Origin of the sequence: Kitasatospora sp. GP30, assembly GCF_029892145.1 — a bacterium.
Classification (GTDB): Bacteria; Actinomycetota; Actinomycetes; order Streptomycetales; family Streptomycetaceae; genus Kitasatospora; species Kitasatospora acidiphila.
The window spans coordinates 163,681-207,996 of record NZ_JARZAH010000010.1 but is presented as its reverse complement, the minus strand read 5'-3'; the positions used below and the strand labels follow the sequence as shown (position 1 = coordinate 207,996).

The window sequence follows — 44,316 nt, the reverse complement described above, 5'->3', positions numbered from 1 at the left end:
AGATGCGCGGGTGGCGGAATAGGCAGACGCGCTGGATTCAGGTTCCAGTGCCCGAAAGGGCGTGGGGGTTCAACTCCCCCCTCGCGCACAACCGGAAGCCCCGGTTCGGAGAAATCCGAACCGGGGCTTCTTGTATGTCCGGGCAGCGGCGGCAGGTTGATCCCGTGTCGGCGGCCCGACCGGAGCGATCCGGCCTCGCCCGCCGGGCCCGCGTCGACCGCACCCCGGCGAATCGGCTAGCATCTTCGACAGCACCCAGATGCGCGGGTGGCGGAATAGGCAGACGCGCTGGATTCAGGTTCCAGTGCCCGAAAGGGCGTGGGGGTTCAACTCCCCCCTCGCGCACAACCGGCAGGCCCGGTTCGGAGAAATCCGAACCGGGCCTTCCTACGTGTGCGGGGCGGTGTGGGAAGAGATCAGGAATTGCCGCGTTCCTCGGACGGGGTGTGCGGCAGGTTGATCCCGTGGCTGGCGGCCAGTCGGAGCAGCCCGGCGATCCGGCCCTCGCAGGCCTGCACACCGTCGAAGTCGCCATCGTCGGCGGCCTTGGCCAGATCCTCGCGGGCCGCGGCCAGCTGGGCGCGGAGCTCCTCTTCGAACATCGCGGTCACCTGACCAGCATGTGCCGGGGGTGCGGATTCCTCAACCGTGGCCGGATCGGTCGTCGTCATGCCGGCCGCTGCCGAACCGGCGGCGGGCCCGCTGGCCCAACGCGGTGAAGCCGGCCGCCAGGAAGACCAGCGTGTAGACGATCTGCACTACCACCACCACCCGGGAGGACTGACCGGTTGCGACGATGTCGCCGTAGCCGACGGTCGCCATGGTGACCACCGTGAAGTAGAGCGCGTCCAGCCGGGTGTTCAGGCCGGAGAACTCCCCGGGCCGGCGGGCCAGCACGAAGTAGGCGGCGGAGAAGGCCACCAGGGCCAGGACGGAGACGGCCAGGATGCCCAGGGCCGGCAAGCCCTGCTCGCTCTCCCGCATGATGAGGGCGATCTGGCGGATCAGCACGACGGCCAGCCCGGCCAGGATGGACAGGAAGACGGTCCAGCTCAGCACCGGGTGTTCCGGGCCGAAGCTGCCCAAGGGCACCGTGAAGTAGGCGGTCAGCAGGGCGGTGGGGCAGACCACCAGGACCAGGAAGGCCATGAACGGGGAGGGGCGCTTCGGCGGGGCCATGCTCTCCACCTTGGGCCGAGTCGGGTGCGGCGGCCCGGTCTGCTGCGCCGTCCGGGCCTGGGGCGGTTCGGGTCGGCCGGGTAGCGTGAGGGGTATGGAACCGCAGTCCGTCATCCGCTCCGTCAACATCGGGACGGCGCGGCCGACCGAGTTCTCCGCGCCCGGGGTGACCGGGATCGACAAGCGCCCGGTGACCGGCCCGGTGGCGGTCGCGGCACCGGCGCAGGGCAGCGGTGTGACCGGTGACACCATCTGTGATCTGCGCCATCACGGCGGCCCCGATCAGGCGGTGTACGCCTATGCCGCCGAGGACCTGGCCGACTGGGCGCTGGAGCTGGAGCGGGAGCTGCCGCCCGGGGTGTTCGGCGAGAACCTGACCACCGAGGGCCTGGACGTCAGCGGCGCGCTGATCGGCGAGCGCTGGCGGATCGGGGACGCGCTGCTGCTGGAGGTCTCGGCGCCGCGGATCCCGTGCCGCACCTTCCAGGGCTGGCTGGGCGAGCAGGGCTGGGTGAAGCGGTTCTCCGAGCGGGCCCGGCCAGGTGCCTATCTGCGGGTGGTCGAGGCGGGGCCGGTGGCCGCCGGGGACGCGGTGCGGGTGGTGCACCGGCCGCAGCACGGGCTGGACGTGGCCACCGTCTTCCGGGCGGTGACGCTGGAGCCCGCGCTGCTGTCCCGGCTGCTCCCGGTGGCCGAGCTGCCGGAGAAGCTGCGGGACAAGGCCCGGCGGCGGGTCGAGGCGAAGGCGGACTGAGTCATGGCGGAGCGAACCGCGGCGGCAGCGCAGTACCAGGCGGTGGCGGTGGTCGCGGTCGGCGGTGTGCTCGGTGCGGAGGCGCGGTACGGGCTGGGGCTGCTGTGGCCGACGCCCCGGGCGGCCTTCCCGTGGACCACGCTGCTGATCAACGTGGTGGGCTGCCTGGTGATCGGGGTCTTCCTGGTGGCGATCACCGAGGGGCGGCCGGCCCACCGGCTGGTCCGGCCGTTCTTCGGTACCGGCGTGCTGGGCGGCTTCACCACCTTCTCCACCTACTGCGTGGACGTGCGCCGGCTGCTGGTCGGCCATCATCCGCTGCTCGCGGTCGGCTATCTGACGGGCACCCTGCTGGCCGCGATGGCGGCGGTGGCGGCGGGCGCGGCCGGCACCCGCTGGTGGCTGGCCCGGCGCGGGGGTGCGCGATGAGGTGGGGCGGGCCGGCACTGCGGCTGACCGTACTGGTCGGTGACACCGACCTCTGGCACCATCGGCCGCTGGCCGGTGAGATCGTGCGGCGGGCCCGAGCGGCCGGGCTGGCCGGCGCCTCGGTCTTCCACGGGGTGGAGGGCTACGGCGCCGGGCGGGCGGTGCACTCGGCCGGGCTGCTCTCGATCAGTGACGGGCTGCCGGTGGCGGTGGTGATCGTGGACCGGGCCGAACGGGTCCGGGCGTTCCTGCCCCGGCTGGACGAACTGCTCGGCAGCCGCGGGCTGGTGACAGTGGAAGAGGTGCACGTGTACGGCGGGCCGGAGGCCGACGGGTGAACGGGGCGGTACTGGTGGCGGTGGGTGCCGTGGTGGGCGCGCCGCTGCGGTTCCTGACGGACCGCGCGGTGCAGGCGCGGTACGGCTCGGACTTTCCGTGGGGCACCCTTGCGGTGAACGCGCTCGGCTCCCTGGTGCTGGGCCTGGTGACCGGGGCGGTGGCCGCCGGGGCCGCGTCCGGGCAGCTGCAGCTGCTGGTCGGCACCGGGTTCTGCGGGGCGCTGACCACCTACTCGACGTTCAGCTACGAGACGCTGCGGCTGCTGGAGACCGGCGCCCGGGGTTGGGCCGCGGCCAATGTCGCGGTGTCGCTGGTGGTGGGGATGGCGGCGGTGTACGCGGGCGCCGGGCTGGCCGGGCTGCTGTTCTGACGGCCCGCCCGGTCCACCCGACTGTTTTGGTCAGACCGTCAGCCCGCTCTCCACGCGCCGGATGTGATGGCGTGCCATCGCCAGGTTGGCGCGGGAGCGGTCCAGCACCAGGTAGAGGAAGAGGCCCTCGCCGCCCGCTCCGGTGAGCGGGCGGATCAGGTGGTACTGGTGGGTCAGCGTGGTGAGGATGTCCTCCATCGCCTCGCCGGTGCGGCCCTGCAGCTCGTTGGCCCGCAGGGTGGCCCGGACCAGGTCGGTGCTGCCGGCCGCGGCCAGGGTGAGGTCCAGGTCGGCGGAGTGGCCCAGGGTGCCCAGGGCCATGCCGCTGCCCATGTCGACCAGGGCCGCGCCCAGGGCGCCGTCGATGGTCAGGGCCTCCTTGAGCGCCGTCTCGACTCCGGCCATCGGGTACCTCCAGGTGCGGGGTGAGGTGATCGTGCTGCTGGTCACGAGGGTAGGGAGATGGCGGGTGCATGCCGGGTGGCTGATCGGTATTGACTGATAGTTGTCCGGACCTGCCGGAGATCGTCCGTGCAGGGTCGACTGATGGCAGGAGGAGCCGGGTGATGAGGCTGCGGTGGAAGGTCCGGTCGGCCGGGGCCCGCGCGGTGGTGCTGGTGCTGCACGGCGGGCGGGAGGCCGATCTGGCGCCGGCCCGCCCCTGGCAGCCGGCGGCGGTGCGGATGGGGCCGTTCCTGCGTCCGCTGCGCCGGGCCACCGCGGGCGGCGCGGTGGCGGTCGGCCTGGTGCGCTACCGCCACCGGGGCTGGAACGGGGACCGGGCCGACGCCGCCCAGGACGTGCTGGCCGCACTGGACGCGGTGGCCGCCGAGTGCGGGCCGGTGCCGGTGGTGCTGCTCGGGCATTCGATGGGCGGTCGGGCCGCGCTGCGGGCGGCCGGGCACCGGGCGGTCACCGGGGTGGTCGCACTGGCCCCGTGGTGCCCGCCGGACGACCCCTGCGAGCAACTGGCCGGCCGCACCCTGGTCACCCTGCACGGCGACCTGGACCGGGTGACCGACCCGGCCGCCACCCTGGCCTTCGCCGCGCGGGCCCGGGCGGCCGGGGCGGCAGTCGCCGGGATCGAGGTGGCCGGCGGCGACCACGCGATGCTGCGCCGCCACCGGGACTGGCACCGCGGCGCGGCCGGCCTGGTGGCCGCGCTGCTCGGGTTGCGGCCGGTGCCCGGGCCGGTGGCCGAGGCGCTGGCGGCGCGCGGGGCGGACCAGACGGGGCTGCACATCCCGCTGCCCAGGAGCCGCTGACCGGGCGGCAGGCGGTGCCGCTAGTTGTCCCGGACGGCGCGCACGCCCAGCACCGCGGCGGTGGACACCAGTTGGCAGACCGCACCCGCCGCCAGCACCGTCCCGGTGCCCAGCAGTGCCGCGGCCGGGCCGGCCAGGGCCAGCCCCACCGGGCCGAGCGCGAAGGCACCCAGGTAGCCGTAGGCGCTGACCCGCGCCTGCAGGTGGTCCGGGATCAGCCGCTGCCAGGCCAGCGCGGTCAGGCTTCCGGAGACCGCGGAGGCGGTGCCGGCCAGCAGCGCGGCCGCGCAGACCCAGGGCAGCGCGGCACCGAACGCCAGCGCGGCCGAGGGCAGCACATAGCCGAGCCCCGTGATCATGGAGACCAGCACCGGGCGGCGCGGGTCGCGGCCGAGCAGCAGCAGTGAGCCCAGCACCGAGCCGCCGCCGAAGCAGGCCATCACCAGCCCCCAGGCCCGGGCCCCGCCCAGATGCTGCTCGGTGCTGGCCGGGCCGAGCACCAGGAACGGTGCCCAGAGCAGCAGATTGAAGAAGCAGGCCTGCAGGCAGGTGGTCCACAGCCAAGTGCGGGAGCGGAACTCGCCCCAGCCCTCGCGCAGTTCGGCGAGCAGACCGGGCCGGCGCCCGGTCGGCGGCAGGGCGATGGCCACCCGGCTGAGCGCCAGCAGGCTGATCGCGAAGCTGCTCGCGTCCGCTGCCAGCACCACCCCGGGGCCGGCCCAGGCGGTGAGCAGGCCGGCCAGCGCCGGCCCGGCCACATTGGCGGTGGAGCGGACCAGCGTGATCATCGCGTTGGCCTGGGCGAGCTGCTCGGCGGGCGCGATCCGCGGGATCAGGGCGTTCAGCGCCGGGGTGAACACCGCCTCGCCGACGCCGCCCGCCGCCGCCAGCGCCAGCAGCAGCCCGAGCGGCCGGTACCCCGTCAGCAGCGCGACCGCGAAGCCGCTCTGCGAGACGACCCGCACCGCGTCGGCGGTGAGCATCACCCGGCGGCTGCCCAGCCGGTCCGCCGCCGCGCCGCCGACCAGCAGCATCAGCACCACCGGCACGATCCGGGCGGTCAGCACCCAGCCGAGGGTGTCGGCCCCGCCGGAGCCGTGCAGCAGCGCGAAGGCGAGCGCGACGGGGGCCATCGCGGAGCCGAACAGCGAGGTGGCATGGCCGGGCAGGAACCAGCGGAAGTTCCGTTCCCGCCGTAACAGGGACATGGCGGAGCGCACCCCACGGGCCCGTCCGGGCCCGTGGCGCTCCTTCAGCGCGGTGGTCATGGGTAGCAGCGTGCCGCGCGCAAATGTCGGCGCACAAGGGTTTCGCGGCCGAAAACTGAGTTATTCGGCATCAATTTCTGACTATGCTTCAAATGGCGCAGTAAATCGGCGCTGAGCTGGGCGAAGAGGGGATTTCCAGTGGTTGATTTACTGCGGGAACCGGTGGAGTACTCGGTTGCGGTGGAGCACTATCTGACGGCTGCTCGGCTCTCCGAGGGCTCCCGGCGGGTGTACCGGATCGCGCTGGCGACCTGGGCCTGGGCACTGGCCGGCCGCACCCCGCCGGTCGGCGAGGAGCGGCGCCGGGCGGCCCCGCCGGTGCTGCCGCTGGCCCTGCTGGACGATCCCCGGGCGGCGCGGCGGCTGCGGTCGGCGGTGGCGGCCCGCGCCGCCGAGCCGCGCACCGTCAACCGGGAGCTGTCGGCATTGCGCGGCGCGATCGGCTGGTGGCGCGCCCAGGGCTGGCTGACCACTGACCCGCTGGCCGGCGCGGCGGTCGAGCCGGCGGCGGTGATGGGAGTCCCGCCGGCCGAAGTCCCCCAGCCTCCGGCCGGGGGGACCCCCATGGGGAAGGGCCCGCTCACCGAGGCGCAGGTGCGGGCGGTGCTGGCGCTGCCGGCACCGCTGCGGGACCAGGTCTGCTGGCATCTGGTCCATGAGTCGGGGGCGCCGATGGGGCGGATCCTGGCGCTGGACGTGGACGACATCGACCGGTCCGGGCGGCGCGGCCGGGGTCGGGCGGCCGATCTGAGCTGGGGTGCCGGAACCGCCCGGCTGCTGCCGCTGCTGCTGGTCAGCCGGGCCGGCGGGCCGCTGCTGCTGACGGACCGCCGGGCCCCGGCGACGGTGCCGGCGGCCGACCGCTGCCCGCTGACCGGGCGCGGGCGGCTCTCCTACCGGCGGGCCGCCGAACTGTTCACGGCGGCCACCCGGGAGCTGGATCCGGCAGGCCGGGGGTGGACACTGCGCCAGCTGCGCCTCGGGGGTCCCCCCGGCCGAAGGCTGGGGGAGGGCACGCCCGGGCCGACGGGCGCCGGGCGGCGCGGACGGCGAACGGCCGGCCCCGCCTGAGCGGCGGGACCGGCCGATGCCTGCGCGCGGGGTCGGTCAGTCGTCGTTCTCGTGGTCGTGGTCGTGGTCGTGGTCGTGGTCGTGGTCGTGGTGGTGGTGGTCGCGGTCGTGGTCGTGGTCGTTGTCGTGCTCGCGCCCGTTGATGTCGCCGTTGATGCAGGTGTTGCCGAACGCGGGGTTGAGCAGACCGATCACATTGAGCGAGTTGCCGCAGACGTTGATCGGGATGTCGATCGGGATCTGGACGACGTTGCCGGACAGGATGCCGGGCGAGCCGATCGCGGCGCCCTCCGCGGTGGCGTCGGCCGACGCGGCGCCGGCACCCCCCAGTACGAGCGCGCCGGCAGCGCAGGTCAGCACCAGAGCCCTGCGGAAGTCCTTCATGGGTGTTCTCCAATTCCTTGCGGATCGAACGAGTCTTAGAGCGAGCACCGGCGACCGGAGTTGGCCGAAAGTGTTCCCCTGGTCACTCTTCGTCGTGGAGTCCTGTTTGGCGCGCTACGCCGCCCACTAGGGGTATCCAAGTCACCCGCACGGCGCAGCCGTGCCACCGGCCGGCGAAGGCGCCGACCGGTGGCACGGGGCCTGGTGGACGGTCAGGGCCGGGCCGGGCGGACCAGTCCGGCGCGGTGGGCGATCACGGCGGCCTGCACCCGGTTCGCGGCCCCGAGCTTGCTGAGGATCGCGCTGATGTGGTCCTTGACGGTGCCGGTGCCCAGCAGCAGCCGGTCGGCGATCTCGGCGTTGGCCAGCCCCTCGCCGAGCAGCGCCAGCACGTCCAGCTCACGCCCGGTCAGGGTGCGGACCAGGGCGAGCGCGTCGGCGTCCGGCCCGCCGCCCTCCACGTAGCCGCCGATCACCGTGCGGGTCACCGCGGGCGACAGCATCGAGCCGCCGGCCGCCAGCACCCGCACGGCGTGCACCAGCTGGTCGGGCGCGGTGTCCTTGAGCAGGAAGCCGGCCGCTCCGCCGCGCAGCGCGGTGCCGATGTACTCGTCGGTGTCGAAGGTGGTGAGCATCGAGACGGCCGGCGGGTCGGGCAGGGCGCGCAGCAGCCGCAGCACCGCGAGGCCGTCCAGATCGGGCATCCGGACGTCCAGCAGCACCACCTGTGGCTTCAGCCGGCGCGCGCACTCCTCGGCGTCGCCGCCGGAGCAGGTGCCGACCAGCTCCAGGTCGGGCGCCGAACCGACGATCATGCCAAGGCCCGAGCGGACCAGCAGCTCGTCGTCGACGATCAGCACGCGGATCGGTTCCACTGCTCCTCCTCTGTCCTTCCCACGGGGACGAGCCTAGGGCCAAAAGCGGTTGCCACCCCCGCCGATCGGCGGGGGCCGAATCCACTGGCCGCAGCACGCGCTCGGCACGGCGGTTGAGCCACGATTGATGACGTGCCACCAGGTGCGGATGCGCCCCTGGACCTGATCGTTTGGAATTGATCCCGTGTCCTCCCCCACCAAGCAGCCGGCCTCGGCTGCCTCGGCCGGGCCCCGCCGGAGCCTGTCGGCCCGGCTGCGGCCGCTCGCCGCCGCCGGCACCGTCTGGTACCTGCGGCTGATCGCGCTGCTCAACCTGGTGGCGGTGGTCGCCGCGCCGTTCCGCCAGACCGTGCGCCACCACTCCGAGGGGCAGTTCTTCACTCCGTACCTGGCGACTGCCGGCCTGGCTGCCGCCGTGCTGTCGCTGTTCCTGGCGGTGGCGATGCGGCGGCGCAAGCGGGCCGCCTGGATCTTCAACTGCGGGCTCGGCGGGCTGACCTTCCTGACCTATGTGCTGGCGCTTGGCGTGCCCGGCGCGGACCACTACAACCGGCACGCCTTCAACTACTTCTCCGCCGTGCTGACCGGCCTGTTCATGCTCTGCCTGGTGGTCGGGCGCAAGGAGTTCACCTCCAAGGGCGACCGGTCCAACCCGTGGATGGCGGCCGCCACCTTCGTCGGCGGCCTGCTGCTCGGCGGGCTGGTCGGCTCGCTGCTGGTGGACGCCAACAACTCGCTCTCGGGCGCCGGCTTCGGCGACCGGTTCGGCTATGCGCTCGCCCGCATGATCACGGTGACCCCGTCGGAGCGGGTGATGGACGTGATCGACGTCCCGAACTGGGTCAACGCCTTCATCAACGCGATGGGCGCGGTGCTCTTCCTGCTGGTGCTCTACGTGGCGTTCCGCAGCCCGCGCGGCAAGGAGCTGCTCACCCCGGAGGACGAGACCCGGCTGCGCGAGCTGCTGGCCAAGCAGGGCGAGCGGGACTCGCTGGGGTACTTCGCCACCCGGCGCGACAAGGCGGTGATCTTCTCGCCGTCCGGCAAGGCCGCGGTCACCTACCGGGTGGTCGGCGGGGTCTCGCTGGCCTCCGGCGATCCGATCGGCGACCCGGAGGCCTGGCCGGGCGCGATCGAGCTCTGGCTGGCCGAGGCCCGGGAGCACGCCTGGGCGCCGGCCGTCACCGGCGCCTCCGAGGAGGCCGGGATGATCTACGCCCGGCACGGTCTGGACGCCCTGGAGCTGGGCGACGAGGCGATCGTGGAGCTCGACGAGTTCTCCATGGAGGGCCGCGCGATGCGGGTGGTCCGCCAGGCCTACAACCGGGTCAAGCGGGCCGGCTACACGGTGCGGATCCGGCGGCACGAGGACATCCCCGAGCAGGAGATGGTCGAGCTGCTGAACCGGGCCGACCACTGGCGGGACGGCCAGACCGAGCGCGGCTTCTCGATGGCGCTGGGCCGGCTCGGCGATCCGGCCGACGGGCGCTGCGTGATGCTGGAGTGCCATGACGGGGACGGGGAGCTGCGGGCCCTGCTGAGCTTCGTGCCGTGGGGCGAGAAGGGCCTGTCGCTCGACCTGATGCGCCGGGACCGGGAGTCCGAGAACGGCCTGGTCGAGTTCATGGTGATCGAACTGCTGGAGAAGGGCCGCAAGGAACTCCAGCTGGAGCGGGTTTCGCTGAACTTCGCGATGTTCCGCTCGGTATTCGAGCGCGGCTCCCGACTCGGTGCCGGCCCGGTGCTGCGGCTGTGGCGCTCGATTCTCGGCTTCTTCTCCCGCTGGTGGCAGATCGAGTCGCTGTACCGGGCGAATGCCAAGTACCGGCCGATCTGGGAGCCGCGCTATCTGCTCTTCGAGAAGAGCAGCGAGCTGCCCCGGATCGGTATCGCCAACGCCCGTGCGGAGGGCTTCATCACCGCACCGAGCCTCCCAGCGCTCTTCCGTCGCCGGCATCGGCGGCCCGCCGTCCCATCGGCGCCGCCGCCGGCGCCCGCGGCGGAAGGCGACGGGAAGGGGTAGCCCTCCGCCGGGGGGCGGAGGGGGACCGCGAAGAGTGGTCCCTGAGGGGGAGCCCTTAGGGGGAGCCCGGGGGTTTGGTGCGTCCCCGATGAGGGCAGCCCCCGACCTTTGGATGTGTGCCATCCCACCTGAGGATGACGCTCGAATCGGTATGGAGAGCGATTCGGTCGTTGTTGGAACTGCCTAGGCTTGAGAACGACTCCAAGTGAGCGGAACAGGCTCGGGATCGGGCCTGATCGGGACCGTAAATTCGTGAACGGAACAGAGAGGCTGTCGTGAATCAGAAGGCCCACGCGGGGGACGTGCGGCAGGGGCGGTCGGGGCTGATCCGACGCGCCGTTGTCGCCGAGTGGGGAACCCTCTTCGGCACCGTCTGGGAGTCGGTGCGCACCAAGCGGCTCGCCGCCGTGCCACTGGCGGTCGGTGCGACGCTGCTCATCCTGCTGTTCGACATCACCCAGCAACTGCCGCACGGTCAGCGGGTGGTGAACCAGCTCGGCGAGGTCAAGGCCGGGCAGCCACTGGACCTCTCGCTGCTGCGCACTCCGCTGTCGCTCTTCGTGCCGGCGCTCGATCTGCCGGTCTGGGGCGCGCTGGTCCAGGTGCTGGTGGTCTTCGGGATCGCCGAGATCGTGCTGGGCCGCCGGGCCACCCTGGTGATCGCCTACGCCTGCACGCTGGCCGGCACCCTGTTCGCCCGGATCGGGGTCGCGCTCGGCCGCGACCACCTGCCGGGCCTGTCGCCCGCGCTCGCGCACGTGCGGGACTCCGGCCCGTCGGCCGCCGTGGTGGCGCTCATCCTCTGCGTGGCGTGGAAGACCCGGGCCTGGGTCACCGCGGTCGGGGTGTTCGTGGTGATGGCCGTCGAGGTGATCGCGATCCCCAACCTGGCCGGGATGGAGCACATCGTGGCGCTCTGCACCGCGGTGCTGCTGCTCGCCGTCGGCAAGCTGTTCGGCGGCTACTGGTCCCGAGTGCTGGACGGGGTGGGCGCGGCCCACCTGTTCGCCAAGCAGCGGACCGCCTGAATCGGCCGCCGTCGGCCGACCCATCGCCGGCCGACGGCACCGACCCGCCCGGCCGACGGCACCGACCCGCCCGGCCGGCGGCCGGTCAGTCGTGCGGCAGCGCCTGGTAGCCGCGCGGCAGCGACTGCTCGAACCAGACCACCTTGCCCACCGCCTTGCGGGCCGTGCCCCAGCGCTCGGCCAGCTGGCTCACCAGGTTGAGGCCGCGTCCCTTCTCGTCCATCGACTCGGCCGGCACCAGCGAGGGCAGGTTGTAGTTGTCGTCGCTGACCTCCACCAGCAGCTTGTCCACCCGGATCAGCTGCAGCTGCACATAGTCCCTGGCCACCCGGACCGCGTTCGTCACCAGCTCGCTGACCAGCAGCTCGGTGGTGTCGCCGAGCGCGCTCAGCCCCCAGGCGGCCAGCCGCTCGCGGACCAGCAGGCGGGCCCGGCCCACCTCGGCGGTGTCCACGGCCAGCGTCCAGGTCGCCACCTCGGTCTCCGCCACCCCGTCGAACCGGGCCACCAGCAGCGCCACGTCGTCCTTGCGGTCGTCGCTGTGCAGCCGGTCCAGCACGGTGTCGCAGGCCTCCTCCGGACTGCGCCGCGGATCGATCAGGTTGCCGCAGAGCGCGGCCAGCCCGGCTCCTATGTCGCCACCGCGCACCTCGACCAGCCCGTCGGTGCACATCACCAGCATCGAGCCGTCACTGACGTCGATCTTCTTGGCCACGAACGGCACCCCGCCGACCCCGATCGGCGCGCCGGCCGGGATCTCCAGCAGCTCGCCGGTGCCGTCCGGGTGCACCAGCACCGGCGGCACGTGGCCGGCGCTGGCCAGCTCGCAGGTGCGGTTGATCGGGTCGTAGACCGCGTAGAGGCAGGTGGCCAGGTGGTCGTCGCCGATCTTCTGGGCCAGGTTGTCCAGGTGGCGCAGAAGCTGCCCGGGCGGCAGGTCGAGCGCGGCCAGGGTCTGCATCGCGGTGCGGAACCGGCCCATCGCGGCGGCCGAGTGCAGCCCGTGCCCCATCACGTCGCCGACCACCAGCGCCACCCGGCTGCCGGGCAGCTGGATCGCGTCGAACCAGTCGCCGCCCACCTCGGCCCGGCGGTCGCCGGGCATGTAGCGGTGGGCGATCTGCACGCCGGGGATCTGCGGCGGCCGGGTCGGGATCATCGAGCGCTGCAGGGTGGTGGCCACCTTGGACTCGGCCCGGTGCAGCCGGGCGTTGTCCAGCGACAGCGCGGCCCGGGCGGCCAGCTCCAGCAGGGTGGCGGCGTCCGACTCGTCGAACGGCGCCCGGTCCGGCAGCCGCAGCAGCTTGAGGATGCCCAGCACGGTGCCGCGCGCGGACAGCGGCAGCACCAGCATCGAGCGCCCGGAGACCACCGGGACCAGGCCGGGGCCGCCGCCCAGCGCCGCCGCGTAGTCCACCGCGATGTCCGCGCCGACCACCGGGACCAGCACCGCCTGGTTCTTCTGCAGCGCCATCCCGGGCGGGGTGGAGCGCGGCATCGCCAGCAGCGCGCCCTCGTCCAGCACGTGCCCCCACTGGTCGTCGGCCCGGTGGAAGCTGCGGGCCACCCGGCGCAGCATGGTGTCGTCGTCCGGCTGCTCCTCGGGCAGTTCGGCGTCCGAGATCAGCCGGTCCAGCAGGTCCACGCAGGCGAAGTCGGCGACCCGGGGCACCAGCACCTGGCAGAGCTCGCGGGCGGTGGTGTCCAGCTCCAGGGTGGTGCCGACCTTGGAGCCGACCTCGTTCAGCAGGGTCAGCTGCTCCCCCGCCTGCCCGTTGGTCAGCAGCTGGGACAGCTGCTCGGCGCCGTCCCGGGCGTGGCCGTTGGCGCCGGTCGACGCCGCACCGCCGCGCGGGGCCGGCACGGGCGAGGCCGGGTCGGGGCGGGGCTCGCCGGCCGGGTCCGGGACCACCCGCAGGGCGGGCGAGCCGCCCGCCGCGCTGACCCGCTGCTGGGCGGTCGGGTAGCGCCGGCCCAGCCCGGCGGCCAGCGCCGCCACCCCGGCGGTCTGCGGCTCGTAGGGCACCACCGGCAGTCGCGTGCCGGCGTCCACCCAGAGGGCCGGCACCCCGGCGGCGGCCACCTGGCGCAGCAGCAGCCGCTGCCGGGTCGGGCTGATCCGCGGCAGCAGCGGGGTGAGCGGCCCCGCACCGCCCGGCGTGGCCGGGCCCAGGGTGGCCGAGATCCAGTGGAAGGCTCCCTGCCCGGCCTCGGCGGCGTAGGGCATCAGTTTCCGGCCGATCGCGATCCGCGGCCCCCGGGCCCGCAGCGGCCGGGCGTCGGCGGCCAGCACCAGCAGGCTGCGGCCGTCCGGCTCGATCAGCGGATAGGCCCACCAGAGCACCGAGCGGGCCCGGTCCTCCCGGTCGGTCACCGGCATCAGGCCGGCCCAGGCACCGGTCCTGGTCAGGTCGTCCAGGGTGTCGAAGGCGTCGCAGCGGCGGGCGGCCGGCAGCGGCGGCCCGCTGGCGATCCGCGGCTCCACGGCCGGCAGCAGCCCGCGGGCCGGCCGGTCCTGCACCGCCCCGGTGCGGTGGCCGAAGAGCTCCTCGGCCGCCCGGGTCCAGAGCGCGATCCGGCCGTCCGGGTCGATCAGCACGGCCGCCAGCCGCACCATGGCCACCACGCCGGCCGGCTGCTGCCCGGCCGCGCTCGGCTCCGCGGCGGTCGGCGTCAACGCGCCCACGGCACCGGTGAGTTCGCTGGGGGTGTCCACTGTGGAGTTCGGGTCATCCGCCATGGGGTTGCTATCGCTCCCGCCTGTCCAAGCCGCGCTGGGGCCGCCACCTGTGCGGCTGTCAGGTCTCCGCGTCGCTGTTGCCGCTCCCAGCGAAGCATGGACGGACCGGAGACCGGTGCCGAAACCGCCAGATTGCTCAGTATCAGTTGCGTGTCACCCAGCGTGCGCCGTCTCGCACGGTCTGTCCATCAATTCCTGACCTGAAATCGCTGTACTCGGCGCCCCGCGCGCCCCCGGGTAGGCTCGGCCGGGTGGATGAGCGAGGCGACGTGAGCAAGCAGAGCGACGTAATCGCCGAGGGTGCGCGTGGGCGGCTGCCCTCGTCGAGCTGTGCGAGGTGGGCGGCGTGAGCGAGCGCTGGGGGTCCCCCCGGCCGGAGGCTGGGGGAGAGGTCACCGTGGAGAGGTGCGCATGGGCGAATGCCCCCGCCGAGTTCTGCGAGGTGGGCGCATGAGCACCCCTGTGCAGTGGTTCGACCCCGAGTTGGCGCTCCTGGAGGAGCGGGTCGCGGCCACCGAGCTGGCCTGGCTGACCCTGGACGTGGACGTGGCCACGCTGCGGGTGGAGATCGACAACTTCGCGTTGATCCACCATGAGCGACTGGGCCCGCTCTACGCCCGGCTGGACGAGTTGGAGGCGCTGGTCGCCGAGGCGAGGGCGGCCCGCACCGGCGACCCGGAGGACGTCCGCCGGGCGGCCGAGGCGCGCCAGGTGGTGGCCGAGCTGCCCGACCTGGACGCGCTGTTCGCCGACATCCGGGAGGCCGAGGCGGCCCGGTCCGAGCAGCGCCCGCCGAGCGAGCCGCAGGTCTCGGAGCCGCCCCGCCGGGTCCGTCCCGACAAGGAGGCGCAGCGGCTCTACCGGGAGCTTGCCCGCGCCGCCCATCCCGACCTGACCACCGAGCCGGCCGAGCAGCAGCGCCGCTCGGAGTTCATCGCGCGGGCCAACGAGGCCTACGGCCGCGGCGACACCGCGGGGCTGCGGGCGCTCGCCGAGGAGTGGTCGACGGCGCCCGAGGCGGCCCCGCACCCGCAGGCCCCGGAGCGCGGCCAGTGGCTGCGCCAGCGCCTGGAGTGGCTGAGCGCCCGGATCGGTGAACTGGCCGCCGAGCAGGTGCGGTTGGAGTCCAGCCCGATGGGTTCGCTGCTGGCGCTGGCCCCGGGCGAGCCGGAGCAGCTGCTCACCGAACTGGCCGACCAGCTGCTGGCCACCGCCGCCGAACGGCAGCGCGAGCTGGAGCAGTTGCTCGGCGCAGCCTCCCCGGCCGGCGGTCACGCCAGGCACAATGGGCCCTCCTCCTGCCTTCGGTCAGGGGGACCCCGATCGGCGCACCAGCCACCGTCACCACAGGAGACTTCGAGCATGTTCCAGCAGATCCCCACCGTTCTGGTCGAGACCGTTCCCGCCGGTGCGGCGCTGATCGACGTGCGTGAGCAGGACGAGTGGGACGCCGGGCACGCCGAGGGTGCGCTGCACCTGCCGATGAGCCAGTTCACCGCCCGGCTCGACGAGCTGCCGGACGGTCCGCTGTACGTGGTGTGCCGGGTCGGCGGCCGCTCGGCCCAGGTGGTGCAGTACTTGGTGGCGCAGGGCCGGGAGGCGTTCAACGTGGACGGCGGGATGTTCGCCTGGGAGCAGGCGGGGCGCCCGCTGGTGTCCGGCTCGGGCGACCAGGCGTACGTGCTCTGACCGGCCCGCGCGGGCCGCAGCCGACCAGACCGGAGGGGGAGTAGTCCATGGGGGAGCAGAGCGAGGCGGCTGAGCCGGAGCCGGAGCCGAGCGCTGAACCCGATCCCGATGCGGCGCCCGGGGTCGGGCCGCGGGTCTGGTCGCTGCCCGCGCTGGTGGTGCTGTCCGCCGCCGGGGTGGCGCTGCTGTCGGCCACCGCGGTGCTGCTGGGCGCGCTGCTGCTCAGCAACGCGCCGCCGAACTCGCTCTCGCAGCGCTACCAGAACCAGCTGAACGGGCTGGTCTATCCGGAGTTCGAGCAGAATTGGCGGCTGTTCGCGCCGGATCCGCTGCAGAACAACATCAATGTGCAGGTCCGGGCCCGCAGCGCGGTCGGCGACGGCGGCTGGGTCGACCTGACGGCGCAGGACATCGCCGCGATCCGCGGCAACCCGTTCCCCAGCCACGCCGAGCAGAACGAGCTGCGCCGGGCCTGGGACTTCTACGACACCACCCACGACGACCGGGACATGCCGACCGCCGGGGTGCGCAGCTCGCTGGCCGACGACTACCTCAAGCGGATAGCGCTGCAGCGGCTCGGCCGGACCTCGGGCGGGGCGCCGATCACCGGCATCGAGCTGCGGGCCGACACCGTGGCGGTGGCCCCGCCGCCGTGGTCCACCGACCGGCCGGCCGCCACCGGGCCGCAGCTGCGCGAGCTGCCCTGGTGGTCGGTGTCCGACCAGGATTACGCGGGGTTGTGATGAGCAGTCAGGAAACCGGTCGCCAGGACACCGGCCGTGCCGGGGGCGACCGCCAGGAGCTGCTGTCCGGCATCCCGCGCCAGCCCGGTCCGGTCGAGCCCACCGGCGCCGCCGCGCCGCCGCTGTCCGCGGCGGCCCGGCCCGGGGTGGCCGGGCAGTTCGGCACGGCCGCGGCGGCCGCCTTCGCCGCCTTCACCGGCCGCCCGATGGCCCGCTACCAGGCGGCCGTGGTGCGGATCGGCTTCGCCCTGGTGGTCCTGCTCCAGCTGCTGCGCGAGTGGCCCAGGCGCCGCGAGCTGTACGGCGACCGGTCGCCCTGGAGCCTCGATCTGGCCCGCCGGCTGGGGCAGCAGACCCATGCCTTCTCGGTGCTGGAGTGGCAGGACGGCCGCTGGTGGTTCGAGGGCTGCTACGCGCTGACCCTGCTGGCCGCGGTGCTGCTGCTGCTCGGCTGGCGCACCAGGTTCAGCTCGGTCGCCTTCCTGGTCGGGGTGCTGTCGGTGCAGAACCGCAGCGTGCTGGTCGGCGACGGCGGCGACAACCTGGTCCATCTGATGGCGATCTACCTGGCCTTCACCCGGTGCGCCGAGGTCTGGTCGCTGGATGCCCGCCGCCGGGCCCGGGGGGTCGGCCCGGGGGTGTCCGGGCCGGCGTTGTGGGTGCTGGCGGCGGGTCTGCTGGGCTGGGCGCAGCTGGCCGGCTGGATCTCCTGGTCGGCGGCGGGCGGCTGGGCCGGCCCCGGGTGGGCCGCGCTGTTCTGGACGCTCTGGGCGGTGGCCGGGATCTGGTGGGCCGTCAACCGGTGGCGGCCGGCCGGCGAGGCCCGGGCCCTGCTGGACGCGCTCGGCAGCATGGTGCACCACTGCGCGATGTTCATGATCAGCGCCCAGGTGGTGCTGGTCTACGCGACGGCCGGCCTCTACAAGGTGCAGGGCTCGCGCTGGCAGGACGGCACCGCGCTCTACTACCCGCTGCACCTGGACTACTTCACGCCCTGGCCCGGGCTGTCGGCGCTGCTCGGCTCCAGCGCGCTGCTGGTCTTCCTGCTTTCCTACGGCACCGTGCTGCTGCAGGTGGCGTTCCCGTTCACGCTGGTGAACCGCAGGCTGAAGAACGTGCTGCTGGCGGTGATGGTCGTGGAGCACCTGGGGATCGCCGTGCTGCTCGGCCTGCCGCTCTTCTCGGTGGCGATGATCGCGGCGGACGCGGTCTTCCTGCCCACCGGGCTGCTGCTCTGGTTGGGCCGAAAGGCGGGTGAGTGGTGGCCGGGCAGCCGGCCACACGCCGCCTAGACTGTCCGTTATGCCCTGGCTTGATGCCCTTCGTCATACCAGCCGGGCCGCGCTGGAGGTCGAGCGGCAGTTCAACGAGCCCAAGCGGGCGGCTCGCGGGGCGTTCGCGGTGGCGTTGCTGATCTTCCCGCTGCTGGCGGCCAGCGGGCCCCGGCCGGCCACCTCGGCCGCGATGGGCGGCTTCATCGCCGGGATCGCCACCTTCCAGCGCAGCTTCCGGCCGCGTCCCGCGCTGGCCCTGACCGCCGGGATCGGACTGGGCGTCAGCACCTTCCTGGGCTATCTGGCGGTAGGGGTGACCGGGCTGTTCCTGCTCCTGCTGGCCGTCTGGTCGTTCGCCGCCGGGCTGGCGTGGTCGATGGGCCCGACCGCCGGGGTGCTGGCCGCGAACACCGTCACGGTGATGCTGGTGGTGGTCCAGCTGCCGGTCAGCGTGTCGACCGCGGTCGGCCATGCCCTGCTCTGCTCGCTCGGCGGCGCGGTGCAGGCCCTGGTGATCATCGTGCTGCCGCTGCGCAGCTGGGGCGCCCACCGGGACGCGCTGGCCGACGCCTACGCCGAGCTGGCCCACTTCGCCCGTCGGCTGCGGCACGACCCCCGGGCCACCCTCGATCCGGAGCCGCTGATGGAGGCCCGGCACGCCGAGGCCCTGACACCCTGGCAGGAGCGCCGCCGGCCACCGGAGCTGCCCGGCCTGCGGGGCATCGCCGAGCGGATCCGGCCGACCCTGGCGGCGATCGCCGAGGTGGAGTTCGGCCGGGTCATCGAGCCGCTGGAGCCTCCCCCGGCCTTCGGCCGGGAGGTGTCCCCACAGCCGAGCGACCTGCCGGAGGACCCCGAACTGGCCGAGGTGGAGGCCCGGCTGTCGGCCGCGGCCGAGGCGGAGAACGAGGCCGAGTACGACCGCTCCCGCGAGGTGCTGGCCGGCGCCGCGCAGATGCTGGACGCGCTGGCCCGGGCGATCCGCACCGGCGACCCGGTCGCCTATCCCAGGTCGGCCCCCGCCACGCTGGCCCCCTCCGGCCGGCAGGCGCTGCGCGGCCCCGCGCTGCGCGCCGCCCGCCTGATGACCACCCTGCTCGGCCGGGCCGCCGACGAGCTGGAGCGCAGCCGGGAGACCCCGCTGACCGGACCGGTGGCCGGCCACGACGGGGTGCTGCGGCGGCCGGGGGTGGCCCGGATGGTGCCGGTGGCGATCCGCACCGGCTGGCGGCAGATCCAACTCGGCACCCCGGTGCTGCACCACGCGGTTCGGCTGTCCGGCGTGGTCACCACCGCCTACCTGCTGGCCAAGCTGACCGGGCTGCACCACAGCTACTGGGCGGCGATGACCGCCGCCATGGTGATCCGCCCGGACTTCCGCCAGACCTACAGCCGCGGCATGGCCCGCGTCCTGGGAACCCTCACCGGCGTGGTGGTGGCCACCGCGGTGGTGGAGCTGGCCCACCCCAACCAGTGGGTCTCCTGCGCCCTGGCGGTGCTCTTCATGAGCTTCGCCTACCTCCTGCTGCGCACCGGCTATGCGGTGATCACCACCTTCGTCTCCGGCTACGTGGTCTTCCTGCTCAGCCTGGAGCCGGGCAGTGCGTTCGCGAACGCCTGGGAGCGGGTGCTGATGACGCTGCTCGGCGGCGCGGTGGCACTGGTCGCCTACGCGCTCTTCCCGACCTGGGAGACGGTGCGGCTGCCGGAGCGCACCGCCGAGTGGATCGCGGCGGTGGGCCGGTACGCGGGGGCGGTGCTGGCCGGCTACGGCGACCCGGCCGGCCGGGACCCGCGCACCGTGCGGGCCGCCCTGCTGGCCACCCGGGAGGCCCGGGCGGAGTTCCTGCAGGCCCGGGAGCGGGCCGCCGCCGAGCCGGTGGCGCTGGCCGACCGGCATCCCCAGCTGACCCGCAAGCAGCTGGGCCGGGCCCGCGAGGCGCTCGGCTACCTCTCCCGGGTGGCGCTGCTGATGGAGGCCCACCTGCCGGGAGCGGCAGCCGAACCGGTGCCGGGGGCGGCCGAGTTCGGCGCGCTGCTGACCGAGGCCACGGCCGCCGCCGGGGCCGCCGTGCTGACCGGCACTTCGGTGGACTTCACGCCGCTGCGGGCCGCCTACCAGGAGTGGGAGGACGCCGAGATGCCGGCCACCGACCTGGAGTTGGAGTACAGCCACCGCGGCACCAGCGAGCAGCAGGACGTGGTCCGCTCGGGCTGCCGGCTGCTGCTGGCTGCCCTCGGCGAGTTGGAGCGGGCGCTGCAGCCGCGCAGCTGAGCCGGCGGACCGTCAGGACGACCGGGTGTGGGACATCCAGTGGAACAGCCCCATGCCGACCGAGGTCGCCAGGTTGAAACTGGAGACCTGGGGGCGCATCGGAATCGCCAGCAGGCCGTCCGCCCCGGCCCGCAGCTCCTCGGAGACGCCGTGCCGCTCCGAGCCGAACACCAGCAGCGCGTCGTCGGGCAGCACCACCGAGCGGATGTCGTCGCCCTCGGGGTCGAGCACGAAGCGCGGGCCGGCCGGCAGCCGGTCGGCGGGCAGCCGGGCCACGTTGGTGGCGAAGTGCAGTCCGGCGCCGGCCCTGACCACGCCCGGGTGCCAGGGGTCCACGTCGCCGGTGGTGACCACCCCGGTGGCGCCGAAGCCGGCCGCCAGCCGGACCACGGCGCCGATGTTGCCGAGGTTGCGCGGGTTGTCGAGCACCACCACCGGGGCGCGGCGCGGCAGCGCGGCCAGCCGGTCCAGCACGGCGTCCAGGTCGGGCCGGACGGCGAGCGCGGCCACCCCGGTCGGGTGCGGCCGGGGCACCAGCTCGCGCAGTACGGCGGGCGGCACCGCGGTGGCGGCCGCCAGGATCCGCTCGGCCACGTCCGGCGCCAGCTTCTCGGCGAGCACGGCCAGCCCGGCGGCGTCGGCGGTGAGCACCTGGCGGACCTCGCCGCCGAACCGCAGGGTGTGCTTCAGCGCGTGGAAGCCGTCGATCAGCAGGCTCTCCGGCCGCTCGGCCGCCGCCCGCCAGCGGCGCACGGCGAGGTCGGGGTCCTGAGGACTGGTCATGCCTGCATCGTCGGTCATGCCGAGAACTCTCGCATGACGCCGGCGCGGGGCCTCAGTAGTACTGGCGCATCAGCTCGGTCGCCCACTCGGGCTGCGCGGTGTCGCCCAGCGGGCCGAACTCGGCCATCCAGGGCTTGAGGTCCAGCACCGGGGTGCCGGCCACCGCGTCCAGCCCCTGGACGTGCACCTGCAGGCCGTCCACCCTCAGCAGGCGGCAGCGGGAGACGCCCAGCCGGTTGGGCCGGTTCTTGCCGCGCTGGGCGAAGATGCCGACCTCGGGCCAGTCCGGGTTGCCGCGCGGCCGGCGGGCGGTGGTCTCGATCTTCTCCGGTGCCACCTTGTGGAAGTGGAAGACCACCTCCAGGTGCGTGAAGGCGTCCAGACCGCGCAGCGCCTCCTCGGTGTACCGGTCGCCGTCCAGCTCGATCACGGCGGCCACCCGGCCCCAGTCGTCGTCCTCCACCTCGGTGCGACCGCCGACCACGGTGCCGATCGGCTCCAGCTCCACCAGGCTCATCGTTCCCCCTGCGCCTCGTCGTTGCCGACGATCATGCCGCATCCGTTCCGCCCGCGTCAGTCCCACTCCCAGCGGATCCCGGTCTGGCCGGGCTGCTGGTCGGTGACCAGGGCGTGCACGCTGGCCGAGGCGCCGATCCAGAGCCGCTCGCGCACCCGGTCCTGGTCGTCGCCGCCGTCCCGCTCGTAGCGCTCGCAGTGCGCCGGCAGCGCGGCCGGATCGAAGTGCACCTGGAGCACGAACTCCCGCACCGGAACGGCGAATTTGCGCCCGTACAGCTGGGTCGGCTCGGACGGCGGCAGCTCCACCTCGTACTCGAAGACCGCCGCGTCGCCCAGCCCCAGCGGCCGGTCCAGCAGCAGCTCGGCGACCAGCAGCCCGATCCCCGGGCGGCGCCGCACCCGGCCGAGCCGGGCGTGCCGCACCGCGGTGATCTCCGGGCAGCCGGCCGCGTTGGCGTCGGCTTGGTGCACCACCAGGCAGCGGGTCACCTCGGACACGGTGGCCCGCACCACCTGGCGGGTGCGCAGCAGTTGACCCTGCCGACGGGCGCTGACGTAGTAGGAGTCGTGGACGCTGAGCCGCTCCAACTCGCTGATCGGTGGGGCGTCCAGCTCCTCGAAGACTTCGGCGACCTGCTGCTCCTCGGGCCAGACCGCGGAGACCGGCAGGCTGTCCGGGGCCTGCTGGGCGACCCAGCGGCCGCGCGGCCGGGGCGGGCCGAGCAGGCTGGACAGCGCGGTGGTCTCCAGGCCGAGCAGTTCCTCCAGCAGGCCGACCGCACGGACCGAGGCGGCGCGCTCCGGCTGGCTGCGCCCGCGCCGCCAGTAACTGAGCGTCGTGACGCTGACCCTGACGCCCTGATGGGCCAGTTCGGTGCGGATCCGGTCAAGGCTCAGCCCGCTGGCCTCGATGGCGCTGTGCAGCGTCTGGGCGAAATTGCCGCCCGCCGCCGGCACGGCCGGGCAGGCCGCGGCGACCGGCCGCAGGTCGACCTGCGGAACCGACTGGCCGCGCAGCAGCACCGAGGCCGTCTGCCGCTGTTCCACCAGACGGAGATGCCCGGAGTTCTGCTGGTATTGCGAGCCCATGCGAATAACCTTCCCCACCAGCCGCCCCGTTGCCCGGAGATTACGCGGCGGGACCGGCCCGATGGCGTTGTGGGGACACCACCGAGCTGAAGGAACCTTACGCAGGCACCAGAGGTTACGTCATCTGCGGGCCCCTATGACAGTGGTCACGACAAATTAACTTCACGTTGTTTACCGGCATCTCCAAAGGCCGGAAACAAGAATGCAACAAACCCGCTGTTTCCGGGCATTGCCCGGAAACAGCGGGTTGTCTCACTCCCTGGGATTATTCGGCAAATCGGTATCTGCGCGCTACCAGGTGATGACGGTTTGTTGTCAGCCGACGTTCAGGTTCGCGTCGTCGATGACGAAGCTGGTCTGGTTGCTGGAGTCCTCGGTGCCGGTGAACTGCAGGGTGACGGTCTGGCCGGCGTAGGCGGACAGGTCGACGGTCTGCTGGACGTAGCCGTTGGCGGCGTCCACGTTGGACCAGGTCTTCAGCGTGGTGCCGTTGGCGGCCAGGGTCAACGTGTCGTACGCGGTGCTGCCGGTCTCGGCGGTGTCGACGTGCAGCCAGAAGGTGAAGGTGCCCTTGCAGTTGGCGGGGACGGTGACCTTCTGCGACAGGGTGTCGGTGTGGGTGGTGCCGTAGCCGTCCAGCCAGGCGTACCAGCTGCCGCTGTGGGCGGCCTCACCGGTGCTGTTGGTGATGACGCCGGAGGAGGCGGTCCACGGCGAGGCGGTGCCGGACTCGAAGCCGCTGTTGCCGATCAGCTGACCCGGGGTGCAGCTGGAGGCCGTGGCGACCGTGAAGGTGAAGCCGGCGGCCGCGGTGGCGCCGGTGGAGTCGGTGGCGGTGACCGTGACGGTGCTGGTGCCCGCGGCGGTCGGGGTGCCGCTGATCAGGCCCGAGGAGCTGATCGACAGGCCGGCCGGCAGGCCGGTGGCCGAGTAGCTCAGGGACTGGCCGCTGGCCGAGTCGGTGCCCTTGACCTGGAGCGAGACGGCGGTGCCGACGGTGCCGGTCTGGTTGCCCGGGTTGGTCACGGTCACGGTGTTGCCGCCGGTGCTCGAGCCCGAGCCGCCCAGCAGTGCGGTGGTCAGCGCGTCGGCGACCGGGGAGCCCCAGCCGGTGACCTGGTCGTAGCCGGTCTTGGCCGAGAAGTCCTGGTTGGCACCGGTGGTGACGTCGTGGAAGGCGGTGTCGTACGCCGAGGAGTTGGCGACCTGGTAGAGCGCCGGGTTGGCCTGGCCGAGGTTGGCCTTGCCGGCCGCCTTGGCCTTCTGGTTGAAGAGCGCGGTGTAGCCGGACCAGAGCGGGGCCGCGGCGCTGGTGCCGCCGTAGACCTGCCAGCCCGGGGCGGACGTGCCCTGGGTGTAGATGGCGAAGCCGCTGTTCGGGTCGGCGTTGGAGGAGACGTCCGGCACGGTGCGCATGGTGCCGCTGACGCCGGTGCCGGTCTGCCAGGACGGCTTGCCGAACTGGGTGGAGACGCCGCCGCCGGCGGTGCTCCAGGCGCTCTCCGAGCCGTAGTTGGTGCCGGACAGCTGCAGGTTGGTGCCGCCGACGCCGGTCACGTACGGGTCCGAGGCCGGGTAGTCGACCGCCTTGACGCCCGCACCGCTGGTCGAGCGGGTGCAGTCGCGCGAGCCGTCGTCACCGGAGGCGGAGTAGGCCGAGATGCCCTGGGCGGCGGCCTGCTTGAAGGAGTTGGAGACCGTGGTCATCACCGAGGCGGTGGTGTCCGGCTCGCAGGAGCCCCAGGATATGGAGATCACCGAGGCCTGGTTGTCCGCCACGATCTTGGCGGCCATGTCGATCTCGCCCTGGTCGTTGTTGGGGGCCTCGTAGATCAGCTGGGTGGCCTTGGGGGCGACACCGCGGACGATCTCCGAGTCCAGCTCGACCTCGCCCTGGCCCTGGCCGGGGGCGCTGTCGTAGTTCTGGCCGTCCACCGGGACGGTGGTGACGGCGGGGCCGGTCAGGCCGTACTGGCTGTCGTAGGTGGTGAGGTTGGACGACTTGTAGCCGTCGAACTCCCAGAGCGCGACCTTGACGCCGGTGCCGTCGGCGCCGACCTTGTTCAGGTTGTAGGCGCCGTCGTACTGGCCCGGGCCGTAGCCGCTCGGGGCGGTGTTGGGGGCCGCGTTGCCGGGCTTGGCCAGGCTCGGGGTGCGCACCGTGTGGTTGGACAGGCCGCCCACGCCGGCCACCAGCGAGGCGACGTCGGCCGGCAGCGAGGCGGCGCCGTCGTTGGCGAAGAACTTCTTCTGCTGGTGGGCGTCGAAGTAGGCGCTCTCGTGGGTGCCGAAGGCCGCGGACATCTGGGACGCGGTGCCCTTGGCGTCGATCACCTGGCGGTTGGCCGAGACCGTGGCGGTCAGGCCGTGCGACGCCAGGTACTTGACCACGTGGTCGATGTCGGCCTGGGTGGGCGCGTACCGGTCGGCGAACTGCTGCGGGGTCAGGTAGTGGCCGTACTGCGGCGACTTGGGGTTGGAGACCTGCGCCAGGAAGGCGTCCAGGTCCGCGCTGTTGCGCAGCTTCAGGCCGACGGCGACGGTGAGCTGCTGGGTCGCGGGGACGTCGCCCTGCTTCTGCGAGTGGGCCACCGCCGGGGCGACGGTGTCGGGCAGTGCCACCCGCGGGGCCGCGGCATTGGGGGTGGCGGCCTGGGCGCTGCTGATGCCCAGCGAAGCGACCGAGAGCGGCAGCAGGGCTATCGCGGCGGCGAGGGCGAGGGGGCGGGGACGCACGGGCTCCTCCTCCAGCCGACGCGCGCAGGCGTCGGCAGACGTTCTTACGTGTGGGGTCGAAAACGCTTCTGATGAAGATCCCAGAAGTTCCCTGGGAGTTGAGCAATGATCAGGTAATGAACTGACAAATAACAGTCAAGTGTGGAAACCAGCAAATTCAACCGAGTGAAGCAATTTCCATACAGTGAATAGGATTGGTATAGACAAGCGAAGTGCCGGCGCCGCGCGGGAGCCGGTAGTTCGGGAGCGTTCCGACGGCGCTTCGCCGGTCGGTTATTCCTCCGCCGCCAGCGGGCCCAAGGGGCGCACCGGGCAGCCGGCCCCCGCGCTCGGGAAGGTGCCGAGCTCGGGGATCCGGAAGCCGGCCCGGTAGCTCCTGATCTCCGGGTTCTGCCGGGCCCAGTGCGGCCGGCGGCGCGGCGGCAGGGCCCGCACCACGCGGGCCCGCAGCCGCAGCGCGCTGGAGACCAGCGAGACGGTCAGCGGGGCCGGGTCCGGATACCGGAAGGCCCGGCGCAGCGGCTCGTCGAGCAGCGCCCGACTGGCCGCCCTGACCGCCGGCCGCAGCGGTGCCGGGTACCAGGAGGCCATCAGCCCCAGCGTGGCGTCGGAGACCCGGCGGGCCCCCTCGTCCCAGCCGAAGTGCTCGGCCTCATAGGCGTCCAGGCACTCCTCGAACTCCTGGTGGGTGCGCGGGACGTCCTGGATGCCCATCAGCTCGCCGAGCCGCCGGTAGTAGGCGGCGGTGGCCCGCAGTTCGTGTTCGCTGAGGCGCCGCCAGCCGTACTCGGCGATCCACCGCTCGGGCACCACCACGAAGGTGCAGAGCACGTAGCGCATGTCCTCGTTGCTGATGTCGTAGCGCTGGTGCATCTGGTTGATCCGGCGGATCGCCATCCGGCCGCGCTCGCTGTCGAAGCCGTGCTCCACCACCGCGCCCAGCAGCAGCGAGGTGTCGTCGTAGCGCTTCTGGGACCGCTTGGTCAGCTCGGCCGTCCGGTCCAGCAGCCGCCCGATGCTCGGCACCGCGTAGGTGCGGTAGAGCGCCAGCTCCAGGGCCCTGGTGTGGTCCCACGGGAACTCGTAGGCCGAGGAGAGCCGGTAGATCTCCAGGCAGTCCCGCTCCGGGTCGAGACGGCGGATCTGGCGCAGGCGGTCGAAGCGCTTCATAGCGACGTATCGTCGCACAGCAGTCGAACTGAGCAGCGGTCAGCTCACTCCCCGGCGGGCTCGCCCACCCACCGCTCCAGGGCCCGGCGCAGCTCCTCCCGGCTGGGGTCGGACGCCGCCCAGGCCGCGTAGCCGTCCGGGCGCACCAGCAGCACGGTGGCCCGCAGCTTGCCGTGCGGGTCGGCGGGGGCCGCGTGCACCAGCCGCCCCCGCCAGGGCGCCGTGACCTCCTGCTCCAGCCCGCTGAAGACCGAGCCGGGTGCCCGCTCGTCGGTGCTCACCAGCACGAACTTCCCAGCCCGCAACGCCTCGTAGAGTCGGCCCGGGGCGTCCGGGGCGTCCTGGGCCAGCCGCAGGTCCGGCACCCGCTTGCCGGCCAGCGGGTGCGAGCCCGGCTCGGCGCGGTAGTGGATCCCGATCCCGGAGACCAGCCGCGCCCCGCGCGTCACCAGTGGGTTGACCACCCCGCCCATCCCGCCGACCATCGAGCGCACCGCCCGCATCGGGGTGGACTGCGCCAGCGCCATCCGGATCAGCCCGCCGGACAGCCGCAGCACCAGCTTGCCGACCGGGTGCCGCTCGTCCTGGTAGCTGTCCAACAGGCTCTCCGGCGCCTGACCCCGGACCACCGCCGCCAGCTTCCAGCTGAGGTTGGCGGCGTCCTGCAGGCCGGTGTTCATGCCCTGCCCGCCCGCCGGGGAGTGGCAGTGCGCGGCATCCCCGGCCAGCAGTACCCGGCCGTCCCGGTAGCGCGGCGCCTGCCGCTCGTCGCTGTGGAACCGGGACATCCAGCGGGCGTCGTGCAGCCCGTAGTCCTCGCCCAGCGCCCGACGGGTCAGCTCGGCCAGGTCGGCCAGCTCCACCGGTGCGTCGTCCGGCAGTTGGTGGTGGCGGTCCCAGGCGATCACCCGGTACCAGCCGTCCCCGAACGGCACCACGAAGGCGAAGCCGTCGCCGGTGGCGCCGACCGACAGCAGCTCGCTCGGCGCCCGCTCCAGCCGAACGTCCGCCAGCACCACCGAGTTGACCACCGACTCGCCGGGGAACGGGATGCCGGCCAGCTCGCGCACCGAACTGCGCACCCCGTCGGCGCCCACCACGTAGCGGGCGCGGTGGCTCACCGGCCCGTCGGCGGTCTGCGCCTGCAGCGTCACCCCGTCGGCGTCCTGCCGCAGACCGGTCACCCGGTGGTCCCGCAGCAGCACCGCGCCGGCCTTCAATGCCCGCTCCTGGAGCAGCCGTTCGGTGTGCGACTGGGGGGTGATCAGCACGAACGGGAACCGGCTGGGCAACTGCCCGAGGTCCAGCTCCAGGCTGTTGAACAGCCGCAGCCGGCTGACCGGGGTGCCGGTGGCGATCAGCTCATCGGCCAGGCCCCGGGCGTCCAACTGCTCCAGGGAGCGGGCGTGCACGGCGAACGCCCGGGTCAGGTTGGACTCGGCGGCGCGCTTCTCCAGCACCACCACCTTGACCCCGGCGGCCGCCAGATCCCCGGCCAGCAGCAGCCCGGTCGGCCCGGCACCGACCACCGTGACCTCCGACTCCGTCACCGTACTGGTCATGCGATCTCCCCGAGTGTCGAAAGGCAAGCTGCGGCGAGCCGTTCCCGGCCCGCTCTCAGCTTGCCACCCTCGCGGGCCGGTTGTCCGTGGCTGCGGCACGGCGGGTACCGGCGCCGTCAGCCCCGGTAGGGCGGGGTGATGCCCCAGTCCCAGCGCGGCATCGGCGTTTCCGGCAGCGGGGGCGGGGTCGGGCCCGAGTAGAGCAAGGCCATCCGGGTGCCCCACTCCAGGTAGTAGGCGAGGACGGCGCGGAACTCGGGGTCGGCAGGCAGTTCCACCTCGTCGGCGGTGTCCAGCAGCAGTGCGACCCACCGGCGCCGCTGCTGCTCGGTGATGCCGCGGCCCAGGTGGCGGGCCGCCATGTGACGGTGGCCGCCGCGCTCGGTGCTGTAGCGGGCCGGACCGCCGAACACCTCCCCCAGCCAGGCCGCGACCCGCAGCGCGTGGTCGGGCTCCTTGTCGGCGAAGACCGGTGCCAGCAGCGGGTCTTCGTCCACCCGCTGGTAGAACCTGGTGAAGAGCCGCTCCATCGCGGGCTGCCCGCCGGCCCATTCGTAGAGCGTCGGGGTCGAGCCCCCACGGCCGGCCACCGGGGTCGCCTCGTAGTGCCGCATCTCCTCGATGTCCTGGACGTACGAGCGGATCTGCGCGAAGAACGCCGCGAAGTGCTCGCCCTTGCGGAAGCCTTGGAGGTGGTCCTCGGCGGAGGTCCAGCGGATCCGCAGGATGTAGTCCTGGGGGTCCTCGGTGCAGCGGGTCAGCTCGTAGTCCACGCACTGCTCGGCCTGTTGCAGGGCGTTGGCGGCCCGCTGGTAGGCCTGCTCGAAGGCCTCGCGGCGGGCGTCGTCGATGCGGTAGCGGATGTACTCGACAATCATGGGGCGACTCAAGCGCAGCGCGGCGCTGTGACGGGAACCGACATGGCGGTAAGTAACCGGAACGGGGGACCCGATGGCGCGTCGGCGCCTGATGCGCCCGTATCACTGGGGCTGGGCCAGCTTCTTGACCGTGAAGTGGTAGTCGCGGCGGATCCGGCCGTTCTCGTCCAGCTGCAGGACGGCCCGGGCCGCCCAGGCGACCTCGCCGCCCGCCTCCAGCTGGATGGTGAAGACCACGCAGTCGTGGTGGCCGCGGGCGTCGTCGGCCGCGGTGACGGCGAAGGTGCCGGCGAACTGCTCGTAGGTGCCGGCGACCCTCCGGCCCAGCTCGGCGAGGCCGCTGAACTCGGCGCCCTGATCGGCCAGGTGGACCGCGTCGGGGGCCCAGAGCTCGGCGACGGCGGCGGTGCGGCGGGCGGCGTCGGGCTCGGTCCAGACGGCCAGGTAGCGGGCCACCAGGTCGGCGATCTCGGCCTCGGTGAGCTCCAGGTCGAGCGGGGAGGTGGTCACGGGTGCTCCTCGGGTAGCGGCGATTCGGTGGGACCAGGCTCGGGGCTGTGGTGGTGGGAGGGGCAAGGGGCATCGGCCGGGGAAACCCTCCCCCCAGGGGAGACCCGCAGAATGGGGCCATGGCGAGCTACCTCTCGATCGGTGACTTCTCCCGGGCCACCCACCTGACCGTCAAAACCCTGCGCCACTACCACCAGTTAGGCCTGCTGGAGCCGGCCGCCGTGGACCCGGTGACGGGCTACCGGCGGTACGAGGTGGAGCAGATCGGCGCGGCGCAGGTGATCCGGCGGCTGCGGGACCTGGACATGCCGCTGGAGGAGATCCAGGCGCTGCTGGCGGCGCCGGACCTGGCGTCCCGCAATGGCCGGCTGACCGCTCATCTGGCCCGGATGGAAGCCGAGTTGGCCCGCACCCAGGGCGCCGTCGAGGCCCTGCGGAACCTGCTCGCGCCCGCCACCGAGGTCGAGTTGGAGCTGCGCGGCGTGCCCGAGACCCCGGTGCTGGCGATCACCGAGACGGTCGCCGCCGCCGACGCCTGCCTCTGGCTCCAGGGCGCCCTGGGGGAGCTCTACGGCCTGCTGGCCGCCCAGGGCGCGACGCCGGACGGCCCACCCGGCGGGGTCTACGGCGACGACTTCTTCGCCGAGCACCGCGGCACCGTCACCGTCTACGTGCCGTGCGCGGCCCCCGTCCGCCCCCTGGGCCGCGCCACGGCCACCGCCCTGCCCGCGGTCGACCTGGCCGTCATCGTCCACGCCGGCCCCGCCGTCGACACCGCCCAGACGTACGGCCTGCTGGCCGCCCACGTCGCCCGCCACGCCCTGCCGGTCGACGGCCCGATCCGCGAGCACTACCTGGTCGGCCCCCGCGACACCCCGGACAGCGGCCGCTGGCGCACGGAGATCGGCTGGCCGGTGTTCCGCGCGGGGGCGGGGTGAGGGGGGTGGGCCGGCTGAACCTCGATCGGGTGAACGGCGTGGACGGCGACTTAGTTCTGAACTACCTTTGAAGTATGAGTCTGGCCCAAGCCACCTTTTCCGAGCTCCTCCAGAAGCCGAAGGACACCGTCGCCAAGATGGACCGGGCGCCCAGGCACGGCATCCGGCTCACCCGGCGCGGCGATGAGGACCTCTACTTGACCACCGCCGCCAGGGCCGAACAGGCCGTTGAGATCGTCGACTCCACGACCCGGATGTTCGTCGCCCTGATGCGCAGCGAGCCGAAGGTGGTCGAGCTGCTCACCAAGGTCTTCCCGGAGGCTTTCCCATGGGTCCGCTTCCTGCCGGCTGAGGCGGTGCGAGAGTTCCTCGTCGAACTGGTCGATACCGCCAAGGCCAGCACGGCGCTGGGGATGATCGACCCCATCGCGACCGTGATAGCGGCCTGGAAGCACACGGCCGAGGCGTATTCGGACTCCGAGCTGTTCGCCGCGCTCACCACCGACACCGGGGAAGACTACGGACCGGTGTCTCCTCCTGGGATGGCAGACGAGTGACGACGAAGCGGGGGGCGGGTGGCTCCGCCTCCCGGCGACGGCGAGTTCGACGTGCGAGCCGCCAGTGCCGAAGCTGGGAAGGGCTGGGACGACCTGTGTCAGCAGGCCCGCAGCAATGCGCTCGCGGCCTGGAAGACGATGCGGACCAATCCGAGTCCGGTGGTGCAGACGCCGCGCCACAGTCGACTGAAGTACAAGCTCGCGACCGGCACCCATCGGGGCAAGGCCTACCCGCAGTGGCAGATCGAGGTCACCGGCGGCGGCCGCATCTGGTACCTGGTGGATGAGGTGAACAGGGTCTGCTGGATCGTTCGAGCCTCGATGGGACATCCCAAGGAGACCGAGTGATTCCCAGCGGGACGGAATCGAGCCCGCCAGATGTGGGCGGCCCGCCCGGCGAGTGCATGCTCTGCCGGGCGGGCCGCGGTTCGGGGGTCGGGCGGGTCAGGCGGGGCGGCGGACCTCGATGACGCGGAAGCGGTTGGCCACGAAGGCGGCGTCGGTGTAGGCGGCGTTGGCGGCCGGGTTGGCGCCGGTGCCGTGGAGGTCGGAGAAGGCGGCGGTCTGGTTGGGGTAGACCCCGCCGGTCAGGTTGAGGGAGAGGCAGACGCCGCTGTCCAGGCAGGCCTGGATCAGGGCGTGCTCGACCTCGGGGGAGGTGGTGTAGCCGGTGGCGGTCATCGCGCCCTGCTCGGTGACGGTCTGGCGCAGCAGGTCGACGGCGTCGGTGGTGGACTCGGTGGCCACCGCGAAGTAGATCGGGCCGAAGCACTCGGTGAGGAAGTGCGAACGGTCGTCCGGCTTGTGCGCCTCGACCTTGACCAGGGCGGGGGTGCGGACCGTGGCGCCGGGGAACTCGGGGTGCTCGATCACCCGGGGGGCCAGCGCCAGGTCGCCGTACTCGCCGCCGGCCGCCGCCGCGCTGCGCTGCAGCACGGCCGGGTTGACCACGGCGCCGAGGATCGCGGTGGCCCGGGCGTCGTCGCCGAGCAGGCCCTCGATGGCGCGGGCCAGGTCGGCCACCACCTCGTCGTAGGACTTGGGGCCCTGGTCGGTGGTGATGCCGGCGCGCGGGATGAGCAGGTTCTGCGGGGTGGTGCACATCTGGCCGGTGTAGAGGGAGAGGGCGAAGGAGAGGTTGTTCAGCATCCCCTTGTAGTCGTCGGTGGAGTCGATGACGACGGTGTTGACGCCGGCCTTCTCGGTGTAGACGAGCGCCTGCTTGGCGTTCTCCTCCAGCCAGTCGCCGAACTCGGTGGAGCCGGTGTAGTCGATGATCCGCACGTCGGGGTGGACGGCGAGGGTCTTGGCGATGCCCTGCCCGTCCCGCTCGACGGCCAGCATGACCACGTCGGGGTCGAAGCCGGCCTCGGTCAGCACCTCGCGGGCGATCCGCACGGTCAGCGCCAGCGGCAGCACGGCGCGCGGGTGCGGCTTGACCACCACGGGGTTGCCGGTGGCCAGCGAGGCGAACAGGCCGGGGTAGCCGTTCCAGGTCGGGAAGGTGTTGCAGCCGATCACCAGCGCGGTGCCGCGCGGCACGGTGATGAAGTCCTTGCTGAGCTTCAGCGGGTCGCGCTTGCCCTGCGGCTTGGTCCAGGAGGCCGTGCCGGGCAGCTTGGCCTGCTCGGCGTAGGCGTAGGCGACGGCCTCCAGGCCGCGGTCCTGGGCGTGCGGGCCGCCGGCCTGGAACGCCATCGCATAGGCCTGGCCGGTGGTGTGCATCACGGCCTGGGCCATCTCGTGCGAGCGCGCGTTGATCCGGGCCAGGATCTCCAGGCAGACCGCCGCGCGGGCGGCCGGCGAGGCGGCGGCCCAGTCGGGGCGGGCGGCCGCGGCGGCGGTGAGCAGGGCGTCCACGTCGGCGCGCGGGTAGCCGATGTTCAGCTCGATGCCGTACGGCGAGACCTCGGAGCCGGCCGTCTCACCGGACTCCGGGTGGCCGGGCAGCGCGAAGGGGGCGCCGAGCAGCGCCTCGAAGGCGGCCTTGCCGTCGGCGGCGCCGGTCTCGCCGTAAGCCTTCAGGATCTCCGGGTACGGGGACCAGTAGTCCCGCTCGGCGAGCGCTGTCAGCGCCCGGGAGAGGGTGTCCTGGTGACGCTCGATCAGTTCGTCGACGGGGGCCATGCGGCGCTCCTCGGAAGACAGGTAGGGGCTGACGCTTCTCAGCGTAACCGAACGATCGGTCGGCTCAACAGCCCCCGCGCCGCATCGGTCCGTGCGGCGTGGATACTCGGAGCATGGCCGAGAACCCCACCCGCACCACCTACACCGTCGACTCGCTGCTCGCGGTCACCGTGCAGGTCTTCAACGACCGCGGCTACGACGGCACTTCGATGGAGGACCTGTCGCGGGCGGCCGGGATCTCCAAGTCCTCGATCTACCACCACGTGCGCGGCAAGGAGGAGCTGCTGCGGCTCGCGGTGGGCCGGGCGCTGGACGGGCTGTTCGGCATCCTGGACGAGCCGGAGTCCGGGCAGGGCCACCCGGTGGACCGGCTGGAGCACGTGGTGCGGCGCACGGCCGAGGTGCTGCTCACCGAGCTGCCGTACGTGACCCTGCTGCTGCGGGTGCGCGGCAACACCGAGACCGAGCTGTGGGCGCTGGAGCGGCGGCGGGACTTCGACCACCGGGTGGCCGAGCTGCTCAGGGACGCGGTGGCGGCCGGCGAGCTGCGGGCGGACGTGGAGCCGAGGCTGGCCACCCGGCTGCTCTTCGGCATGATCAACTCGATCGTGGAGTGGTACCGCCCGGACCACGGCGGCACCGACGGCATCGCGGATGCCGTGGTCCGGCTGGCGTTCGACGGCCTGCGGGCCTGACGGCCGTAGCGAAGCCGTGCGGGCCTGAGGGCCGTAGCGAGGCCGTGCGGGCCTGAGGGCCGTAGCGAAGCGGTGCAGGCCTGAGCGAAGCCCCGCGGGCCTGAGGCCCCGAGGCGGCAGGGTCAGGCCGGGGGCACCCGGTCGGTCTCCTCGAAGACCAGCAGGGTCTGGGTGGAGAGCACGTCGGGGATCGACTGGATGCTGTTCAGCACCAGCTCCCGCAGCTCCCGGTTGTCGGCCGTGTGCACCAGCAGCAGCACGTCGAACTCCCCGCCGACCAGCGCGATGTGCGCGACCCCCGGCAGGTCGAGCAGCCGCTCCCGCACGCTGCGCCAGGAGTTCTGCACGATCTTCAGGGTGACGTAGGCGCACGCGCTCAGCCCGGCCCGTTCGTGGTCGACCCGTGCGGTGAAGCCGCGGATCACCCCGTCCTCCATCATCCGGGCGATCCTGGCGTAGGCGTTGGCCCGGGAGACGTGCACCCGCTCGGCCACCGAGCGCACCGAGGCCCGGCCGTCCTGCTGGAGCAGCCGCAGGATCGAGCGGTCCACCCGGTCCAGGCCGCGTTCGACCGCCGGTGACGTGCTGACCGCCGGCGGCGCGCCGACCAGCGGCCCGCCGGCCGGCGACGGCGCGGGCAGCACCGGTCTGGCGCCACTCGGTCCGACCATTTGTTCAGTGCTCATGTCCCCCAGCTCTCCGATGATGGACGTGCTGCTTTCAGCAGACTGCCGAGCGGGCCGATTGTCCAGCACCTTCACCGTGCTGTGGCCACAATGAAAAGACAACCGAACAATCGGTTGGGAGGCAATCCCCCGCTGCTGCCCTGCTGCCCTCCCCACCCTTTGGAGGTGCCCGATGACCATGCTCGAACACCGGCCGACCTCGCCGGTGCCCGGTTGGCTCCCCGGTGCGACCGCACCGCGGACCGATCCCGCGCCCCTCCTGCCGGACCCGTCGCCGGTCCGGATGCTCGACACCGACGAGCTCAAGGACCAGGATCCGGCCCTGCTGCTGGACCTCTACCGGCGACTGGTGGTGGGCCGCCGCTACAACCAGCAGGCCACCACCCTGACCAAGCAGGGCCGCCTCGCGGTCTACCCGTCCTCGACCGGCCAGGAGGCCTGCGAGGTGGCGGCCGCCATGGTGCTGCGGCCGGGCGACTGGCTGTTCCCCAGCTACCGGGACACCCTGGCGGTGGTCGGCCGCGGCGTCGACCCGCTGGAGGCGCTGACCCTGCTGCGCGGCAACGCGCACACCGGCTACGACCCGCGCGCCACCCGCACCGCGCCGCTGTGCACCCCGCTGGCCACCCAGGCGCCGCACGCGGTCGGCCTGGCGCACGCGGCCCGGCTGGCCGGCGACCCGGTGGTGGCGCTGGCCATGATGGGCGACGGCGGCACCAGCGAGGGCGACTTCCACGAGGCGCTGAACTTCGCGGCCGTGCTGAACGCCCCGGTGGTCTTCCTGGTGCAGAACAACGGCTACGCCATCTCGGTGCCGCTGACCCAGCAGTCCGCCGCGCCGACCTTGGCGCACAAGGCGGTCGGCTACGGCATGCGCGGCCGCCTGGTGGATGGCAACGACGTGGTCGCGGTGCACCAGGTGCTGGCCGAGGCGATGGAGCAGGCCCGCACCGGCGGCGGCCCGACCCTGGTGGAGGCGCTGACCTACCGCCTGGACGCCCACACCAACGCCGACGACGCCACCCGCTACCGCGGCTCGGACGAGGTGGCGGCCTGGCAGGAGCACGATCCGCTGCTGCTGATGGAGCGCCGGCTGCGCGCCATGGACCTGCTGGACGACGCGACCGCGGCCGAGGCCAGTGAGGCGGCCGAGACCCTGGCGGCCCGGATGCGCGCCGAGTTCCACGCCGAGCCGGTGCTCGACCCGATGTCCCTCTTCCAGCATGTCTACGCCCACCCCACCCCGCAACTCCTGGAGCAGCAGCACCAGTTGGCGGCCGAGCTGGCCGCGGAGGCCGACCGGTGACAACCATGACCCCGACCCGTACCGTCACCATGGCCCAGGCTCTCAACACCGCGCTGCGCGACGCGATGCGCGAGGACGCCTCGGTCCATCTGCTCGGCGAGGACGTCGGCCGGCTCGGCGGCGTGTTCCGGATCACCGACGGACTGGCGGCCGAGTTCGGCGAGCAGCGCTGCCTGGACACCCCGCTGGCCGAGGCCGGCATCCTGGGCACCGCGATCGGGATGGCCATGTACGGCCTGCGTCCGGTGGTGGAGATGCAGTTCGACGCGTTCGCCTACCCGGCGATGGAGCAACTGGTCTCGCACGTCGCCAAGATGCGCAACCGCACGGCCGGCAAGCTGCCGCTGCCGATCACCGTGCGGATCCCCTACGGCGGCGGCATCGGCGGGGTGGAGCACCACAGCGACTCCTCCGAGGCGTACTACGCCGCCACCCCCGGCCTGCACGTGGTCACCCCGGCCACCGCCGCGGACGCCTACGGCCTGCTGCGCGCCTCGATCGCCTCCGACGACCCGGTGGTCTTCCTGGAGCCCAAGCGGCTCTACTGGTCCAAGGCCGACCTGGACACCACCAGTGCGGTGGAGCCGATCGGCCGGGCGGTGCTGCGCCGGCCGGGCCGCTCGGCGGTGCTGATCACCTACGGCCCGTCGCTGCCGGTCTGCCTGGAGGCGGCCGAGGCGGCGGTCGCGGAGGGCTGGGACCTGGCGGTGCTGGACCTGCGCTCGCTGGTGCCGTTCGACGACGCCACGGTGGAGAACGTGGTCCGCTCGGTGGGCCGGGCCGTGGTGGTGCACGAGTCCACCGGATTCGGCGGCACGGGTGCGGAGATCGCGGCCCGGGTCTCCGAGCGCTGCTTCCACCACCTGGCGGCGCCGGTGCTGCGGGTCACCGGGTTCGACATCCCGTATCCGCCGCCGATGCTGGAGCACCATCATCTGCCGGGCGTGGACCGGATCCTGGACGCGGTCGCCAAGCTGCAGTGGGAGGACTGACCGTGAATCCGATCGTGCGCGAGTTCACGCTGCCCGACCTGGGCGAGGGACTGACCGGTGCCGAGGTGGTGCGCTGGATGGTCGAGGTCGGCGAGGTGATCGCCGTCGACCAGCCGGTGGTGGAGGTGGAGACCGCCAAGGCGGTGGTCGAGGTGCCCTGCCCGTACGGCGGGGTGGTGACCGCGCGGTTCGGCGAGGTCGGCGAGGAGCGCGCGGTCGGGCAGCCGCTGGTCACGGTGGCGGTGTCGCCGGAGCCGGGCACCGAGGTGCCGCAGGTCGCCGCTGCGGCCGAGACGCCGGCGGAGCGGCCGCTGGTGGGGTACGGCGTGGCGGAGGGCGGCAAGGGTGCGCGCCGCCGCCGGGTGGGGGTGTCGGGTGCAACGGCGGCCGTTGCGCCTGCGCCAGTGGCTGTCGCGCCTACACCGGTGGCCACCGCTCCCGCCGTGGTCGCCGTGATCTCCCCGCTGGTGCGCCGGCTGGCCCGCGAGCACGGCATCGAGCTGGCCGCGGTGACCGGCACCGGCCCGGACGGTCTGATCATGCGCGCCGATGTGGAGCGCGCGATCCAGGCCGGGCAGGCCCCGGCCGCCACTGCCCCCGCGGTCGCCGTGGCCCAGGCCGGCGATGAGGTGATCCCGCTGCGCGGCCTGCGCCGCACGGTGGCCGAGAAGCTCACCCGCAGCCACCACGAGATCCCCGCCGCCACCTGCTGGGTGGACGCCGACGCGACCGAACTGCTCGCCGTCCGCGCCCAGATGAACCAGGGCGATGCCCCCAAGGTGAGCCTGCTGGCCCTGCTGGGCCGGATCTGCGTGGCCGCCCTGGCCCGCTACCCGGAGCTCAACGCCAGCGTGGACCTGGACGAGCAGGGCCGCGCGGTGGCGCTGCGCCGGCACTCCGCGGTGCACCTGGGCTTCGCGGCGCAGAGCGACCGCGGCCTGGTGGTGCCGGTGGTGCGCGACGCCCAGCAGCTCAGCACCGAGCAACTCGGCGCCGAGCTGGGCCGGTTGACCGCCGCCGCGCGAGCCGGCTCGCTCACCCCGGCCGAGCTGACCGGTGGCACCTTCACGCTGAACAACTACGGCGTCTTCGGTGTCGACGGCTCCACGCCGATCATCAACCACCCGGAGGCGGCGATGCTCGGCATCGGCCGGATCGTCGCCAAACCGTGGGTCCACGAGGGTGAGTTGACGGTGCGTCACGTCACACAGCTGTCGTTCACCTTCGACCACCGGGTCTGCGACGGCGGTACCTCGGGCGGATTCCTGCGGTTCGTCGCGGACTGCGTTGAGCGGCCGGGGATGCTGCTGCGGCAGCTCTGAGCGGGGGCCGGAGGTACGGATGCAAGGCTGCGGCGGTGCTTCATGTGACCGCCGCAGCCGAACTGAGCGGGGCGCCTGTCATACCCGGCGCGTGGCGTTCGAAGGGTGCTCACCGCCATTCCCGTCGCAAGCAGCCCCGACTTCGACAGCACCGCGGAGCCTGCCGTGCCGGCCACATCCGTTGGTCGGCACCCGAGGGGCGTGCCGACCATCGGATGGTGCCCGTGCTGACGAGCTGGCACTTGGGCTCGCTCGCCCTCCCGGCGGGTGCCGGTGAGCGCCTGCAGGGGTGGACGGGTCAGGGCTGGTAGCGCTGGGCGATGGTCGTGATCGAGCCGGTCTTGTTGACGGTGATCACGTACTGGCTACGACATGAGGCCGGGTACTGAACGGCGCCAGGGTTGGTCTTGCAGGCGTGAACGCGCTGCAGGAGGTCGGTCACACTGACCTGCTGCTGGTGGACGCGATTGAGCAAGAAGGCCTTGGCACCGGGTGCGAAGGTGAACTTCCTGGGCTTCCCCACCGGAATGAACTGGCCGTCGTCATCGCCGCAGGTGTACTTGGTGTTCTCGGCGATCAGCGACTTGCCGGAAGCACTCACGTCGATGGCCTGCAAGACCCGCAGGTGGTACGGGTTGCCCCCGCAGTCGGCCGCCGACGGCGCCGCCGACGCGGCGGTGGCGCCGAACGCGGTCAAGGTGAGAGCTGCACTGGCCACACCGGCGGCGACGAAGCCAAAGTGACGAGACATCAAAAATACTCCTTGCAAAAGGATTCAAAGCGTCCACGGCGGATCGCCTCACTTCCCTAGGACGTCGCGAACGGCGCCTCGCGTTGCACTCCGCGGGGCGAGCCGGGAGTGCCTTCCCGGGGCAGCGCAAGCGGTTCGTCGGGATCCGCGGCAGCGAAAACTCGCACCGGGAAGGTCAACGCACCATCATCAGCGGCGAGTTGGATCGGCGGCGTTGATGGTTCCGGAGGCACAGGACCGGGCGCGGAGCCCGGCACCGGGACCGGCAAGTTCTCAGGTGAGGGAGGGAACGGGTGCCGTTCACGCCCGGATCCGACAGGATTCCGTCCGCCATCGCCATGGTGTCGGCGGGGGCGTCCCTGGTGCCGGGCTCACCGGCGGATGCTCGTGAGGCGCTGGCCGAGCCGTGCGGCCAGGTCCTGGAGCAGGTGGTCGGCCTGTTGGCGGGTGAGGGCGAGGGCGAGGTGTTCGCCGGGGCCGACGTGGATGTCGAGGTCGACGGCGGCGCGCAGTTGGATGGCGGTGTCGGGCGCGGACTCGACGTCGAGGTGGGCGACGGTGGTCCGCTCGACGTGGGTCGGGCCGGTGCCGAGCAGGATCACTACTCCCACGGGCTGCCCTTCGCTTCCGCGTTGGTGATGAGCGCGAGGAGGTTGAGCAGGGTGCTGACCGGGGCGTTGCCGAAGTTGACCAGCACGTGGCCGTTGACCGTGCCATTGGTCCGGGCGGATCCCCAGAGCAAGCCCAACCTGTTGCCGCGCTCCTGGAGTTGGCGGATCAGCTCGGTGATCTGGGCCTCGGTGTACTCGTGCGTGGCGGGGTCGGAGGGCGCGATCGGCCCTCGGCGGGCGATCACGCGGCCGAGTCCAGCTCGAACCAGATGCGCTTGCCCCCGCGCTTGTGCGGGGCGACACCGAACCGGTGGGTGAGCGAGCGGACCAGGTGGAGGCCCCGGCCGGACAGCTCGTAGGGGTCGGCGTTGCGGGTGCGCTGGTCGGGGAGAGTGGGGCTGTCATCGGCGACGGAGACCCGGAGCGTGCGGAGGGCCTGGTCGGCGAGGAGCATGACGACCACGACGGGCGCGGGGCTGCCGCCGTGCTTCCAGGCGTTGACGAAGAGCTCGTGCAGGGCGAGTTCGGCGTCGTGGATGAGGTCGTCGGACCAGTCGGCAGTGGCGAGCAGGTCGCGCAGCTCCTGGCGGGCGGCGGACCAGTCGGGCGGTTCGGGGGACTTGGCGGATCCGGCGGATCCGGCGGATTCGGGCATGCCGGGGCAGGAGTTCATGGGAATCTCCGTGAGGCTGTGGTGGTGATGGTGCGGTGATCGGCGGAATGCGTCGCCGTGAGCCAGGCCAGGGCGGGACTGGTTGAGGTCGCGTGTGGCTGCTCTGCGGTGCGGGGGCAGCAGGCGCCTACTGCCCAGGTGACAGGCGTTACTGACGATCCGTCGGATCGGTATGGCAACGACGATAGCGCGCATCCATGGAAAATTTTCCATGGATGCGAGATGTTCACCCTCACGTGTCAGCGCTCATGCCCGACGTGGACCGGTACGCAGCCGACGCGGCAGACTGGGATCACCCTGACGTGAAAGGAACCCATGGCTCGCACAAACCCAACACTGCGTCAGCGTCGCCTGGGTGCGGAGCTGCGAAGGATGCGTGAGCAAGCCGGCTTCGGCGGCAGCGAGCTTGGCCGCGCGGTCGGGATGAATCCTGCTCAGGTGACGCAGATGGAGTCGGGGAAGATCGGCATCAGCGTGGAGCGGCTCCGGACGATCGCCGCGACCTGCATGTGCGTCAACGAGCCCCTCATCGACGCACTCGCCGAGATCATCACCGAGCGAGGCAAGAGCGGTTGGTGGGAGGAGTACCGCGATGTCCTCGCGACGGACTTCCTTGAGGTGGCGGAGCTCGAGGGCAGCGCGCGGACGTTGACCGGCTACACCACGTCCTTCATCCCCGGCCTGCTCCAGACCGGTTCCTACTCCTCCGCGCTGTTCGCCCAGACCTACCCGCCACTGCCGCACCATGAGATCGACCTCAGGACGGCCTTTCGCATGCAACGTCAGCGCGTGGTGCGATCCGGGGCGAAGCCCTATACGGTATTCGTCCATGAAGCGGCCCTGCACATGCAGTTCGGCGGGCCGAAGGTCCTGACAGAACAGCTCGCGGCGCTCGTCATAGACTCCGAGCTTCCGAACGTCTCTCTTCGAGTGGTGCCGTTCAGCGCCGGTGTGGTCCCGAGCCCAAGCGAGAACTTCACCTTGGCGGCAGGGCCGATCCCGGAGCTGGACACCGCGCAGATGGACACTGGCCACGGGAACCAATACTTCGATGCCCCAGCCCACCTTGCGAGGTTCCGTGCCCTCGTCTCACAGATGAATGGTACGGCTCTCTCGGAGGATGACGCACGGGAGTTGATCCGGTCCGTGAAAGAACAGATGGAGCACAAGAATGGCTAGCTCGGGATGGCAGAAGTCCAGCTACTCCGCCGCGAACGACAACTGTGTCGAAGTCCGCACCGCTGACGGCCTGGTCGAACTCCGCGAGTCCGACGAGGGCGACATCATCGTCCGCACCACCCCGGTCAAGTTCGCCAAGTTCCTCCAGGGCGTCAAGGCCGGCGAGTTCGACCACTTCGCCGACCCCGCCAGCTGACACACCGATGGCCGCCCGGCACGCGCAGGAGACCCAGCGTGCCGGGCGAACCGGGCCAGTGTGGGGGTCAGCCGATGACGTTGCCAGGGTCATCCAGCCAGACGCACTGTTGCCCGTCGGCGCGCACCGTCACGCCGAAGCGGGTCAGTTCGGGCATGCCCCGCTCTGTCCACCACAGCCGGGCCGACTCCACTTCGTCCCACAGCCTTCGGGGGCCGATCTGGTAGACCGTGTCCGGCTCTTCCCACCGGGCGTACCTGATGGAGGCCCAAGAGCCGGCACCATCGGAGAGCTGCATTCGGGCCGTCCCCGCCGGGTCTTCTTCGTCCCAGGTGTGTGCGTACCGCACTCCCGGTAGCCGCAGACCGATGCCGAACGCCGCGTGCACGTTCTCGATGGCGAGATCGGGATCCATCTCCGACGGGCCTCGATACTCTGGTGCGCCCTCCGGACGGGTGACCCGATGTGGGCGCTGAGCCCGCATCCACATGAAGTTCACGTTCTCAACGAACCGCCCGTGTGACGGCTCGCCGGGCTCGCCAACCTCCAGGCGCAGCAAACCGGCGTTGGCGTACATGGTGCCCCACGGGGTGACAATGGTTCCGCCGGGCCGGGTCTGAGCCACCCACGCGGGCGGGACCTGATGCACAGCGGCAGTGGAGTGAATCGCGTCGTACGGTGCCGACTTGTCCCAGCCGGCCAGGCCGTCAGCCACTACGGCCGTGGGGAAGAGTGCCTGCGCATTCAGCGCGAACTGGGCCTGTGCGGCTATCGCCCGGTCCACCTCGACTGTGGTCACGCTGTCTCCGCCGAGGCGTGCGGCGAGAAGCCCCGCCGTCCAGCCGGTACCGGTGCCGATGTCCAACACCTTGTCACCCGGGGAGATGTCGAGCTGACGGAGCATCGTGGCCACCAGGGACGGCAGGGATGCCGAAGACGTTGCCACCCCGGGTCCGTCTTCGATCCCGTCGTCCAACTGTGTGACGACAACTGAGTTGGTGTTGGCCATGCCCTCCCAGCGCTCCGGGTCGGCCGCCCGGTCAAGGCGGAGGTGACCGTTGGGACTGCCCGTTGCCCGGACCCACACCCTGTCGGGGATGAACGCAGAGCGCGGGGCGCGCTCGAACGCACCCCGCCACTCCTCGCCCAGGTGACCCGACTTGCTCAGCTCGTCGAGCAACTGCGCGTACCTACCCATCAGTTGCCTACCCACTCACTTCTTGTTCGGGTCGGTCTCGGGCCCGGGGACGGGCCGGGTCCACTGACCGTCCTGCTCCTGCGGGGACGGGTTCTGGTCGCCCTGCTCTCCGCCCTGGCCATCGCCGTGCTTGCCCACTGCGAACTCCTTCGTAAGACGGTGCTGGTCACCTGCTTGGTGGATACCAAGGTCCGACAGTCGCCCGGGACGATGGAACCTCGTGCAAAGGACCCTTCGGGACGTCCCTCGTGCGGTAGAACGTCCCTGGCAGAGTGCCGGTGTCGATGGGGAGACAGTCGCGATGCCGAACGAGAGACTGAAAAGCATTATGGTGTCGGGTGGTTGGACGTACACCGCCCTGGCAGAGAAGGCCGGCGTGGACACCAAGTCGGTTGAACGATGGGCCAACCAGAACAGGACACCCCGGTTGGCGGCAGCCCGGCTGGCTGCCGAAGCGCTGGGAGAAGACATGTTCGCACTGTGGCCGAGCCTGCGACGGCCCAGCGCCGCACGAGTGATGAGCCCCGAAATGGTGGCGCAGTACGAGCGGCGGGCCGACGTGCCGGTGTCCGCCTTCGTGGACTTGCTCGGCAAGGCTGTTGAGCGCATCGACGTCCTGGTCTATGCGGCGGTCTTCCTGCACGAGGCGTATCCCCGACTCAACGACCTGCTTCGGGAGCGTGCTGCGGGCGGTTGTGCCGTCCGGATCGCACTTGGCGATCCCGACAGCGAGAATGTCAGGCAGCGCGGGCAGGAGGAGAAGTTCGGCCACGGCATCGAGTCCCGGTGCAGGCTCGCCCTCATGCACTACCGCCCGCTGCTGGGCACGCCGGGCGTCGAGCTCCGGACCCATGGATCCACGCTCTACAACAGCCCCTACCGGGCAGACGACCAGGTGCTGGTGAACGCGCATGTCTGGGGGCTCAACGCCTACGGCGCCCCGGTTTGGCACCTTCAGCGGACCGGGGCGGGGACACTGTTCGACACCTATGCCGCGAGCTTCGACGCGGTGTGGAGTACCGCCCGACCTGTTGAGGAGAACTGACCACGTGCCACGGACCGAGTACTACGACGATCCCGACGCACCCAGGCCGAACCGGCTGGTGGTGGCGGCATCCGCCGTGGTGACGGATGACGAAGGGCGCATCCTGCTCCAGCGGCGTACCGACAACGGCCTGTACGCACTGCCCGGCGGGACGATGGACCTCGGCGAGTCCCTTCCGGGTACGGCTGTTCGGGAGGTCCGCGAGGAAACCGGCCTTGAGGTCGAGATCACCGGATTGGTCGGCACGTACACCGACCCCCGACACGTCATCGCCTACTCGGACGGCGAGGTTCGGCAGCAGTTCAACGTCTGCTTCACCGCGCGCGTCATTGGTGGGGAACTCCGGATCTCCAACGAGTCCACCGATCTCAAGTTCGTAGCCCCCGGCGACATCGGAGACCTGCCGGTGCACCACACCCAGCAGCTCCGGCTCCGGCATTTCCTGGAGCACCGGGCAACTCCGTACCTGGGATAGACGGCTCGGTCCCCACGACCCCGCAGCCGGAACCCGAGCGCCCCACCATCTCCTCACCGTCAGGCCAACTTGCAGTCCTCGCGCGGCTTGGCCGTTCGTCACACAGCGGCAGCGGTGCGCTCGGCGCGGGCGCGCAGGATTTCGGCGGTGGCGGCGTCGGCGGGCAGGAAGGCCTCCAGGTGGAGTTCGGCCAGCGAGACGTCGACGGCGGTGGCGATTGACGTCAGCGTGGTGATCAGGCGCAGCTCGCCGTCCCCGGTGCGCAGGCGCAGCGGGACAGCGAACCCGACGTAGTCGGGGCCCGGCGCGGTCGTCGGTAGGTAGCCCTCCAACTCGGCGATCAGGTCGTCGAGGTCGGGGTCGGGACTGAGCTGGGCACGGACCCGCAGTGCCTCGGTGATGTGGCGGCCCCAGTCAGGGAGGTTGACCACTCGGCGGGCCATCCCGTCCGGATGCAGGGCCAGGCGGCGCACGTTCACCGGCTCGCGCAGCAGTTCCGGTGGGACGCCTTCGAGGAACAGGGCGAAGGCGGCGTTCGTCTCGATCACCCGGCCGAGCGCGTCCACGATCAGCGCCGGATACGGCAGGTGGCCGTCGAGTACGCTGCGCAGC

The 44,316-nt window shown here is 72.3% G+C and carries 47 protein-coding genes and 2 tRNA genes (1 of these 49 only partly in view); 25 read left to right on the top strand and 24 right to left on the bottom strand.

The window, feature by feature from the left end; translation table 11 throughout:
* Positions 1-4 precede the first annotated feature (4 nt).
* Both P3T35_RS18135 and P3T35_RS18130 read left to right on the top strand, forming a co-directional pair.
* Positions 5-88: transfer RNA gene (locus P3T35_RS18135), tRNA-Leu, on the top strand.
* 173 nt (positions 89-261) lie between these two features.
* Positions 262-345: transfer RNA gene (locus tag P3T35_RS18130), tRNA-Leu, on the top strand.
* Between the two features lie 71 nt (positions 346-416).
* On the opposite strand, the gene P3T35_RS18125 is transcribed toward P3T35_RS18130, so the two are convergent.
* Together P3T35_RS18125 and P3T35_RS18120 are read right to left on the bottom strand one after the other, a co-directional pair.
* Positions 417-611, bottom strand: a complete 195-nt coding sequence (locus P3T35_RS18125; RefSeq protein ID WP_101380653.1) for a hypothetical protein — start codon at positions 609-611, stop codon at positions 417-419.
* A 31-nt stretch (positions 612-642) separates the two neighbouring features.
* Positions 643-1,179, bottom strand: coding sequence for a potassium channel family protein (locus tag P3T35_RS18120; RefSeq protein WP_101380652.1), 537 nt, complete (start codon positions 1,177-1,179; stop codon positions 643-645).
* 94 nt (positions 1,180-1,273) lie between these two features.
* On the opposite strand from P3T35_RS18120, the gene P3T35_RS18115 reads away from it, so the two are divergent.
* The 4 genes from P3T35_RS18115 to crcB are packed head-to-tail and all read left to right on the top strand — an operon-like array spanning position 1,274 to position 3,071.
* Entirely contained in the window at positions 1,274-1,933 is a 660-nt protein-coding gene (locus P3T35_RS18115) for an MOSC domain-containing protein (protein ID WP_101380651.1), read from the top strand.
* Positions 1,934-1,936: 3 nt separating this feature from the next.
* Positions 1,937-2,362, top strand: a complete 426-nt coding sequence (locus P3T35_RS18110; RefSeq protein WP_101380650.1) for a CrcB family protein — start codon at positions 1,937-1,939, stop codon at positions 2,360-2,362.
* Positions 2,359-2,700, top strand: a complete 342-nt coding sequence (locus P3T35_RS18105; protein ID WP_101380649.1) for a DUF190 domain-containing protein — start codon at positions 2,359-2,361, stop codon at positions 2,698-2,700. Before P3T35_RS18110 ends, P3T35_RS18105 begins: the two co-directional genes overlap by 4 nt.
* A complete protein-coding gene (gene crcB / locus P3T35_RS18100) occupies positions 2,697-3,071 on the top strand; it encodes a fluoride efflux transporter CrcB (protein WP_101380648.1) in 375 nt (124 codons plus the stop codon). Before P3T35_RS18105 ends, crcB begins: the two co-directional genes overlap by 4 nt.
* A 30-nt stretch (positions 3,072-3,101) precedes the next feature.
* Here crcB and P3T35_RS18095 read toward each other — a convergent pair whose 3' ends face one another.
* Positions 3,102-3,476 carry a hypothetical protein gene (locus tag P3T35_RS18095; protein WP_101380647.1) on the bottom strand — a complete coding sequence of 125 codons (375 nt, stop codon included), beginning with the start codon at positions 3,474-3,476 and terminating at the stop codon, positions 3,102-3,104.
* Positions 3,477-3,637: 161 nt separating this feature from the next.
* Here P3T35_RS18095 and P3T35_RS18090 point away from each other — a divergent pair, with 161 nt between their 5' ends.
* Complete coding sequence (locus P3T35_RS18090) at positions 3,638-4,336, top strand: alpha/beta fold hydrolase (RefSeq protein ID WP_101380646.1); 699 nt, start codon at positions 3,638-3,640, stop codon at positions 4,334-4,336.
* 20 nt (positions 4,337-4,356) lie between these two features.
* Here the strand turns inward: P3T35_RS18090 and P3T35_RS18085 are convergent, their stop codons facing one another.
* Positions 4,357-5,604, bottom strand: a complete 1,248-nt coding sequence (locus P3T35_RS18085; protein ID WP_101380645.1) for an MFS transporter — start codon at positions 5,602-5,604, stop codon at positions 4,357-4,359.
* A gap of 138 nt (positions 5,605-5,742) precedes the next feature.
* Between P3T35_RS18085 and P3T35_RS18080 the strand changes: the two genes are divergently transcribed.
* Entirely contained in the window at positions 5,743-6,675 is a 933-nt protein-coding gene (locus P3T35_RS18080) for a hypothetical protein (RefSeq protein WP_180356474.1), read from the top strand.
* Between the two features lie 36 nt (positions 6,676-6,711).
* Here P3T35_RS18080 and P3T35_RS18075 read toward each other — a convergent pair whose 3' ends face one another.
* Both P3T35_RS18075 and P3T35_RS18070 read right to left on the bottom strand, forming a co-directional pair.
* Positions 6,712-7,059, bottom strand: coding sequence for a chaplin (locus P3T35_RS18075; RefSeq protein WP_101380644.1), 348 nt, complete (start codon positions 7,057-7,059; stop codon positions 6,712-6,714).
* A gap of 212 nt (positions 7,060-7,271) precedes the next feature.
* Positions 7,272-7,934 carry a response regulator transcription factor gene (locus tag P3T35_RS18070; RefSeq protein WP_101380643.1) on the bottom strand — a complete coding sequence of 221 codons (663 nt, stop codon included), beginning with the start codon at positions 7,932-7,934 and terminating at the stop codon, positions 7,272-7,274.
* Positions 7,935-8,175: 241 nt separating this feature from the next.
* Here P3T35_RS18070 and P3T35_RS18065 point away from each other — a divergent pair, with 241 nt between their 5' ends.
* Entirely contained in the window at positions 8,176-9,957 is a 1,782-nt protein-coding gene (locus P3T35_RS18065) for a phosphatidylglycerol lysyltransferase domain-containing protein (RefSeq protein WP_280706789.1), read from the top strand.
* Between the two features lie 275 nt (positions 9,958-10,232).
* On the top strand, positions 10,233-10,985 hold the full coding sequence (locus P3T35_RS18060) for a hypothetical protein (RefSeq protein WP_280706767.1): 753 nt from the start codon (positions 10,233-10,235) through the stop codon (positions 10,983-10,985).
* Between the two features lie 85 nt (positions 10,986-11,070).
* Here the strand turns inward: P3T35_RS18060 and P3T35_RS18055 are convergent, their stop codons facing one another.
* Entirely contained in the window at positions 11,071-13,725 is a 2,655-nt protein-coding gene (locus tag P3T35_RS18055) for a SpoIIE family protein phosphatase (RefSeq protein ID WP_101380642.1), read from the bottom strand.
* 450 nt (positions 13,726-14,175) lie between these two features.
* Here P3T35_RS18055 and P3T35_RS18050 point away from each other — a divergent pair, with 450 nt between their 5' ends.
* From P3T35_RS18050 to P3T35_RS18035, 4 genes are all read left to right on the top strand, one after another.
* Positions 14,176-15,414 (top strand): rhodanese-like domain-containing protein, encoded by a 1,239-nt coding sequence (locus P3T35_RS18050; RefSeq protein WP_101380641.1) that lies wholly within the window; start codon positions 14,176-14,178, stop codon positions 15,412-15,414.
* Positions 15,415-15,461: 47 nt separating this feature from the next.
* On the top strand, positions 15,462-16,157 hold the full coding sequence (locus tag P3T35_RS18045) for a DUF5819 family protein (protein WP_143676822.1): 696 nt from the start codon (positions 15,462-15,464) through the stop codon (positions 16,155-16,157).
* Between the two features lie 206 nt (positions 16,158-16,363).
* Complete coding sequence (locus P3T35_RS18040) at positions 16,364-17,449, top strand: HTTM domain-containing protein (protein WP_107503384.1); 1,086 nt, start codon at positions 16,364-16,366, stop codon at positions 17,447-17,449.
* Between the two features lie 10 nt (positions 17,450-17,459).
* Positions 17,460-19,706, top strand: coding sequence for an FUSC family protein (locus tag P3T35_RS18035; protein ID WP_101380639.1), 2,247 nt, complete (start codon positions 17,460-17,462; stop codon positions 19,704-19,706).
* Positions 19,707-19,718: 12 nt separating this feature from the next.
* Here P3T35_RS18035 and P3T35_RS18030 read toward each other — a convergent pair whose 3' ends face one another.
* From P3T35_RS18030 to P3T35_RS17995, 8 genes are all read right to left on the bottom strand, one after another.
* Positions 19,719-20,489 (bottom strand): RNA methyltransferase, encoded by a 771-nt coding sequence (locus P3T35_RS18030; protein WP_280706758.1) that lies wholly within the window; start codon positions 20,487-20,489, stop codon positions 19,719-19,721.
* Positions 20,490-20,541: 52 nt separating this feature from the next.
* Positions 20,542-21,006 (bottom strand): SAM-dependent methyltransferase, encoded by a 465-nt coding sequence (locus tag P3T35_RS18025; protein ID WP_101380637.1) that lies wholly within the window; start codon positions 21,004-21,006, stop codon positions 20,542-20,544.
* Positions 21,007-21,062: 56 nt separating this feature from the next.
* Entirely contained in the window at positions 21,063-22,097 is a 1,035-nt protein-coding gene (locus P3T35_RS18020; RefSeq protein ID WP_101380636.1) for a hypothetical protein, read from the bottom strand.
* A 315-nt stretch (positions 22,098-22,412) separates the two neighbouring features.
* Positions 22,413-24,833 (bottom strand): protease pro-enzyme activation domain-containing protein, encoded by a 2,421-nt coding sequence (locus tag P3T35_RS18015; RefSeq protein ID WP_218976680.1) that lies wholly within the window; start codon positions 24,831-24,833, stop codon positions 22,413-22,415.
* 273 nt (positions 24,834-25,106) lie between these two features.
* Entirely contained in the window at positions 25,107-26,003 is an 897-nt protein-coding gene (locus P3T35_RS18010) for an oxygenase MpaB family protein (RefSeq protein WP_101380635.1), read from the bottom strand.
* Positions 26,004-26,047: 44 nt separating this feature from the next.
* Positions 26,048-27,565: an FAD-dependent monooxygenase gene (locus P3T35_RS18005; RefSeq protein WP_101380634.1), complete on the bottom strand. Its 1,518-nt coding sequence runs from the start codon at positions 27,563-27,565 to the stop codon at positions 26,048-26,050.
* A gap of 116 nt (positions 27,566-27,681) precedes the next feature.
* Positions 27,682-28,443, bottom strand: a complete 762-nt coding sequence (locus P3T35_RS18000) for an antibiotic biosynthesis monooxygenase (protein ID WP_101380633.1) — start codon at positions 28,441-28,443, stop codon at positions 27,682-27,684.
* A gap of 102 nt (positions 28,444-28,545) precedes the next feature.
* Complete coding sequence (locus tag P3T35_RS17995; RefSeq protein ID WP_101380632.1) at positions 28,546-28,953, bottom strand: nuclear transport factor 2 family protein; 408 nt, start codon at positions 28,951-28,953, stop codon at positions 28,546-28,548.
* Between the two features lie 119 nt (positions 28,954-29,072).
* Between P3T35_RS17995 and P3T35_RS17990 the strand changes: the two genes are divergently transcribed.
* From P3T35_RS17990 to P3T35_RS17980, 3 genes are all read left to right on the top strand, one after another.
* On the top strand, positions 29,073-29,891 hold the full coding sequence (locus P3T35_RS17990; protein ID WP_101380631.1) for a MerR family transcriptional regulator: 819 nt from the start codon (positions 29,073-29,075) through the stop codon (positions 29,889-29,891).
* Positions 29,892-29,965: 74 nt separating this feature from the next.
* Positions 29,966-30,448: a hypothetical protein gene (locus P3T35_RS17985; RefSeq protein WP_101380630.1), complete on the top strand. Its 483-nt coding sequence runs from the start codon at positions 29,966-29,968 to the stop codon at positions 30,446-30,448.
* 18 nt (positions 30,449-30,466) lie between these two features.
* Complete coding sequence (locus tag P3T35_RS17980) at positions 30,467-30,796, top strand: hypothetical protein (protein WP_101380629.1); 330 nt, start codon at positions 30,467-30,469, stop codon at positions 30,794-30,796.
* A 96-nt stretch (positions 30,797-30,892) separates the two neighbouring features.
* Here P3T35_RS17980 and paaN read toward each other — a convergent pair whose 3' ends face one another.
* Complete coding sequence (gene paaN / locus P3T35_RS17975) at positions 30,893-32,575, bottom strand: phenylacetic acid degradation protein PaaN (RefSeq protein ID WP_101380628.1); 1,683 nt, start codon at positions 32,573-32,575, stop codon at positions 30,893-30,895.
* Between the two features lie 113 nt (positions 32,576-32,688).
* Between paaN and P3T35_RS17970 the strand changes: the two genes are divergently transcribed.
* A complete protein-coding gene (locus tag P3T35_RS17970) occupies positions 32,689-33,270 on the top strand; it encodes a TetR/AcrR family transcriptional regulator (protein ID WP_101380627.1) in 582 nt (193 codons plus the stop codon).
* A gap of 122 nt (positions 33,271-33,392) precedes the next feature.
* Here the strand turns inward: P3T35_RS17970 and P3T35_RS17965 are convergent, their stop codons facing one another.
* Positions 33,393-33,956 carry an Lrp/AsnC family transcriptional regulator gene (locus P3T35_RS17965; RefSeq protein WP_101380626.1) on the bottom strand — a complete coding sequence of 188 codons (564 nt, stop codon included), beginning with the start codon at positions 33,954-33,956 and terminating at the stop codon, positions 33,393-33,395.
* 178 nt (positions 33,957-34,134) lie between these two features.
* On the opposite strand from P3T35_RS17965, the gene pdhA reads away from it, so the two are divergent.
* The 3 genes from pdhA to P3T35_RS17950 are packed head-to-tail and all read left to right on the top strand — an operon-like array spanning position 34,135 to position 37,576.
* On the top strand, positions 34,135-35,262 hold the full coding sequence (pdhA, locus tag P3T35_RS17960; protein ID WP_280706787.1) for a pyruvate dehydrogenase (acetyl-transferring) E1 component subunit alpha: 1,128 nt from the start codon (positions 34,135-34,137) through the stop codon (positions 35,260-35,262).
* A gap of 5 nt (positions 35,263-35,267) precedes the next feature.
* Complete coding sequence (locus P3T35_RS17955; protein WP_101380624.1) at positions 35,268-36,254, top strand: alpha-ketoacid dehydrogenase subunit beta; 987 nt, start codon at positions 35,268-35,270, stop codon at positions 36,252-36,254.
* A 2-nt stretch (positions 36,255-36,256) separates the two neighbouring features.
* Positions 36,257-37,576: a dihydrolipoamide acetyltransferase family protein gene (locus P3T35_RS17950; RefSeq protein WP_280706705.1), complete on the top strand. Its 1,320-nt coding sequence runs from the start codon at positions 36,257-36,259 to the stop codon at positions 37,574-37,576.
* 298 nt (positions 37,577-37,874) lie between these two features.
* On the opposite strand, the gene P3T35_RS17945 is transcribed toward P3T35_RS17950, so the two are convergent.
* The 4 genes from P3T35_RS17945 to P3T35_RS17930 all read right to left on the bottom strand — a co-directional run bounded on the left by P3T35_RS17945 (position 37,875) and on the right by P3T35_RS17930 (position 39,611).
* Positions 37,875-38,327 carry a hypothetical protein gene (locus P3T35_RS17945; RefSeq protein ID WP_101380623.1) on the bottom strand — a complete coding sequence of 151 codons (453 nt, stop codon included), beginning with the start codon at positions 38,325-38,327 and terminating at the stop codon, positions 37,875-37,877.
* 371 nt (positions 38,328-38,698) lie between these two features.
* Positions 38,699-38,938: a hypothetical protein gene (locus P3T35_RS17940; RefSeq protein WP_143676821.1), complete on the bottom strand. Its 240-nt coding sequence runs from the start codon at positions 38,936-38,938 to the stop codon at positions 38,699-38,701.
* The gene (locus tag P3T35_RS17935) at positions 38,929-39,183 is read right to left on the bottom strand and encodes a hypothetical protein (protein ID WP_101380621.1); all 255 of its coding nucleotides are present in this window, start codon (positions 39,181-39,183) and stop codon (positions 38,929-38,931) included. The genes P3T35_RS17940 and P3T35_RS17935 overlap by 10 nt, the downstream gene beginning before the upstream one ends.
* Positions 39,180-39,611: an ATP-binding protein gene (locus P3T35_RS17930; protein WP_180356472.1), complete on the bottom strand. Its 432-nt coding sequence runs from the start codon at positions 39,609-39,611 to the stop codon at positions 39,180-39,182. Before P3T35_RS17930 ends, P3T35_RS17935 begins: the two co-directional genes overlap by 4 nt.
* A gap of 315 nt (positions 39,612-39,926) precedes the next feature.
* Here P3T35_RS17930 and P3T35_RS17925 point away from each other — a divergent pair, with 315 nt between their 5' ends.
* The gene (locus P3T35_RS17925; protein ID WP_101380619.1) at positions 39,927-40,790 is read left to right on the top strand and encodes a helix-turn-helix transcriptional regulator; all 864 of its coding nucleotides are present in this window, start codon (positions 39,927-39,929) and stop codon (positions 40,788-40,790) included.
* A complete protein-coding gene (locus P3T35_RS17920) occupies positions 40,783-40,986 on the top strand; it encodes a DUF397 domain-containing protein (RefSeq protein WP_101380618.1) in 204 nt (67 codons plus the stop codon). Before P3T35_RS17925 ends, P3T35_RS17920 begins: the two co-directional genes overlap by 8 nt.
* Before the next feature lie 67 nt (positions 40,987-41,053).
* Here the strand turns inward: P3T35_RS17920 and P3T35_RS17915 are convergent, their stop codons facing one another.
* Positions 41,054-42,166, bottom strand: coding sequence for a methyltransferase domain-containing protein (locus P3T35_RS17915; RefSeq protein ID WP_180356470.1), 1,113 nt, complete (start codon positions 42,164-42,166; stop codon positions 41,054-41,056).
* A gap of 33 nt (positions 42,167-42,199) precedes the next feature.
* Complete coding sequence (locus P3T35_RS17910) at positions 42,200-42,322, bottom strand: hypothetical protein (protein WP_280706688.1); 123 nt, start codon at positions 42,320-42,322, stop codon at positions 42,200-42,202.
* Positions 42,323-42,485: 163 nt separating this feature from the next.
* Between P3T35_RS17910 and P3T35_RS17905 the strand changes: the two genes are divergently transcribed.
* Entirely contained in the window at positions 42,486-43,229 is a 744-nt protein-coding gene (locus P3T35_RS17905; RefSeq protein ID WP_101380616.1) for a helix-turn-helix domain-containing protein, read from the top strand.
* A 4-nt stretch (positions 43,230-43,233) separates the two neighbouring features.
* Positions 43,234-43,704, top strand: coding sequence for an NUDIX domain-containing protein (locus P3T35_RS17900; protein WP_101380615.1), 471 nt, complete (start codon positions 43,234-43,236; stop codon positions 43,702-43,704).
* Between the two features lie 98 nt (positions 43,705-43,802).
* Here P3T35_RS17900 and P3T35_RS17895 read toward each other — a convergent pair whose 3' ends face one another.
* A protein-coding gene (locus tag P3T35_RS17895; RefSeq protein ID WP_101380614.1) for a helix-turn-helix transcriptional regulator crosses the window boundary here: on the bottom strand, positions 43,803-44,316 show its 3' portion. Its footprint extends 290 nt past the window's final position; only the last 514 of its 804 coding nucleotides appear in the window; its start codon lies off the right edge, out of view; its stop codon occupies positions 43,803-43,805.

Excerpts from the sequence above, each read along its gene's own strand:
- P3T35_RS18120 (WP_101380652.1), bottom strand. The coding sequence starts at position 1,179 with ATGGCCCCGCCGAAGCGCCCCTCCCCGTTCATGGCCTTCCTGGTCCTG.
- P3T35_RS18115 (WP_101380651.1), top strand. The coding sequence starts at position 1,274 with ATGGAACCGCAGTCCGTCATCCGCTCCGTCAACATCGGGACGGCGCGG.
- P3T35_RS18110 (WP_101380650.1), top strand. The coding sequence starts at position 1,937 with ATGGCGGAGCGAACCGCGGCGGCAGCGCAGTACCAGGCGGTGGCGGTG.
- P3T35_RS18105 (WP_101380649.1), top strand. The coding sequence starts at position 2,359 with ATGAGGTGGGGCGGGCCGGCACTGCGGCTGACCGTACTGGTCGGTGAC.
- P3T35_RS18095 (WP_101380647.1), bottom strand. The coding sequence starts at position 3,476 with ATGGCCGGAGTCGAGACGGCGCTCAAGGAGGCCCTGACCATCGACGGC.
- P3T35_RS18090 (WP_101380646.1), top strand. The coding sequence starts at position 3,638 with ATGAGGCTGCGGTGGAAGGTCCGGTCGGCCGGGGCCCGCGCGGTGGTG.
- P3T35_RS18085 (WP_101380645.1), bottom strand. The coding sequence starts at position 5,604 with ATGACCACCGCGCTGAAGGAGCGCCACGGGCCCGGACGGGCCCGTGGG.
- P3T35_RS18075 (WP_101380644.1), bottom strand. The coding sequence starts at position 7,059 with ATGAAGGACTTCCGCAGGGCTCTGGTGCTGACCTGCGCTGCCGGCGCG.
- P3T35_RS18055 (WP_101380642.1), bottom strand. The coding sequence starts at position 13,725 with ATGGCGGATGACCCGAACTCCACAGTGGACACCCCCAGCGAACTCACC.
- P3T35_RS18050 (WP_101380641.1), top strand. The coding sequence starts at position 14,176 with ATGAGCACCCCTGTGCAGTGGTTCGACCCCGAGTTGGCGCTCCTGGAG.
- P3T35_RS18045 (WP_143676822.1), top strand. The coding sequence starts at position 15,462 with ATGGGGGAGCAGAGCGAGGCGGCTGAGCCGGAGCCGGAGCCGAGCGCT.
- P3T35_RS18040 (WP_107503384.1), top strand. The coding sequence starts at position 16,364 with ATGGCCCGCTACCAGGCGGCCGTGGTGCGGATCGGCTTCGCCCTGGTG.
- P3T35_RS18035 (WP_101380639.1), top strand. The coding sequence starts at position 17,460 with ATGCCCTGGCTTGATGCCCTTCGTCATACCAGCCGGGCCGCGCTGGAG.
- P3T35_RS18030 (WP_280706758.1), bottom strand. The coding sequence starts at position 20,489 with ATGACCAGTCCTCAGGACCCCGACCTCGCCGTGCGCCGCTGGCGGGCG.
- P3T35_RS18025 (WP_101380637.1), bottom strand. The coding sequence starts at position 21,006 with ATGAGCCTGGTGGAGCTGGAGCCGATCGGCACCGTGGTCGGCGGTCGC.
- P3T35_RS18020 (WP_101380636.1), bottom strand. The coding sequence starts at position 22,097 with ATGGGCTCGCAATACCAGCAGAACTCCGGGCATCTCCGTCTGGTGGAA.
- P3T35_RS18010 (WP_101380635.1), bottom strand. The coding sequence starts at position 26,003 with ATGAAGCGCTTCGACCGCCTGCGCCAGATCCGCCGTCTCGACCCGGAG.
- P3T35_RS18005 (WP_101380634.1), bottom strand. The coding sequence starts at position 27,565 with ATGACCAGTACGGTGACGGAGTCGGAGGTCACGGTGGTCGGTGCCGGG.
- P3T35_RS18000 (WP_101380633.1), bottom strand. The coding sequence starts at position 28,443 with ATGATTGTCGAGTACATCCGCTACCGCATCGACGACGCCCGCCGCGAG.
- P3T35_RS17990 (WP_101380631.1), top strand. The coding sequence starts at position 29,073 with ATGGCGAGCTACCTCTCGATCGGTGACTTCTCCCGGGCCACCCACCTG.
- P3T35_RS17985 (WP_101380630.1), top strand. The coding sequence starts at position 29,966 with ATGAGTCTGGCCCAAGCCACCTTTTCCGAGCTCCTCCAGAAGCCGAAG.
- paaN (WP_101380628.1), bottom strand. The coding sequence starts at position 32,575 with ATGGCCCCCGTCGACGAACTGATCGAGCGTCACCAGGACACCCTCTCC.
- P3T35_RS17970 (WP_101380627.1), top strand. The coding sequence starts at position 32,689 with ATGGCCGAGAACCCCACCCGCACCACCTACACCGTCGACTCGCTGCTC.
- P3T35_RS17965 (WP_101380626.1), bottom strand. The coding sequence starts at position 33,956 with ATGAGCACTGAACAAATGGTCGGACCGAGTGGCGCCAGACCGGTGCTG.
- pdhA (WP_280706787.1), top strand. The coding sequence starts at position 34,135 with ATGCTCGAACACCGGCCGACCTCGCCGGTGCCCGGTTGGCTCCCCGGT.
- P3T35_RS17955 (WP_101380624.1), top strand. The coding sequence starts at position 35,268 with ATGACCCCGACCCGTACCGTCACCATGGCCCAGGCTCTCAACACCGCG.
- P3T35_RS17945 (WP_101380623.1), bottom strand. The coding sequence starts at position 38,327 with ATGTCTCGTCACTTTGGCTTCGTCGCCGCCGGTGTGGCCAGTGCAGCT.
- P3T35_RS17930 (WP_180356472.1), bottom strand. The coding sequence starts at position 39,611 with ATGAACTCCTGCCCCGGCATGCCCGAATCCGCCGGATCCGCCGGATCC.
- P3T35_RS17925 (WP_101380619.1), top strand. The coding sequence starts at position 39,927 with ATGGCTCGCACAAACCCAACACTGCGTCAGCGTCGCCTGGGTGCGGAG.
- P3T35_RS17920 (WP_101380618.1), top strand. The coding sequence starts at position 40,783 with ATGGCTAGCTCGGGATGGCAGAAGTCCAGCTACTCCGCCGCGAACGAC.
- P3T35_RS17905 (WP_101380616.1), top strand. The coding sequence starts at position 42,486 with ATGCCGAACGAGAGACTGAAAAGCATTATGGTGTCGGGTGGTTGGACG.